Below are 57371 nucleotides of genomic sequence, written 5' to 3'. Positions count from 1 at the left end.
TGTACTGTTGAAATATCTAATTCACCAGCATGTGCATTTTTCTCAATATCTCGGCAAACTGACATCAGAGGGTTTAAACATAGGTTTCCGGCAACGCCTTTAATGCCGTGAGCCAGCGATGCTGTTTTTGCTGCATCGTTATCGAGAATTGCTGTACTTATTTGCGCAATTTTGGCTTCGTTTTCACGGGTAAATCGCGCCACTTCGTTGCGATGGGTTTGTGCGTCACCCCAAAGCATAATTGCTCGATTTACGTCTACCACTTTACTTAATTTAGGTTTTTCTGATTTATCATTATTAACAACTAATGTGGCTGATTCATCAATTTCTTTGCCCAGCACCCGTGCCATCTCTCGAGTAAGTACGGGGTAATCAATAGACTTATTCGCAAAGCCATCCATTCCCGCATCGGTTGCGGCATGTCTATCCTGAACTAACACACTGGCTGTTAACGCGATAATTGGCATCGGAGGTAGGCCATGCTCAACCTCATATTTTCGTCTTAGTATTGATGCTTCTAGGCCATCTAATACCGGCATTTGCAAATCCATCAACACCAATTCAATACCGGGGATATTCATTTTTTCCAGTGCTTCTTGGCCATCGCGCGCTACTTCGACGGTATGCCCAGAACGCGATAATAACAAAGACAACAAATCAATATTTTGAGCGATATCATCCACGATAAGAATATGCATTGGTGGCAATTGGACAGGTTTGCCTTCTTCCATTGCCATAGGGGCTTTTGCTGGCACAAGCGGTAAGCGGAAGGTAAAAGTACTACCAACGCCAAGCTCGCTTTGCGCACAAATGTTTCCGCCCATCAATTCAACAAGCTGTTTAGAGATAGTTGTGCCTAAACCTGTGCCGCCATACTTTCTACTCATTGACGCGTCAGCTTGGGCGAATGCGTCGAATACACGATTGACCTGCTCGCTATTCATGCCAATACCCGAGTCTTTTACTTTAAAGTAGACAAAAGAGCTGTCACTGGATACTTCTAACACCACACTGCCATCGCCAGTGAATTTAACAGCATTACCAATTAAGTTATTAAGCACCTGCCTAATACGCTCTGGAACACCATTGTAGGCCTCGCGAACTTCGCTCCCCACTTGTACTTCTAATGAAATTCTCTTGCGCTTGGCTTCAAGCCAAAATGTAGAAATCACGGTATCGACTTCTTCGCGAATTATGAAGTCGCGATAATCTAAATCGAGTTTGCCTTTATCTAACTTAGCGCTATCAAGAATATCGTTTAACAGGTGCAGCAGTGAACGTGCAGAGCGATTTACCGTGGTAAGGTGACCGTGCTGTTCTGGCGGCATTTTTTCTGCAAGCATTAAATCACTGAAACCAATAATGGCATTCATTGGCGTTCTTATTTCATGGCTCATATTGGCAAGAAAGTTTGTGCGAGCAGCGGCAGCCTGCTCTGCTCTTTCTTTTGCCGCTTTAAGTTCTTCTTCCATTTCCCTTCGGGCGGTAATATCAGAAATAAAGCCATCTAAATAAATAGTGTTGCCTTGCTCATCAAGGATATGAACACCATGTTCGGTCACCCACCGAATATCACCCGCTTTATTAATAATACGGTACTCAATACTGAATGCTTTATGGGCAGCCACTTCTGCTTCTACGCGCGCCACATCATCGGGGTGACAAAGGGAACCAAACGTAATTTTAGGGTGTGGCAAAATAAAATCATCTGCGGCATATCCCGTTATCTCGCTTACTGCTTGGCTGATAAACTCCATGGGCCAATTAGGCTCATTCAAACAACGATAAGCCATACCTGGGATATTAGAAATAAAACTCCTGAACTTAGCTTCACTTTCACGCAGCGCATCTTCCATTGCTTTGCGTTTTCTTAAGTCAGAGAAAAAACCAACGAATAAGGCATTACCATCTACCTTGGTATACCCAATCCCAACCCGAACAGGGATATATTCCCCACCTTTACCAACAATGACCACCTCTCGGCTGGTTCCAATTATTTGCTCAGTCGGTACTGATTTTTGTTCAAAGAAATCGCTGCTGTAAATTGATTTTTTGTCATCTGGCGCCAGTATTTTTCCTTGTTGACCAATAAGCTCCTCCGGTGAATATCCTGTCACCGCAGTGACTGCCGGGTTAGCTGTTTTAATAATGCCGGTACTGTCTACTGTAATAATGGCATCTACCGCAATATCCGTAATAGCCCGCTGAATTCGTTCGCTCTCGATAGCACGTGAACTGACATCTTTGTACTTAAACAACAAGGTAATACCCAGCACTAATGCAATGAGCGTAACCGTAACCATTGCAATTGAAAGTGCTAGATAAATTGATATTTCAGAAGGCTGTGAAGTAAACTCCATCCCTGGCGGCATAACAAATCTGGCTGCTAACATTCCCGTGTAATGCATACCTGCTATGGCAAGGCCCATTACAATACTTGCAATTAAAGCATCCCTTCCCAAGCTCGACTTTTTTATCCCCACAGCACTTAGGCCAAATTTGATCCATAGGGCCAGCATCGCGAGGCAAACTGCGACAACAATTGAGAGTATAAATAATGAAGGGCTGTAGCGAAGTAAAGGCGACATTTCCATAGCCGCCATACCGCTGTAGTGCATGGTGCCGATGCCTGACCCCACAAGCACGCCGCCAGTTAATATTTCGGTGAATGAAATGGTAGGCTTTGTCATGAGGTAAAGCGCTACCCAAGCCGCGGCTATGCCCGGTAATGCAGACGCTAAGGTTATCCCTACGTCATAGGAAACGGCGGTGCACAACTCAAAGGCGAGCATACCCAAAAAGTGCATGGCCCATATCCCGCCCCCCATGGCGATACTACCCGCACTGAGTAAGGTGTATTTTCTGAATTTATTAGTAGAAACGGCGGCCTGAGTGGCGACGTTAAATGCCATAAATGACGCAAAAATAGCAATCGTTAACGATAGTGCTACTAAGCCAAAGTCATAACTTCCATCGAGCAAGGTGACCTCTTGCCCTATCGTAAAATATTCTTGAATCATACTACCCAAAAGCGCGCATTTCGAAGCGAAGGAAATTTAAGAATTATCAAATATACCAAGGGTATATTTCTTCTTTTTCTATTATTAGGGTTACTTTTACCATTTTACGTTCACTAATTAAATATGCGCTGTAAATTAAATTGGCCAAGCGTGTGCCGGCAATCCCGCTTAAGAGCCGGGCTTATATATGAGCTTTGGCAATTAAGCGAAAGCTACCACCTTTGGTGCATGCAAAGGCTTTACTGAGAAATTTAGGATGGTCTGTATTGACAACAAAACAGGGGGTTAGCGTGAAGACATATAATGAAGTGAAGTAATTGAGAAATGAAAATCAAGAAGCTGTGCTTTAGAAACAAAAAACCCCGGCATAAGCCAGGGTTATAATGTGGTTGCGGGAGCAGGATTTGAACCTACGACCTTCGGGTTATGAGCCCGACGAGCTACCAGACTGCTCCATCCCGCGTCTGTTCTTTTGAACTACTGCTTGTCTCTATACTTAGACAACTCAGTATTTAAATCGTTTAATTTTCTGTGGTTGCGGGAGCAGGATTTGAACCTACGACCTTCGGGTTATGAGCCCGACGAGCTACCAGACTGCTCCATCCCGCGCCAGAAAATAACGTTGTTGGTTTGAGGTGTTTGATGTCTCCCTTCAACGTGGGGCGTATTATACATACGCACTTTTGTAACACAAGGACTTATTACTTAATTATTTCACTTTTCTGACTGTTCGCTTCATTATTAATCGTTATGTTTAATCGCCAAACAATTTAAGGTCAAAACTTAAACGTTTAGGGTTTAAAGCTTTCCATTTTTGTTGCCAGTTTAAAATCTAATTCGCTTAAACCACCCACATCATGAGTAGTTAATTTCACTTCAACCCGGTTATAAACATTAAACCATTCTGGATGATGCTTTAATTTCTCTGCCCAAATAGCAATTTGTGACATCCAACCAAATGCACGAATGAAACTTTTAAAGGTAAATGTCTTTTCAATAGCATTATCGCTTAATGCCCACCGTTCGTTTTCCTCTAAACCTTCATTTAAAGTTTCAAGGTTGTCTTGAATTTGTTCACGGGTTAATAGCGTACTCATTTAAGCCTCCTTTTTTATAAGTAAACAATGTAAACAATACGCGTTATGAATTCAGCTTTTTAGATAAGAAAGTGATGAAGTAAAAATACAAATATTGGCGAGAATTCTTTACATAAAAAAGCGGCCTAAGCGAATGCGCATTGTCATGAGCACTCAGCATAGGCCGCTGGGTTTATTCAGGCTAAAAAGGTTGAGTGTTAAAACTCTACCGCTAACCGTGCATAAATTTGACGCCCACGGGGGTCATGCACTTTTGAATCAAAACCACTATTGGTAAACAACTGAGGAGGATCTTCATCAAATAAGTTCAATCCGCCTACAGTGACAACATAACTTTGTTCCGTTTCAAATAGCGAACCTAAGTCGATGTTGTACTGAGCATCTACTGTGACATGGCTATCTACTTCGTATAAACCATTTGTACAGGCACCTAAGTTTGTAGTGCCATCTGCGCAGTTTTGGTCATCATCGTACGAAGAAATGTAACGAACAAATAAGTTAGCCGCGTGAATGTCGTTTTTCCACGCAAGACCGAAGTTCATTCTAAGTTCAGGTGAAGAAACCCCGATATTGTTGAAGTTTCTGCGCCCTGCCCCGTCAATATTACCCGCTTGCGGATCCATCAGGTCATATTTCATGGTGTAGGTACCGTTTAAAGACGGCGTGAAACTACCAAACTCAGTGTCAATCTTGTAACTAGTCACAAAATCGATACCCGACGTTTCCATCTCACTTGCATTCACGTAAGTGTTGTTAACTTGTAACACAGGGCCATTTAACGGGTCGCCAGCACGAATAATGCGGTCGGTATCGGTAGGGTCAAGATTTAATACTGCTTGCGCATTTTCCTGAATGATTAAATCTTTGAACTCAAAGTTCCAGTAATCAAGCTCAATAGAGAAATCTCTGAAAGGCTCGTATGAAAAACCAATATTATATGCAGTAGATTCTTCTGGTTTAAGATCTTCGTTACCTGAAGTCCTCACCGCAACAAACGCCGTAACACCTTGTACTGGGTCAATAAGTTGTTGTAGTGACGTAGCCCCACCTTGTGCTAAGAACACGGTAGGCGCTCTAAACGACGTAGATATCGATCCCCGTAGCGAGAATTCATCAGTTGCACGATACGAAACCGCAAGCTTAGGATCTACTGTGCTACCAATGCTACCGCCGTAGTCTTCATATCGAACGGCGAGTTGCATATCTAAATCTTCACTTAATGGTAAAGCAAGTTCACCAAAGGCAGCCCATACGTCTTGGCTTCCATCAATATCTGGATTACCTATAACGAAGGTGAAGCTGTCTTGGTTAGCCAAATCATCATAATCTTGGCTTAACTGCTCTTCGCGATATTGCACACCTACTGCTAACGCAGCAAACCCACTACTCATTTCAAAGATATCGAATGAAGTAAATGCTTCGAACACTTCAAGATCAGCTTTTGAATCTATGATTTCTGTGCCGGTGAACGAATCAACCACATAATCAGAGTTAGGTGCTGACGAATAAGAAGTAGCAAAAGGATTGAAAAATTCACAATTTCCTTCGCCTGGTGTTCCTGCAATAGGATCACATGCCGAGCCACCTAAACCATATAGGGCAAGCTGGAACTCAGTGTTTAGCACATCAGGTACTTTGAATAAGAAATCATTCACTGCACGGGTATAACTCACCTCCCAGAAGCCGCTGTCAGTCACACCTTGTAGGTTGGTGCTGAATCTAAAAGTGTCTGATTCTGTGTTTGCCGGATCGCCATCGAAGCCATTTCCTTCAGCACGGCCAAAGAAGGCAACAGACTGACCAAATGGATTTTGAGGGTGGTAATCAGGAACAATCGGTGATGTTAAAATGGGGAAACTTGGCGCCCCGCCACGTTCAGCGCGGTTACGCGCCATACTAAGCTCAGCTGTCCATGTAATGTCATTAGCAAACTCATAGTCTGCTCTTACATAAGAATTAATTCGACTTTCATCGGCAACATAAGAATAGAACTTACCAAAATCGAAGCCGCAAAATCCAACTTCTAGTCCAGGAATTGTGCCACTAGGGGCAAGTAAGTTAGGTGCACCACCAAACTCCTCACACCCGTATGGGTCTATGATAGGTAACGCCCCAGCGCCTGGAATAGTAACAAAGTAGGAGGCAGGGTTACCTAACGCACTGGTGTCGTCTTCGGGGCGGCTTAAGCGTCGGTCACTTAAAAATAACGGTGAACGGTTCGTGTAGCTTATGGCTGCTAGTACGCTACCATTGTCGCCTGTTGCTCCCCATAAACCTTGAAATATATATTCTTTGTTATCACCATGGGCGCCGTCTTGATAATCTACGCTGACCATCGCACCATCATAATTACGTTTGGTAATGAAGTTAACCACCCCTGCAACCGCATCTGAACCGTATAAGGCCGATGCACCGTCTTTTACGACTTCCATTCTATCAATGGCAATCATAGGTACAAGTGAACTTGTATCTACGAAATTTAACCCTTCGTTAGTAGGTTGAGCGGTTACCACTTGGCGTTTGTTGTTTAACAATACTAAGGTAGATGCAACACCTAACCCACGTAAGTTAATGTTTGAGGTGCCGGCTGTGGCGTTTTGTGTAAAGGCATCAGGGTTGTTCTCTGCGCCAGTATTAATCGTTAATGTTTGCGTGATATCCGCTATGTTTTTAGCACCTATTGAATCGATAGCAACGCTGTCTACTACCGCTAATGGTGAAGGTGACTCAAAGTTCTCACTGCGACGAACAAAGCTCCCTGTAACGAGAATTAACTCTACATCTTTTTTACTTTTAGATTCAGCTTCAACTTCTTCGTTAGCATCTTGCGCATACGCTAAAAAAGGAGAACAAAATAAGGCAGAACTGACTAAGGCAGCTACTGCAGTCTTACGCGTTTTAAATTTCATAGTGTGATTCCAAATCTGGGCGCATCACTACCGGTAAAACCCACACTTTCCGCTAGCAACAGGCTGGACGATTTCTCATTGTTATTGTGAAAGGTCAATGAACAATCTTTGACCTGCAATATTGATGTTAAGCGTCATCACATAGTTTGTAAATTTATTGTGAATAATATATTTACATTAATTTTACACATGGTCAGACCACATGAACTTTTGTCTAACACCTATAAAATTCATTTAGTTATTGCGTAGTTATTTCCCACTCTTGTATTTTTTGCTTATCAATTTTTCACCGCCAAAAAAACCGATTTAATTTTCGTTTACAAAACATAAAGTTAAAGAAAAACTATGACGGAATAAATCTTGAATAGACACTGCATATTGTTTGCTAAATGAAAGAGTTCTATGGATTTTCCGAATATTGATGACTTTTACCAACTGATAAACCAGAAGCTTGAGGGTTGGATCGAGAGCGGAATTAAGCACTTACCCAACTTTGTAGTAGCAATATTAATCGCTATTGTTTTCGGAATACTGGCAAAAGTAGTCGGAAATATTGTCGGAAAGGTAATGCGAAGAGCATTCGAGTCTCGACAAATCGCCAAATTACTTACCTCTATTATTAAGTCGCTCATTGTTGTCTTCGGTATTTTCATTGCGCTGGATTTTGTTGGCCTTAAGGGAACGGTTACTTCGTTACTTGCCGGTGCGGGTATTGTGGGTTTGGCCATCGGCTTTGCTTTTCAAGATATGACGGAAAACCTTATTGCGGGAATTGCGATGGGTATTCGTAAACCATTCGAAATCGGTGATGTGGTTAAAGCTGAGGGGGTTTTCGGCACGGTAGAGGAAATTAACCTGCGAAACACCTTGGTATCTACCTTTTACGGGCAACGTGAAATCATTCCCAATAAAATTCTCTTTAGAAATATCTTAACTAATTACTCAGTGGAAGGTATTAGACGTATTGAGGTTCCTGTTGGCATTTCCTATGCCGATGACATTGAAAAAGCCGCCGAAGTCATTACCGACGCTATGAATGAAAAAGGCTATGTAATAAAGAAAGACGAAACGGCGGTTTACGCAGCGTCATTTGGTGATTCTAGTATTAATCTATTGCTTTGGTTTTGGATACGATACCCAGGCGACCCCGGCTTTATGGTGGTACGCCATGAAGCGATATGCACTGTTAAACGTGTATTGGAAGAAAACGATATCTTAATTCCCTTCCCTATTCGTACATTGGATTTTAATTCCAAGGGAAGCGATAACCTTAACAATATGCTTGAAAAGCAAGAGGCCACATTAGAAACCGAATCTAGTCCAACTCGCAGTTCTGGCGATCAACCAGATGCGGATGGCGAAGCAAGTGATGAGTAAAGCATCAAAGTAACATTGATTATTAAACCAGGAGATATGCCATGAAAAAGTCAGTTTTGTCGTCATTTTTAACATCGAAATTACTTAGAGGTAGTTTTACTGCCCTGTTGTTTTCATCTGCTGTAGTAGGTATGAATGGCTGTGCAACGGTAGAAGGTGCGGGAGAAGACATTCAAAGCGCTGGTGAAGCGATTGAAGAAGGTGCTGAAGACGCATCTAATTAACTTCACACGAATATTGTATTTAGGCCACGCTGTAGACGCCTATAGTCGTGGCTTACAATACAAATGCTTAATGCCAGTTAACGTCTTTCTATCGCTGGAATTTCAATATAGGCATCTGGATCTGACGCCTTTAACGCTTCCAGTTTACTCTTTCTTTTTGCTCTTTCGTCAATGGTTTCTCCAAAAACCTGTAAGTGTAAGTCAGCGATAAGCGCCTGCCCTTCGCCTTTGCTTATTACCCCAAGAAGCTCGCCTGCATGCATAAACCCTTGCACCCGGTATTTATCTGCATCTACGTTTTTTCCTTCTTTACTTGCGTTGTACAAACTAACAAGCTGAGTAGTACAAGCCTCCAGGAACTTAGTCGTTTCTTCTTCGTTATTCATCGCAGCGCTCCTTACTATTAATTTGTTATTGCCTCTAGATGAGCTTTCAGTTGCCCTTCTTGTAAGCATCCCTTGCCTAGAGTTTACCTATTTAAGTAATAGAAGTGGAATGACTAATTTATCTGTTTTATGTGCATTTCAACTAAAGTTCATTGGTAAGCTTTTAATATCTTACCTACGATTTAGGGAGTGTTAGAAACGTTTTTCTAGGAATACACCATAAAGAGTAGTGAGCACACCATGCGATTACAAATAGCTACAGGATTGATTACAGCCTTGGCATTTGCCCCTACTGTTGCTGCAAAAGGAAATGCTCATCATTGGCAAACGTCACCTCATCATCTTTCCGCCCTTGTAGGCACAACGTATACAGAAGAGTGCGGTAATGCGTTTACCCTAGGTATTGACTATGAATATCGTATTAGCGATTTCTTGGGGCTTGGCTTCGTTGCCGAATATGCATTTGAAGATTTAGACGCCTACACGTATTTACTGGTTGCGGACCTCCACATTACTAACCGCTTTATCGCCCAGATTGGCCCCGGGGTAGAATTTCACGGTAGCCATAAAATGGAAGTTGCACGATTAGGTTTTTATATGAGTTCGAGATATCTGGTATTACGGTCTCGCCGCAACTGCACTATGACTATCATAGAAACCATGAAAGCGCTGTGGTTGCCGGTCTTGCAATTGGTATGTCTTTTTAACGATTTGAAGATGAAAATATAAGAATAAAAGAAAAACCGATTTGCACTAACTTAGTGCATTTGTTTGGCGTTGAATCAAACAACTTCCCAGCTTACTTCTTCGCGGCCTAACACTGACACTCCTTTTAAGTAAAATCACAAACATGCCGCGACTACCCGTGTTGAAAGGCCTATAGTAATAACAATCAACGACTTTGCGGATAATAATAAACCCCGATACTCTTAATTACTCTCTAGATTCAATTGAGTAAACTTGGCTGGAACGTTATTTGCTGCATGTAAGTGTGTATATTCACGCATTGATTTCAAATCGGTCTTAGTGTGAATGACTTCGTCGCGTATTTGTATGTTATTGGTCAAGGGATAGCCATGCCAGAAGTTGACTTTGCAGGCTTACTGTTAGTGCCTGAATTAGTTATCACCTTTACTGTGATAATTGCGAACCTTTTTATGTTCTTAATTAAGCGCATCTTTCTACGAAAGTTTTTGTTGCTTACCGATCGCACCTCACATTTCTACGACTCGTTACTGGCACACTCTTTAAACCTGCCCCTCACCATCCTTATTTTCGTCATCGATATTTGGATTTTAAACTGGCTGTTCGACAAGTACGGTATTGTAAACGCGTCCTATGCGAGCTCAATTTCCCTTGCGTCTAAAATATTACTGATCACTGCCGCTATTCTTTTCTTAAATCGTTTTGCTGTTGGGTTACTTGCCAATCAAACACAGCGCTCAGATTCACTTAGAAGTAGCACGGGCATTATTAAAGGCATAGTGAAAGGCCTTATCGTAGGTATTGGTATATTAATAATGTTGGGTACGTTAGGCATTTCAATTACCCCTATTATCGCGTCGTTAGGTATCACATCGCTTGCCGTTGCGCTTGCCCTTCAACCCACTCTAGAGAACTTCTTTTCAGGGGTACAACTGGTTATGGACAAGCCTATTAGAGTAGGCGACTTCATTGAATTAGAGAGTAAAGAGCAAGGTTTTGTAGAGCGTATTGGTTGGCGCTCCACGTGGATAAAAATGTTACCCAACAACACTATTATTGTACCAAATAGTGTATTAGCTGAATCTAAGATAATTAATTATTTCTACCCGAGTAAAGAGTTATCAGTACCGGTTGATGTAGGTGTACATTATAACTCTGATCTTGAGCACGTAGAGAAAGTCACCCTTGAGGTAGCCAAAGAAATATTGGTTTCCCATGAATGGGGAATTGATGATTACGATACCTTCGTGGTGTACCACACCTTTGATAATTCCAGCATCAATTTCACGGTGATGTTGAGAGCAAAAGAGTACTTCCATCGCTTCTTTATAAAATCAGCATTCATAAAGGCATTACATAAGCGATATGCCGCAGAAGGTATTATTATTCCCTATCCAATACGCGCCATTAATACCGAACAAGAGAGCCCGCGTATTGATGTTCAAACTACCAACATCCCCAACAACGCGGGCGAGCCTCCTAGCCAGTAGAGTACACAGTAAAAATATAGTGTACTCACAGCGAATTTATTACTCGCTAGGTTGCATTACTGCCAACATAAGAAAAGTCCCCACCAGTGCTGGTTTGCCTGACGAGGCCAGCTCGCAGCTTGATTCCATTTTAAATAGTTTACCAGCAGGTTTGTTGACGACTTCTACCAATTTGAAGTGATATTTGATTGCATCGCCTGATTTCACGGGCTCCAAAAAACGTAATGAATCGATACCATAGTTAATGGTTGATGCAATTTCGTCAGATGCAGCAAGTACACCTTCAAAGGCCTTAGGCATAACCGACGCGGTGAGAAAGCCATGCGCAATAGTAGTTCTAAATGGGCTCTCTTTGTTACACCGTTCAGTATCAAGGTGTATCCATTGATAGTCACCCGTAGCTTCAGCAAACTGATTAATCATATCTTGCGAAATGGTGAGCCATTCAGCTTGTTCAAGGGTTTCCCCAACCTCTAAGTCGATGAGTGTTTTCATATTTTTTGACCAATGGTAGTTAATTTAAGACGAACAGTACTATTGATGTATTGAATATTTCAATTAACTTTTAATAATAGGTATTTATAAATAACCTTGTTACAATAAGGTAAAAATAATATTAACCAAAGAATTCGCCAGTTACTTTTTGGTATTTTCATACTGGCACTCGCCAGACAAGGATTGCGCAATGAATCTTAATAGAATTGATTTAAACCTCTTCGCCGTATTCGACGCCATATATACTGCGGGAAGCCTAACAAAAGCAGCTGATGTATTGTGTATTACACAACCTGCGGTGAGTAATTCACTGGCTCGTTTACGGGAAATGCTGAACGACCCATTGTTCGTAAGAACCGGTCATAGCATGACACCCACCCCTGTTGCACAGAATATTATTGTACCTGCGAGACAAGCCTTAGCCTTGTTAAGAAAAAGCGTGCAAGAGAGTCATACGTTTGACCCTTTAACTGCAGAAAAGGCATTTAACTTTGCTAGCAGAGATTTGCTAGAAGTTAGCATAATGCCAAGGCTGGTTTCGCGGTTACAAAACCTAGCGCCCAATATTAGCCTAACTAATTACGAAATTCCTCGTAGTCAGATTGTATCTGCGATGGCCAGCGGTACCTTAGATTTCTTCGCCGATGCGTCCACATTTAGCGATCCGCATTTATGCAAAGAAAAAATAGCGCAAGACAGATTTGTGGTTTTAGCACGAAAGAACCACCCTGCGTTAAAGAACGGTTTAGATTTAGACACCTTTTTACGCTTAGGTCACATTAATGTGTCGCAACGTAAATCAGGTGCCGGCCCTATTGATGTAGCACTAGATAGAATGGGTAAACGCCGTAAAGAAGTTATGCGAAGCCAACACTTTTTAACTGTGCCCAGTACAATTGTGAAAACCGACCTTATAGCTTGTTTGCCATTTCATCTAGCTAAACACTACGACTTAGCCATTTATGAATTACCTTTCGATCTACCTACCGTAGAGTACTTCTTATATTGGCACGTAAGTGCAGATCACGATTACGCCCATATGTGGATGCGTGAGCAGATTATGGAAGTGTCGAGCCACTTTAAAAGCCATTAACGTTTACTCGTTATTCCCTAAGGCACACCTCTTCTTAGTGGTGTGCCTTTTTTTGCGCTTACCCTTTCAACGCCACTTAGATATTAAACTGTATACCTTAGTATTAGACCAAGGCTTTCTAACCTCAAAAATTTTGCGTTTAATAGAACCCAACGAACGAACATACTTTTAAATTAAACCGAGGAATTGACCATGTTGAAAATCGTTAAAACTTCGCTAGTTATCGCAGCAACTCTGGGTGTATCTGGCATGGCGCAAGCCAACGTAAACGAAGCATTAGCAAACATTTGTACTATCGTACAAGCAGATGATAAAGGTGAGCTACGCAAGAAAATGCGTTCTGTAGAATCAGATTATCGCCTTAAACTAAAAGATTATTATTCGGGTGTTAGCTGTAGCGGCAACAGCCTGATACGTACAGCAATGCTGAGCAACGCTGTAGAAGCAGGTTCACTGCTAGTTAAAAAGATGCCAAAGAGTGATTTATCAGCACCAGAAACAGACGGTAAGACGTTGCAAGCATGGGTTGCTGAGAATGGTTTGGAAGGTAACGAAATTGCCACAGTCTTGAGCGGAAGATTATAAGCAGCCCTGAGCGGAAGATTATAAGCAGCCCTGAGCGGACGTTTACAAATAAAAAATTCACATACCATGTGAAAAGATTCAACATGGTTGCAGAGTAATCTGCACTTAAAGAGGCGACCACAAGGTCGCCTCTTTTCTTTGTATCTACTAGACGAGAGCTGGCTCGTTTGGTGCACTTGTTAGCGATTTAGCTATTTCTAAAATAGACTCACCGCTATAAATTCGGCTCAAGTAACCTTGATATACAGGCGTGAAGCCTGCCTCATCGCTTAAATCACCGAAAACACTGGTCACTTTCAAGAAAGACAAAGCATCATCTTGGTAACGTGAAGCAGCATTGTGCAATTCATCAGCAAGTTGATCTTGAATAACGAGCGGCGTACCTTTTTGCGACGTGCGTTTATCTGAATAGAAACTCCACGCTGCAAGTATTAGGGCACTAATATCAACTTTTCCACCATTTGCTAAGTTCTCACGAATGGTAGGTAACAAAAACACAGGAATTTTTGCTGAGCTTTCCAAACAAATTCTGGACAGTGAATCTTTAATGTACGGATTTGCAAATCGTGCTAGTAAAATATTTTTGTAATCGTGAACATCAATACCTGCAACCGGATCTAGGGTTGGCATTACTTCATCTACCATGAAGGTTGCTAGCAGAGAACGAAGTTCCGTTTGGGCTACACTTTCATGAATTGTATCAAGCCCGGCAAGTGAACCCGTTAACCCCAACACAGAGTGACCCGCGTTTAGCATTCTTAGCTTCAATTTTTCATAAGGTGCCACATTGTCTACAAACTGTGCACCAACATCTTCAAACGCTGGGCGTTCATTGCAAAATTTATCAGCAATAATCCATTGATCGAACGGTTCGCATACTACAGGCCAGCTGTCTTCAATACCTGATTCAACTAATGCCGCTTTGTCTTCATCAGTCGTTGCGGGAGTAATGCGATCGACCATTGAATTAGGAAAGCTTACGTTTTCCTCAACCCAATTAGCAAAATCGGTATCCGCAAGACGAACATAAGACAACAACATGGCTTTGAGTACATCACCATTATGTTGAATGTTATCGCACGACATCACCGTAAAAGGTGCGATGCCCATTTCTTTACGCTTTTTAAGTGCTGCCGTTAAATAGCCAAACACTAATTTTGGCGATTCTGGATTGGCTAAATCGTGCTGAACGTCAGGATTTTGTGCAATAAATTCGCCGGTAGTGGGTTAAGTTTTGGAAATGTGCCCAATAACGAGTGTAACCAATACGCGGGAAGATGACGTGTTCAGCGAATACAATACCGCCAACAGGAACTACTAATAATCCAGCATAGGTTAATAAGGGAAGCAGTTTAGTAAATACGAATGGGAAACACGCGATAACAACGGTAACCATGCCTACTGTGGCGGTGGTTTTAATTCGAGATTTATCTTTAAAAATAGCTTGAGCTGCTAAGCCCGCGCGGTACAAGTTAGCATTCGCGGTTGTCCAACCAGCAACAATAACAATGACCAACCCTGATAGACCTAATGCGTGGAAGGCGACATCACCTGGGTCTAATTCTGTAATAGATTTTTGGACGATAATAGCAGTACCTGCCCCCATAATACCTGCAGAAATCCATGCCACATAGTGACCGAAAAGCATACCAGCAGAAGTAGTAAGGCCGTAAACTTTACGTTTAGCAAAACGAAGCATAGCCATATCAATCAAACCAAAATGGGTGATTGTATTTGCTGCCCAAGAGAAGCCAATAACTTCGAGTAAGCCAATACCCTGTTCACCAGAGGGGGTTAAACCAGTCCATACCGACACAGATCCTATGTGCATGAAGTCAGCCCAACTTGTTAAGAATGTTTGACCAATTACTGCATCAGCCAATGCTGGCATTAGCACTAATGGACCACACACAAACATAGTGAATAACCAAGGTGCGCAAATACGAGAAAAATCAGACACCGCATTGAAGCCGTACATGGCGACAAACACCACGATGACGCCAACCGCTGCAACAACACCTACAAACGCCAGGTTCGTTGGATACCAATCAAGTTGGGCGGGAATATTCAATGCGAACCTGACCGCCGTAGCAGATACGGTTATCATTGCGGCAGATATAACGGTAAATATGATGACGTTGGCCCAGTTATAGAGCTTGGTCATCGAATCACCCGCAATTTTATGCAAGTAAGTATATAAACTTAGGCGTGTATCTACGGCGATGGGCGTAGTGATTAGCGTCCAACTAAGTACCGCTAATATATTACCGATAAGTAAACCAAACAGAATGTCGGTCATGGTTGCGCCTAAGGCAACAAAGGTAGCACCAAACACAAACTCGGTGGCTGCAACGTGCTCACCAGCATAAAGTCCCATGAAGTGCTTCCAGCCCTTCAATTGGTGTTTTGCAACTGGGAGTTGCTCGTCACCTATCTGTGCAATGTCGCCATTGCTTGAATCTGTTTTCATTTTCTATCTCGCTACTTTATTCACCGCTTTGGTATGTCCAAAGTGCATTTTACTGCTAGCTACCAAAACTACACTTGTTATGAATATTATTATCAGTACGTTAACACTCATAAAACGACGCCTTCACCCAAAACATAATTGGAAATTTTTAGGTTTGGCTCAGTAACCGTTAACCCAAATGGGCATTTGCCACAGCTGTGAGTTATTTCTCACGGGCAATACTTACATATCGATGTTTAAATGTAAACGGAATTAACAAGCCTAACGTTATAATTCGGTTAACAAGTTAATTTGTATCCAATAAATGTTATTACTTGTAGGTTCATTTTTGTTTGAATTTAACTGTTATTACTGTGCCTATAGGGGGCTTGTTGACTTAAAAACTCGGTAAGGGCACGATATGTTATGCGTAAGTAAAATAAGTATTTTGAAGTGATACGGCCTGGCAGCCTGTTTAATACTCTTTCGTCATTTACCTCAATGGAAGTATTCTACTGACAAAATGGTGAGAAATGATGAAGAATAGCCTGAAGAGGCGTTTTTTCCCCCAGTTGTAGCGTGTTAACCCAAAGGGCTTTCCCTTCATTTTACTCATAGAGCTAAATAGCTTAATTAGGTAAACTTGAATTGGTTTATTCTCGGGCTTGTACGTAAAATTGCTTCTTAATGGAGTACATGCGTATCTGGAATGCATTAAGGAATTACATGACAATTGAAAGCAGCCTTGTCATTTTCGACTGTGATGGCGTGTTAATTGATAGTGAAATGTTGTCGATGCAAAGCTGGCAGCGCTTACTTGAGACTTATGGAGTGTCGATTAACGCGGAATATTTTATCAGCAAATTTCTTGGCAAAAGTATGCAACATGTTGAACAACAAATTCATCATGATTTTGGCCTGACTGTCACCACTCAAATTAAAGATGAATTTCATATTTTGCTGAAGCGAAGCTTTGCTAAAAATTTGATGCCTACGCTGGGCATTGAAAGCCTACTATCTAGGCTAACGGTTCCCTATTGTCTTGCTACTAGCAGTTCGCCCGAGCGCACAGAGTACGCCTTATCTTGTACTGGTTTAAGCCAGTATTTCACTGGCAATATATTTACACGCTCTTTAGTAAAAAATGGGAAGCCAGCCCCCGATCTTTTTTTATACGCGGCTGAAAAAATGGGTGTTGCGCCTAAACAATGTATTGTTATTGAAGACTCCCCTGCGGGCATTGAGGCTGGTATTGCCGCAAACATGCAGGTTATTCATTACACGGGGGGGAGTCATTTAAAGGATATGCCAACAAACCACACGACAACCATTTCCCATTGGGATAACTTTATACAAGCCTACCCTAAGTTGGTATCTGATTGATGGAACAAGAATAAATGAGTAAAAAACAACAACTAGAAAATCAACGTCTCGACGAAGCCGCTCGTGCTGGCTGGCTTTATTATGTAGGCGGTAAGACACAAGACGAAATTGCGAAACGTTTAAATACTTCTCGACAAAGTGCCCAGCGCTTAGTGGCGCTGGCCATGTCTGAAGGGCTCGTGAAGGTGCGACTCGAGCACCCTATTGCCCGTTGCATGGAGTTAGCTGAAACTATTCAACAGCGCTTCGGTTTGCAATTTTGTGAAGTCGTGCCCTCTGTGGTTGGCGACGAAAACTCTACCTTAGGCTTGGGGCAAGCAGGAGCCAGTGCCATAGAGCGCTCGCTTAAATCTGACTCACCACAAACAATTGCATTTGGTACTGGCCGCGTTTTACGCGCGTGTGCTGACGAACTAGCATTAATGAACTGCCCGCAGCACAAAATTGTGTCTTTGGTAGGGAATATTGCCAACAATGGTGAAGCCACCCGCTATGATGTTGCAGTACACATTGCCGATAGAGTAAAGGCCCAACATTACCCCATGCCACTGCCTGTTATTGCGGGTTCTGAAATTGAACGCGAGCAACTGCATCAACAAGCTCACATTGCGCGAATTCACAAACTGGCTCGACAAGCAGACATTACTTTTGTAGGCATTGGTAATTTAGGCAACACATCGCCACTGCATGTTGATGGCTTCATTAACGATAACGAAACGCAAAGCTTGTCGTCTATGGGGGCCACTGGAGAGGTCATCGGATGGGTTTACAATCGTGAAGGCGCTATTGTGGATTGCGAAGTAAATCGAAGAGTAACCAGTAGCAAATTAACCCTAGCGTCTGATAAGCCAGTTGTGGGTATTGCGGCAGGTATGAATAAGAAAGACGCTATTTTAGGCGCGTTGCGATCTAAACTTATCAATTCACTCATTACCAATGAAACCACTGCCCAAGCCTTACTCAATAGCTAACAGGCTTTTTTCGTAGGCCGTATTTTTTAGTGAGTTTTTTTCTTAGAGCGTAGATGGGTAATCGTATTGGTTATTTATCTACGCCTATTAATAATGTAATTAAATGCTGCAGTTCAACACTACCAATTGATTGTGCTAATCAATAATGCTATTTAATCGCTCCACCACGCCCACTCTTCTTAATAAAAACAGATTTCCCTAAAACGCTGCTTTTATCTAACGATATTCAAACAAAGCGTAAAAAATTAGCGATTCTGAGCTGGATAGGTGAGCAAAATCCATGTCCATTTACCTTTTCAAATTTATTTTTCGCTTTTTTCACCGATAAGTTGACGTAGGTTTGCCGTTTCAATTTTTTCTTATACTTTAGGTTGGCACCTTGTAAATAAAGGGCTAGAACCCAACTCCCATCCCACAACTTTGGTATAAGGTATACTTTGGGATACCCTGTTATTTGCTTCCATGTTTTCTGACCTGCCCATTTGGTTTTTAATTATTCCCGAACCGAACAGACAAACTTTAAATTAAACATTAAATACGAAAGGAAATTAACCATGTTGAAAATTGTTAAAACTTCTTTAGTTATCGCAGCATCTACTCTAGCTTTCTCTAACGCAGCACAAGCCGATGTAAACGAAGCGCTAGCCAACATCTGTACTATCGTTCAAGCAGACGATAAAGGCGAATTACGTAAAAAGATGCGTCGTGTACAATCAGATTTCAAATTAAAATTACATGATTACTACTCAGGTATTTCGTGTAACGGCAACAGCCTAATCCGTACTGCTATCGTAAACAACGCGGTAGATGTAGGTACACTTTTGGTTAAGAAAATGCCAAGTCGTGAACTACAAAACCCAGAAGCAGACGGTAAAACACTTCAAGCGTGGATTGCTGAGCAAGGTCTTCAATCAAGCCCTATCTCTAGCGAGCTTAACGAACGTATCTAGTTTTAAGATACTTCGCACCATGTAAAGATACAGCAGTTCAACATGGTAACGGCAGGATGCCGTGCTTGTGGCCCCGAGAGGGGCCGCGCCCCTTTTCCCATATCGCTTTTCTCACACTTTCTTAAATAATCCTACGTTGCAAAATCAGTTATTTCTTTTGCCGCCCAATTCGCTTGCTCTCTGTGAACCCAATGTGTTGCCGTATCGTGATACACAATTCGTAGGTCGGGAACGTACACTGTTAAACCATTCAAGATACCTTCATCAAACGCATCATCTAAACGCCCCCATAATACCAATGTAGGTAAAGTGACGCGTAGAACCGGTACGCGTAAGCGTGACAATTCTGTTTCAGGTGCGTGCTCATCGGGTGCCATTTGTGGCATTTCTCGGTAATAGTTCAGCATGGCTGACAATGTTGGAGTATTGCGCCAACTACGAAGTAGTCTTTGCCCGTAGCTATCTGGGCTAGCTTTATGATCTTTATTTTTGGGCATGGCGCTTTTGGACATCGCGTTTTTGGGCATGTCTCCGTCAAACAGAGCAGAGCCGAGCATCCCCTTAAGCAACGCAAAATCGGTCTGCTTTAAAACTGCCTCTGCATCGTCTGCCACTAGCGATTTTATGTATTCACTTTTCTTGCGCTGAGCGCGACTGGTTTTAAGCGCTTGGGTGAAAGTGCTTGGGTGCGCGGCATTTAAAATAACCAGCTTAGTAAACAAATTAGGTTGAAAAGCTGCTAGCGGCCAAGCTATCGCCCCACCCCAATCGTGACCCACTAGTATCGCTTTTCGACCTTCGCTAACTGTTTCAACAAATTCCTTCATACGAGCAACCAAGGAAGGAACTTGGTAATCGCTCCTATCTGTCAATGGATCTGATTGATGGTAGCCCGGTAAATCAGGCGCAATAATATGATAATCAGGTGGCAAAGCATTGATGAGCGCTTCCCATGTATGGGCATTTTCAGGGAATCCATGAAATAAGATAAGTAACGGGCTATTTGAGGTTTGCCCTTTTCTTTCTAGATAATATATACGGTGATCTTGAATAGAAATGGTGTGAGATGTTACTGCGTTTAGTGGCATACCTAGCCTTTCGCAAAACGGTAAAGATAAAAATGCCGAGCAGGTGCTCGGCATTTCATTACATATCGTGTTTACTCGATAGCAAACATGCTTTCTGGCATAGACATAAGGTTGTCTGCACCTGAATGCATTGCTGATACAAGTGAACGGGTACGCGTTAGTAAGCGATCGAAATAGAAACCAGTAGTTAAGATTTTACTCTTATAGAACTCGGTCTCAGTACTACCTGCATCAAGTTGCTCTTGTGCTTTAACGGCCATTTTCAACCAGAAATAAGCGACTGTCACATAGCCTGAGTACATAAGGTAATCCACCGACGCGGCACCAATCTCATCAGGATTAGACGCTGCTGCTTTACCAATATTCATGGTAAGTTGCTGCCACTCATCTAAATGAGACGTTAATGCATTAGTCCATGCACTGAACTGCGCTTTACCGCGAAGCGATTCGCAATATTCACGCACTTCTTGCACAAATACATTGAGCAATTCGCCATTAGAGCCCATCACTTTACGGCCTAATAAATCGATGGCTTGAATACCTGTAGTCCCTTCGTACATAGTACAAATTCGCGTATCACGTGCTAACTGCTCCATGCCCCATTCTTTGATGAAACCATGCCCACCGTACACCTGCATACCGTAGCTAGTGCTTTCTTGCGCTGTTTCTGTCAAGAAGGCTTTAACAATCGGTGTTAAGAACGCAAGCTTAGTATCTGCCAGTGTCTTCTCTTGTGCATCATCACCGTAAAGGGTCACATCAACCAACTGCATGCAGTAAGCAGCTAATGCACGGTTACCTTCTGCAAACGCTTTTTGCGTAAGTAACATACGACGAACATCAGGATGTACAATAATGGGATCTGCAGGGCCATCTTGGTTCTTACGACCCGTTAAAGAACGAAATTGAATACGATCTTTAGCGTAACGTAATGCACCTTGGAAAGACGCTTCAGAAGCAGCTAAGCCTTCAAGACCAGTACCGATTCGCGCAGTGTTCATAAAGGTGAACATGCAGTTAAGGCCGCGATTAGGTTGGCCAATCAAGAAGCCTTTCGCACCGTCGAAGTTGATCACACAGGTTGCACTGGCTTTAATGCCCATCTTGTGTTCAATACTGCCACACGCAACGCCGTTGCGATCTAGCTTTTCGCCTTCATCAGACACGTTGAACTTAGGTACTACAAATAACGAAATACCTTTTGTGCCTTCTGGCGCGCCAGGCAAACGAGCAAGTACAATGTGAACGATATTTTCAGACATATCGTGCTCACCGGCTGAAATGAAAATCTTCGTACCCGTTAAGCTGTAGCTGCCATCGTCTTGTGGTTCTGCGCGGCATTTAAGCATGCCCAGATCTGAGCCACAATGCGCTTCTGTTAAGCACATGGTACCTGTCCATTCACCGCTAATAAGCTTCGGTAAATATTGGTTTTGAAGTGTTTCAGTTCCGTGCGCTTTTATGGTTTCCATACACCCTTGGCTTAAGCCAGGGTACATAGCCCATGAGTGGTTAGCACCCGAGAACCATTCAGCAATAATAGAAGAAAGTGAATAAGGTAATGCTTGACCACCAAACTCTTCAGGATGCGACATACTTGGCCAGCCGCCTTCAACATATTGCTGATAAGCTTCTTTAAAGCCAGCAGGCGTAGTGACTTCACCGTCGACCCACTTACATCCTTCTTCATCACCCGACATATTGATAGGTGCAAGGCTGTTTTCAGAAAACTTAGCCGCTTCAGAGAAGATAGCCGATACTAAATCTTCTGATGCTTCATCAAAGCCAAGCTTTTGATAATGTTCTTGATAGTTTAATAGCTCATGTGTAACAAACATGGCGTCGCGTTGTGGAGCTTTATAACCTTCCATACCAAATACCTATATAACTTCAAATAAACCAGCAGCACCCATACCGCCGCCAATACACATAGTACAAACAACGTATTTCGCACCACGTCGTTTGCCCTCGATTAATGCATGACCCACCATACGTGCGCCACTCATTCCGTAAGGATGACCAATTGAAATAGCACCACCGTTTACGTTTAATAATTCATCAGGAATACCCAGCTTATCGCGGCAATAAAGCACTTGCACTGCGAAGGCTTCATTCAATTCCCACAAACCAATATCGTCCATGGTTAAACCGTGTTGCTTTAATAGCTTAGGAATGGCAAACACTGGGCCGATACCCATTTCATCTGGCTCACAACCTGCTACCGCAATACCACGGTAAATACCTAATGGTTGCGCTTGGCCTTTAGCGGCAGAATGCTCATCCATAATGACAGTAGCACTTGCACCATCAGACAGTTGACTCGCATTACCCGCAGTAATACACCCGCCTTCAATCACAGGGTTCAATGAACGCAAACCTTCAAGCTGGGTTTCAGGGCGGTTACCTTCGTCTTTCGACAACGTGACTTCCTGCTCGCTTGTCTCGCCAGTTTCTTTATTGAAAATGGCTTTAGTGGCCGTAATTGGCACAATTTCGTCGTCAAACTTACCCGCTTCTTGACCAGCCGCTGTGCGCATTTGGCTTTGATAAGCGTATTCATCTTGTACATCGCGACTAATACCGTAACGCTGTGCCACAACCTCAGCAGTTTGCAGCATAGGCATATAAATGCTCTTATGCTTTGCCACTAATTGTGGGTCTACCGCGCGAGACATGTTCATGGCTTTGGTTTGAACCAAAGAAATAGAATCTAATCCACCAGCTACCATAATATTGGTGTCGCCAGTGCGAATACTGTTTGCGGCATTAGCAATGGCATACATACCAGAGCTACATTGTCTGTCTAACGTCATACCTGCAACAGTAACGGGCAAATCGCCTGCCAATGCAGCTAGACGACCGATGTTCATGCCGCCGCTGCCTTGCGTTAGGGCAGCGCCCATGATCACATCGTCGATACTGGCAGGATCGACACCGGCACGTTGTACGGCGTTACGAATAGCATGACCACCTAATGTAGGGGCAGGTAAATTATTAAGTGCGCCTTTGTAGGCACGGCCAATAGGCGTTCTTGCGGTACTTACTATTACTGCATCGCGCATAGCGTACTCCTTAGTTTTTAAATTTTGCGAAGCTACTGCGCTCTTGCGCTAGCTTGATTAATAGGTCGCTTGGTTGTAACCACATTTTTCCGTAGTCACCCAGTCTTTCAGCGTAGGTAGATAGCTTATCGACGATTTCCCCAAGGCCAACTTCATCGGCATACTGCATAGGACCGCCACGATAAACTGGGAAGCCATAGCCATAGACATAGATAACATCGATATCGCTAGACTTAGCCGCTATGCCTTCTTCAAGAATACATGCGCCTTCATTAATTAGGGTGTATAGACAACGCACCAAAATTTCTTCATCGCTTATGTCATCGCGCTGCGTAACCCCTAGGCGAGCAGCTTCTTGTTTAGCAATTTCTAGTACTTCAGGGTCTGGAATGGGAACACGGCTGCCAGCTTCATAAAGATAAGCACCCCTGCCCGTTTTAAGACCGTTACGATCTTTCTCAACTAAACGGTCTGCCACAGCACCGTATGTAGGGTCATGTGAAATAAAGGCTTGGCGAGACTGGCGTACGTAGTAACCAATGTCTAATCCTGCCATGTCACCCATAGTGAATGGCCCCATAGGCATACCGAATTGTGTAAGCACGCGATCGACTTGCTCAGGGCTTGCGCCTTCAAGCAATAAACGGTTAGCTTCACGGCCATAAGGTTCAATCATGCGGTTGCCAACAAAACCGAAACATACGCCAACCAATACCGCTACCTTCTTAATGCGCTTGGCTAATTTCATACAGGTTTTGATAACGTCAGCCGACGTATCTTCAGCTTTAACCACTTCAAGCAACTTCATAACGTTAGCTGGCGAGAAGAAGTGAAGACCGATAACATCTTGTGGACGTGAGGTACACGCGGCAATTTCATTCACATCAAGGGTAGACGTGTTAGACGCTAAAATAGCCCCTGGCTTACAGACTTTATCTAAGGTAGTGAAAACGGTTTTCTTCACTTCCATTTTTTCAAATACAGCTTCAATAACAAGATCTACATCAGCTAGGTCGTCATACGTTGTGGTGCCGCTTAACAGCGCCATACGTGTTTCCACTTGCTCTTGGGTTAACTTGCCTTTTTTGGCTGAGTTTTCATAATTTTTACGAATAAGCGCCAAGCCTTTATCTAGCGCTTCTTGCTTAAGCTCTAGCATAGTGACTGGAATACCCGCGTTCGCAAAGTTCATGGCGATACCGCCACCCATGGTGCCAGCACCAATAACCGCGACTTTTTCAATACTGCGCTCTGGCGTGCTCTTGTCGAAATCACTCACGTGACCCGCTGCTCGCTCGGCAAAGAAGAAATGCTGTTGTGCACGGGCTTGTGGGGTGTTCATGCATTCCATGAACAATTTACCTTCGTGCTTAAGGCCATCTTCAAAGGCTAATGTATATGCGCCTTTTACCGCTTCAATGCATTTTAAGGGGGCAAAAAAGCCACGGGCTGCTTTTTTCGTTTGTGCGGTAACAGCGTCAAATACACCCTGCACTTCTTCAGACATAGTCAGGGTAATGTCACTGGTACGTTTAATACCATTTTCAGCATTAAGTGACGCTAAGTATTGTTTCGTGTCTTCCAGCAAATGCTCAGGCTTGTCGGAAATTTTGTCGAATACACCTGGAAGCTTTACTACCGAAGTAGGCTTACCCGTAACAATCATAGTTAGCGCGGTAGCAGGATCGGCTAAACGCGGTAAACGCTGCGTTCCACCCGCGCCTGGCAATATACCTAAGTTAACTTCTGGAAGGCCCACTTGGTTTCCAGCAAAGGTAATTCTGTGATGACACGCTAGCGCGACTTCTAATCCGCCACCAAACGCAGGCCCTGGCAAAACAGCCACTACTGGTTTAGTCGCATTTTCAATTTTATCGAGTACTTCAGGAAGGTTTGGCGATAAATCGCCTCCGGAGAATTCACTAATATCAGCGCCGCCTGAAAATAAAGCGAGTGAAGAAGTGATTACAATAGCACTAACGCTGTCGTCGCTTAATGCGCTTTCGATGCCATCTATCAGCCCAACTCGTACTGCGCGAGAAAGCGCGTTTACTGGCGCACTTTGCATGGTAATAGTTGCTACGCCCTGTTGGACTGTGTAGTCCACTGCCTTGTTTTCCATCTCTGTCATAACGGTATCCTGTTATTCACGTTAACTGGATGTTATTGCAGTGTTGTCAATCATCCAAGTTTATTGGTGTTATAGACATTCATCACAATATTTAATATGGACAGCAACCCCTTTATTTGTGCCCAACTCCCCTTGAGCGCATATTAAATAGGGCATAAGGAAGATTTGACAGATTACCTCACTAGTGTTTTTGTTAACTAACACAATAATTAGTTACATGTTATTTACATTTGAGGTGGGCAAGTATGCAAGTCTTAAAAACCCCTGAAAGTGCATTCTCTTCTATTACAGATTTTCCCTATAAGCCGAGGTATGTAAACGTTACCGATACGGTAAGTGGCGAAATAGCCATGGCTTACTATCAGTGCGGTCCTGAAGATGGCCACACTATTCTTCTTCTACATGGCGAGCCTTCTTGGGGCTACCTTTATCGCACCATGATTCCGATATTAGCTGATGCAGGTTTTAATGTGCTTGTACCTGATCTCATCGGCTTTGGCCGTTCAGACAAGCCCACCAGACGAGAAGATTACACCTATGCCCGCCACCTTATCTGGCTTAAAGACTGGTTTAATCAAACCGTTGAAGGAAAGGTAACGCTTTTCTGCCAAGACTGGGGGGGATTGCTAGGCTTAAGGCTGGTAGCCGACATGCCCGACCGCTTTGCTGGCGTCATGGCATCTAATACCTTTTTACCTACCGGTGAGCACAAGCCCTCTGAGGCATTCTTGAACTGGCGACGCTTCTCGCAAGATGTCCCTGTATTTCCAGTTTCTGGTGTGATTAAAGGCGGAACGGTAACTACGCTTTCTCAGGAAGTATTAGATGCATACGACGCCCCCTTCCCCCTTGAAGAATATAAAGAAGGGGCCCGACAGTTTCCGTTATTAGTGCCCGCCACACCTGATGATCCACAAACCCAAGCAAACCGAGATGCCTGGGAAAGGTTAAAACAATTTAATACGCCATTTATGACCGCATTCAGTGACAGCGACCCAGTAACCGCTGGAGGTGACAAGCTAATGCAGTCGTTGATACCTGGCTGTCGTGGCGTGCAGCACACCACGGTAGTGAAAGGCGGACATTTCGTACAAGAAGATAAAGGCCCTGAATTGGCCGATCTTCTTATCACTTTTATTAATGCAACTGGACAAGCTTAAGGAACCACCATGGATACATTGTTAGATTTTAGCGACAAAGTGATATTGATCACCGGCGCGGGCAGCGGTTTTGGCCGCTTATTAGCAGAAGGCTTAGGAAGCCGAGGTGCCAAGCTGGTGCTATCGGATATTAACGAAGAAAACTTAGCGTCATGTCGCGCTGACGTTGCAAGCTATACCGATGTAGTAACGAAAGCAGGCGATATTGCCAGTGAAGAATTAAACAAAGCTTTGGTGGCGTTGGCAAAAGAGAAGTTTGGTCGCCTAGATATCGCCATCAACAATGCGGGTATCGCTCATGTACCTGCCCCCATGCATGAAATGACCGAAGAGATAATAGACCTTCAGTTTGCTGTAAACGTAAAAGGCGTGATGTTTGGCATGAAGTACCAACTTCCACAAATGTTATCGCAGAAGCAAGGACATATATTAAACGTTAGTTCCCTAGCCGGCTTGGGTGGCGCCCCAAAAGGTGGCGCGTATGCCGCCGCCAAACATGCAGTTGCCGGCGTGACCCGAACTGCCGCTGTTGAATACGGTCGCAAGAATGTACGCGTAAATGCGGTGTGCCCTTTTTACAGCCCTACCAATATATTAAACGTGGATGGTTACAACACTAAAGAGGCACAAACTCAGCTTGGCATGGGAAGCCCAATGAAACGCTTAGGCGAGCCTCAAGAAATTGTGAATGCCATGATCCTCATGTTATCACCCGGTAACAGCTACATGAATGGACAAACTGTCGCGGTAGATGGCGGCGTAACTGCTTGGTAGAACCTTGGTTGATGCCTGTTGATGGTTTGGACGGGCATCCAAAAGTATTAGATTTCATACCTTAGTATAAATGGTGATGTTTTGTTTTAGTGCGACTTTAGTTGTAATGAAGGGGAACAAACAAAACCTTCGGACGAAGCGACTTGTTAGTCGCTTCTGACTTTTTACCCAACCACAGTATACGTTTAGAGACTATACACTGAGAGCACTTATGAAAATGACACTAAGACACTTCATTACTGTAAGCAGCGTTGTTGTTGGTTTGGGCCTATCTTCGAACGGTTTCGCTAACGAACTGTCAACGCAATACGCAACGTCTTCGTCAGTGCAAACATCTGGCTTTCAACATGTAAACTCTGCTCAAAATTCGCCAGTAATGGTAAAAAAAGTACGAAGCCAGTCTTCTTCTTTTGTGCTTAAACGTTTGATTTCTGTTTCAACACAAAAGCCTTCTGCTTCTAACGCTACGCGCCTGCTACATACTGCGTTACCACAGGGTATTGTTGTAGCCGAGTAATTACCTGTTAATACCAGTCATTGCCGGTAAATGCTAACATGTCAGTAAGTATTAGCCGCCCGGTTTCTAGCTCTAGCTACCTATTTCTACATCAGCTTATTCAAGCCTATTAACATGTACCTTTTATAGCCAACCACTCAATGCGTTGCCAAATAAACGTCGTTAACTTGTCTGCACTAACCCGCTTATACTCTATGTCGTAAGTATGCCACAATACTGCTAAAAGTCCGTTAGACATTGGTTGGAGATAGGCATGGACGTTGACCACATTAAAGTATTCATTCCCAGTAAAGATTACGAAGTATCGAAACGGTTTTACTCCCAAATTGGCTTTAAAGGTGAATTTGTTTCCGATGCGTTAACCTTATTTGAAAATGGCGATTGCCAATTTTTTTTACAAAACTTCTACCGTGAAGATTTGGCGAAAAACTTTATGCTGCAGGTTTGTGTACTGGATATTGAAACAGCACATTCATTATGTAAAAAAGCTACCGATAAGCTTAAAATTTCGGATGTTTCTATAGAAACGTGGGGGAAGGTATTTTATCTATGGGGGCCAAGCGGCGAACTATTACATATTACTGAGCTTAGAAAAACTTAGGCAATAAAAAAGCATGGCACCTAGTGGAATAATCCCCTTTGGTTAGCCATGCTTTTACGCTTTAACTATTGTGCCTTTTGGGCTGTTCTCTGAAGAGGTTAATTTAAGAGCTTATTTTAAGATGCTCTTTTAAAAGCTACGGCGTAATAACCATTTTACCTTTTACTTCACGGTTCATCACTTTAGCCATGGCTTCAGTGGCACGCTCCATAGGTAAGGCCTCATCTACCACTACTTTCACTTTACCTTGCACATACCAGGTTAAAAGCTCTTGCATGTTAGCAGCAAACCCTTTTGGATCGTGCTGCGTAAACGAACCCCAAAATACGCCTACTACCGAGTAGCCTTTTACTAACGATAAGTTCACAGGGAATTGAGGAATTTCACCGCCTGCAAAGCCAACTACAAGCAATCGCCCTTCCCACGCCATACTGCGGCTACAAGCGTGGAATGTGTCGCCACCAACGCATTCGTAAACCACATCGGCGCCTTTGCCGTCGGTGGCTTCTTTAATAGCATCTTTTAAGTTCTTTTCTTTGTAATTAATAAGTATATCTGCGCCATGCTCTTTGGCTAATGCAAGCTTTTCTTCGGTAGAACAAACGGCTATAACCCTTGCCCCCATTTCTTTACCAATTTGCACTGCCGCTAAGCCAGTACCACCAGCCGCCCCCGTCACTACAAGCGTTTCACCCGGTTGAATTTTAGCACGCTGTTTTAGTGCATGATGGGCAGTAGCATGGGCAGTCACTAATGCTGCTCCTTCTTTCACATCGATAGGATCCGGTAGTGGCATAACATGCGTAGCAGGTACCAGTACTTTTTCGGCAAAGCCACCAAGATTAGATAATGCAATAACGCGCTGGCCTACACTAATATGCTTTACGCCTTCACCCACTTCGGCTACCACACCAGCCACTTCATTTCCTGGCACAAAGGGGCATGGCGGTTTCATTTGATATAAACCTTGTACAAGTAGCCCATCAGGGAAATTTACACCAGCCGCTTCTACGTTAACGACTACGTGACCTGGCTTAACTATTGGGTCATCAATTTCTTTGCATTTTAAATCGTCTATTGGTCCGAATGCTTCACATACAATCGCTTTCATAGCCACTCCTAATAATTCGTTTCTTTGCCTACCGCTTGCTTATTAATGAGCGCGGTGGTTTAGCTGTTTTGATGAATCGTTTTATTCGCAATTTGTGCCAGAGGGCGCACCATAGCACCTAACTGCATTGCCTTGTCGCTTGATGCGTTTCCATCATGTGCACGCTTTACTACCCCTTGCAGGATGGCTGCTAAACGGAAAAAACTAAACGCGAGGTAAAACGTCCAGTTGTCTATTTTGTCGATACCCCGTCGCTTGCAATATGCATCTACATATTCTTCTTCACTAGGAATTCCTAACGCGTCTCGGTCTAATCCACCCAAACCGGAAGCGTGGGCAATGTCACTCGGTAAACGCAGCTGCATGCATTGATAGGCTAAATCGGCATACGGGTGCCCTAAGGTAGACAGCTCCCAATCAAGCACCGCAATGACTTTAGGTGCATCAAGGTTAGACATATCAAACATCATATTATCTAACCTAAAATCGCCATGAACCAAGGCTATTTGCCCATCATCTTCAGGCAAGTTTTCTTCTAAATAAGTAATAAGCTGCTCAATGTCTTCTACATGCTCAAGCTCAGAAGCACGGTATTGCTGAGTCCACCGGCTTAACTGGCGAGAAAAGTAACTTCCTGGCTTGCCGTAACTTGTTAACCCAGCGGCTTCAATATCAACACTGTGCATCACTGCCAGCACGCGGTTCATTTCATCGTACATAGCGCCCCGAGTTTTCGGGCTCTCTACTTCCGGTAAAGCGCTGTTCCAATAAATGGTGCCTTCAACGTAGGCCATAATGTAAAACATACTGCCAATGATGTCGGCATCTTCACACAAGTGATAAACCTTAGGCACAGGTACTTCTGTATTACTTAGCGCATTGATAACGCGATACTCGCGGTCAACCGCATGGGCAGACTTAAGCAGTTTCCCCGGCGGTTGGCGACGCAGCACGTAAACGCCAGAATCAGCATTTAGTTTAAACGTAGGGTTAGATTGCCCACCTGAGAATTTCTCTGCCGACAATACCGTGCCTATTTCTGGGCACGCCTTATTTAAGTAGCGATTTAACGTGTCTATATCTAGCGTGTGCGTAGCCACAGATACTCCTTAAGCGTTCTTTTCGGCAATCAGATTGCGACCTAGTTGCATCATGTGCACTTGGTCTGGTCCATCGGCTAGACGAATGGTTCTGGCATACGCGTACATGGCTGACAAGGCGTAGTCTTGACTTGTACCGGCAGCGCCATGCATTTGAATAGCTTCGTCAATAACCTTACAGGCCATTTTGGGTGCAACAATTTTAATAGCAGCAATAATATCTCGAGAGACCTTATTGCCGTATCTGTCCATCTTGTCGGCAGCCTTCAGCGTTAGTAAGCGCGCTTGCTCAATATCACAATGCATTTGTGCAATACTTTCTCGCACAGACTGCTGTTTGCTAAGTGGCTTACCAAACGCTACTCGCTGTTCTACTCGCTCGCAGGCTAAATCTAAGGCGCGCTGGGCACAGCCAATTAAACGCATGCAATGATGAATACGGCCAGGGCCTAAGCGACCTTGCGCTATTTCAAAACCGCGACCTTCACCGAGTAATAAGTTACTTACTGGAACACGTACGTTATCGAACAAAACTTCAGCATGCCCTACAGGTTCATCAAAATAACCCATTGCGGCCATTGGGCGCACAATGGTGACCCCTTTCGTATCCATTGGCACTAAAATTTGTGACTGTTGCTGATGACGAGCAGCTTCAAAATCGGTTTTACCCATGACCACCATGATTTTGCAATTTTCGTTCATAGCACCACTGGTGTACCATTTGCGCCCGTTGATGACGTATTCATCGCCATCTCGGGTAATTGAGGTTTCAATGTTAGTCGCATCACTTGAAGCAACTGCTGGCTCGGTCATGGCAAAGGCAGAACGAATTTCGCCATTAAGCAGTGGCTCTAACCATTGCTTTTTCTGCTCTTCATTTCCGTATTTCGCCAATACTTCCATGTTGCCTGTATCAGGCGCGCTGCAATTGAAAATTTCTGAGCTAAACAGCACCCGTCCCATCTCTTCACACAAAGGGGCATATTCAGCATTTGATAATCCAGCGCCATAAGGCTTGTATTCCTCAGGTAGGAAAAGGTTCCACAGGCCCGCGTCTTTAGCGCGTTGCTTGAGGGTTTGCATCATATCGGGGGTTTGCCAACGATTTTCACCATTTTCTACCGCGTGAACATATTCCTTTTCAATTGGATACACTTCTTCTTGCATGAAGGCTCTTAATTGCTTTAAAAGCGTTTGTGTTCTTTCATTATATTCAAAGTTCATAACTGTCCTTATCCGCTAATAGCGCTGGTTAGCTGTATGTCACAGCGTGCAATCTATCCACAACATCTAAATGTGGTACGCTGTTGAAATTGTTCAAATGCACGCCACGAGTATTCGCGAAGCACTGAGAAAAACTCGCATTTCTGATCTGCAAGTTCATGTTAATAACCGTTGAAGCGTCGTATCCGAGTATGTGTTTTAACATCATGGCAATTGCACCACCTGAACTCACTACTAAGACTCGCTTAGCTTCTGTGGTTTGAAGCGCGCCCAGCATAGTAGCAACCCTATCTTCGAAGCCTGCCCAACTCTCATCCAATAAGTTATGGACGAGTTCATCAGCTGCCCATGCCAGCATGGCTTTTTTAAGCAACCGGTAATATTCTGCCCGAGACGCACCTTCTGGCACTTTTTGATCTGGATATCGGGTTAAAAACGCTGTTGCCACAGCCTGAAAATTAAATTCGTTCAGTTCGCTGTTGATGTTCGCTTCAGGTAAAGAACCTATTCCTTTGGCAATACCTTCGGCGGTTTCTCTGTGGCGCACCATGTCACCCATAAAAACGCTATCGAAAGTAATATCACGCTGCTTGAAATAGTGCCCGAGCCACTGTGACTGCTGCGCGCCTAAATCGCTGAGCTTGTCGTAGTTTGCTGCGCCAAAAGATGCTTGTCCGTGGCGTACTAGATAGATGTCAGTCATACTACTCTCTGATGTTATCATTATGTTAACCATGGTAAGAAAAGTAGCACCATAAGTTTAATTGATATTTTGAATGGGAATACATCATGTTAGGCTATGGGGAGTAAAGGCGACTGCACACGCCCCAATGACGTTGAAGCTGTTGGTTTTGGGTTTATTTCTACCATCGTTGCAGCGGCTTAAAATTACTGCAACACTAAGTTGTTACGTTATTTTTTGCACAATGATGCAAAGCGTAAAATTACTGCTAAGGTTCTAGCTGTAGTCAAACGACGCTATTCGTTTGAAATGGGTTAGATGTCAGGTAAAATAAAAAATGAAAAAATTGCTGCCCAAGCACACTCTCGTCGCACTAGGTGTCTCATTAGGTATTGCGGCGAGTTGCACACCTTCACTTGCTTACAGCCAAGATAGCGCCTTAGAGCATATCACCGTTCAGGCACAAAAAACGTCACAAAATTTACAGGAAGTCCCTGTTGCCGTGACCGCCCTTTCCGGCGACGATTTAATTGAAACCGTGGTGAAAGACGTCTTTGATTTGCAAAACTATGTGCCTGCATTTGGTGCGTTTCAAAATCAAAGCGTGACTAATTCAGGGTTTTCCATCCGCGGTATTGGCACATCATCACAAAATTTCGGCTTCGAATCTTCTGTGGGCTTATATGTGGACGGGGTTTATCGTTCACGGCAAAATGCCCTTATCAACGATTTAGTTGATATTGCTGCTATCGAAGTACTGCGCGGCCCCCAAGGCACCCTATTTGGTAAAAATACTGCAGCAGGTGCAATGACGCTTACCTCTGTGGCGCCAAGTCATACTGATACTGACGGATTTGTAGAAGTATTGGCGGGTAATGATTCATTATTAAGGGTAAGCGCTGGTGCTTCGTTCTCGTTGGTTGATGATATATTAGCCATGCGTATTTCAGGCTTTAAAACCGATGGTGATGGCTATATTACCGATGCCACTTCTGGGCAAAGTTTAAATAACAAAAACCGCTCAGCCATAAAGGCTCAGTGGCTTTATACGCCAACAAAAAGCGTGAGCGTTCGCATTATCGCCGATTACGGTGAATTAAATGAGCGTTGTTGCGGTGCACTTACTTGGCAAAATAATTTTCAGGCAAATGACATTCCTGGTAAATTTGGCACCGATGCGTTGTTATCTCAGTCCACCTTTAACGCCACCATTTACAGTAATGACGATTTCTTCGATTTCACCACGTCGTTGTCCCAACCCCCTATTTCAAAAATGGAAGATAAAGGCGTTTCGGGGCAAATTGAGGTAGCCCTTAATGAGCAATGGTCTTTGGTAGGTATTACGGCTTATCGCGCCTTTGACAGCATAGATATTGTAGATACTGATTTTTCAGATGCGGATCTGTTAACTGCCACTAACGACGCAAAACAACAGTCTTTCTCTCAAGAATTAAGACTGCATTATAAAAGCGATAAAATTCGTGGCCTTGTGGGAGCCTATTACTTTAGTCAAAATTTAGATCTAACCTTTAACACCACGACACAGTCGGCTTTCGATAGCTTTTTTAGCATTGCAGGGGCTGAATTACTTCCTTTAGCAAATGCGATTGATGGACTCAGTGCGTCCACAGGCGGGCTAATTGCCCCTTCTGGGGTGGCAGCACCCAGCAATACCGTATTTGAGCACACGGCAAATCAAGAACAAGACAGTATTGCCCTTTTTGCCCAAACTGACTGGCTACTTACAGATACGCTTACGTTGACCACCGGCCTGCGTTTTACCGACGAAAAGAAGTCGATAGAAGGTCGGTACACTGAACAAGGCCCAGATATTGATGGCTTACCCGACAATAGACCTAACATAGGTGCCGCGATAACAGCGTTAAATGAAATAGGCGTAGCGCTAAGTACAGGTACTGCAATTAGTCCAACTTCACTAAGTGCCCTAGCGCCTTTTCAGCAAGCTGGATGGGGGTATTTTTTCTTAGGTTCATCCGCAGTGCTCCCCCGACCTGACCTAAACGAAGCAATAGATGATAGCCAGTTAACGGGCACGTTAAAGCTTGCCTATCAGGCCGGTAAAAACCAACTAATGTATACCAGTTTGGCCACAGGCTATAAGGCAGGCGGTACTAATACCGATCGTATTTCACCGTCGTTAGATGCCACTTTTGAAGCCGAAAAAGCGCGTAGTGCAGAAATAGGATTAAAACAGGATTGGCCTAACTATGGTGTGCGGGTAAATGTAGCGGCGCATTATTCAACCATTAAAGACTTTCAAGCCACTACTTTCACGGGTACGGGATTTAACTTGCAAAACGCAGGCGACATTCATGTGAAAGGGTTGGAGCTTGAAACCACTTGGTTAATGAGTGCAAACACCGAGCTTCAGATCAATGCTTCACGAACGTTAGCCAATTTTGATACCTTCAAACAAGGCACATGTTGGGTAGCCTATTCATGGCATACGGGCATTGACGATCCGGGCCGAGCGTCACCTACCGACCCGTATTGTGCACGAGACGGTGACAGAGTGGGTTTTGAGCCTCAAAATAGCCTTTCAATTATGCTAAACCATCATTTTTTAGTAGCGAGTTACGACGCCACAATAAGCGCAGATTATCAGTATACAGGGGAAGTATATTTGGATGATTCCAACGACCCCTATAAACAGTCTGGTTCATACGAGATTATTAATGCACGACTTTCACTTCAGCTTGAGGAATGGGACACCGAAATTATTGTATGGGCTCGAAACCTTTTGGATGAAGAATATATCGCTAGAAGTGGTTTTGATGTGCCAGTGCAAGAAGGAAAACTGATGGCCTACCCAGGCGCACCTCGCTCCTATGGTATATCGGTAAGAAATCGTTTTTAACTATTGCGTTTGTTAAAACAAAAGCGATGTAACCTTAAATAAAAAGCCCCATTTATTCATCTATTTTGGGGCTATTTATCTACTTCGTGTCTACTTCGTGGCAGTTATGGACGCAGTTAAGGCGGCTTTTATGGGGCTTGCACAGGGCTTTTTATGAGGCCATGTATAAGACTGTTAAGGAGCGGTGTATATAAACTGCGTATTGCACATAACTACTTTAATGTCGGTAATTTGTTTGCCAGTACTGCATGGCACTGAGCAATAATCGACAACGCGATACTTTCTGGCAAGTCGCCGCCGATATCAAACCCCGCAGGGCTGGCGAAGAAGCCTTGAAAATCACTTTCTTTAATCCCAGCTAACGCGAATATTTCATCTTTACGGTGAATAGGTCCTAACATGGCCACGTACTTCAGCGGGTACCGAGATAACATTGCTAAGGCATTACTGTCTATTTGTCGGTGATGAGACATCAACACCGCTGCATCGATATTGTGTTCTGCCACATGCAAATTCAGTGCTTCGGCTTCTGTCGACTCGACAATAAAGTTAGCATCACCGAAGTGCTCTACCCTTGCCTGTGCTGGCCTAGGATCCCATACGCTCACCGACCACCCTTGCTGCACTGCCATCTTCACCACAAAAATGGCATCGTATCCACCGCCAACGATAAGTAGGTGTGGAGGCGGTTCACAAGGTACTGTTAGAAAGCACTTACCGTTTTGGGTATCAAGTAAAGCGGCCGTTTTTTTAGCTTCAGGCTTCACACGAGTGGTGTTGTCAGCCTGTTCGCTGCTACTCGCTTGCTGGTTGTCGCAAACGCTAACAGAGGAGGAAAGTTCGCCATTAACTTCTTGCTTCCATAAACAAGGTTGCCCGCTCACCAAATATGAATACACAGTATGTAACTGTAAATAGTGATTATCATTAGTTATAGGTAACAGCGCTAAATGTACAACCCCGCCGCAGCCTACACCTAGTTTAAAGGCAATGTCTTCTTCATCGTTATCATCATAAACTGCTGTACGATGCTTACCATCTTGCATTACCCGCTGGGCTTGTTTGTTAATGTCTGATTCAAGGCAGCCACCACTTAACACACCTAGTTGATGCCCAGCATTGCTGAACAACATGACAGCCCCGGCTTTCCTGTAACAAGAGCCTTCCGTCTTATATATAAGCCCCAGCACCCACTGGTGGGCATCCTTTAGCGGATGCCACTGGGCTAAAAGGTGTATTAGCTGATTACTCATTGCTCAGTAGATGCCTGAACAATAAATTGCGCTAACGTATCTGGGTCTTGTGCACCTGCAACACCGCTATTACCAATCACAAAAGTAGGTACGCTTTGAATACCACGTTGCAACCATAAGTTCTCGTGCTCTCGAACCACATCTGCATAAGTTTGATTGGCAAGAAGTTCACTTACCTCTTGCTCGTTTAGCCCCACAGACACCGCTTCGTTGACTAACACGTCTATATCATTCACGTTTCTTCTTTCACTGAAATAGGCGGCAAATAAGCGTAATTTTAGCGCTTCTTGCTTACCGTTTTCCCCTGCATAGTGCAGTACTTGGTGTGCATTGAAGGTATTCGCCATACGCATGCCGTCGAAGTAATCAAACTTAAAACCAACCGATGCACCTGCATCAATAAGTTGTTTTCGGTTTTGATCACTTTGTGCTGGTGTAAGCCCGTATTTTTCCATTATATGTTCACGAACATCTTGCCCTTCTTGCGGCATGTTCGGGTTAAGTTCAAACGGGTGAAATTGAATAGTTACTTCTATATCGTCTAATTGCGCGATGGCTTTTTGTAGACGTTCGTAACCAATAATGCACCAAGGGCAAACTACGTCTGACACCATATCTATCGTTACTTTTTTCATTGCACCTCCAGCGCGAAGCCATAAATATTGTTGGTTTTTAAACACCTACTAAATGAATAATGTATTGTAGGGGTGAACCTTTCAGCTTCAACCAACATTGCTATTTTTACCGACCAATTCATCAAGTTCTTCGTTCACTAACTTCACAACAGCGTTAGACCACAATTGATAGCCTGCAACTTGCGGATGAAAGCCATCTTCAGCCATGTATTTGAGCGTGTTGTCTGATTGATCATTACCTATTGGGTTTAAGGTTAGTGTGAGTACGTTAACCCCATGATATTTGTTCACCAGCTTAAGCAAGGCGGTATTGAGGTACTTCGCTCTTTGCCCTAACACCCAACGTAACGGTTGGGGTAGCGCGGGAAATTCGTGCATAGGAGGCAGTGCGGTAAATACCACCAACCTGCACTGGTATCGCGCTTTTAGTATTTCGATTATTTGCGTGACATTACTACGCCACCGGCGCCAGGACGTAAAACCTGTTACATCATTTACCCCTATTGAAATAACCGCCACGTCGAACGATCTGCATTGAAGAGGCGTGTCGAAACTATGGGTAGAAGTGATTGTTGATAGGGACGTTGAATTAGCATAATACGTAGGATCAAGGTTGGGTTTAGCCCGCTGCAACATGGATAACAAATCCGTACTGTTAACCCCTGTCTTGGCCTTTAACTCCCAATTAACGCAAAAGTTTTCCGACAAACTGTTAATTAACCAGCCAGACAGTGCTTGTTCTTGAGTAGATACTCCCACGCCAGCGGCAGCGGAATCTCCTGCAATAAGCAACGCCAATGGAGCCTTCATTTTCTGACAGCTTACCGGAACGCCGCTATGTGCATCGCCTTTAAGATGCACCTTGTTGGGGACATTGCTAGCGCACTGGCAACAACCCACTCTTTTACCGGTAGGTTCCGGTAATTTGAGCGTTTTTTTCCTTACTAGCAGGCCTTGTACTAGTAAAATTGGAAAAGTGACTATAATGAGTATGTTTAAGAGCAAAACCTTGAACGAGATCAATAAACACCTTACTAGTTTGCATTATTATCAATGATGAAATGGGTTTACCACGAAAGAAAGACCCTCTGTATAAGTGTCTTTCGCTACTTTACTAGCAAACTAAGCAGAAAATAACTATGAATTCGCCAATTGATCGCGCCACAAGTACAATTACAAAATATGCACAACAGGCGCCACGTTACACTTCTTACCCTACTGCGCTTAAATTCGAGTCGGTGAACGACGGGTTATTAGAGAGCGCGTCTGAAAACTGCGGCGCCGATACCATAAGCTTATATATTCACATCCCTTTCTGCGAACAGCTTTGCTATTACTGTGGCTGCAATAAAATAGTAACTCGCCACAACGAAAAAGCCGACCATTACCTTAGCTATATTGAAAAAGAGATGGTAGCGAAAAAATCGCTTTATAAAGATAAAAAAGTAGTCGCGCTTCATTTAGGTGGAGGATCTCCCAGTTTTCTTTCAGCAATACAACATACTTATTTAATGTATTTGATTAAGAAACACTTTCTTATTTCAAGCGAAGCAGAGTTTTCGATTGAGTTAGATCCTAGAAATGTGACCTGTGAATACCTAGAAGATTTAAATGAGTTAGGTTACACCCGCGTTAGCTTTGGTGTACAAGATATAAATGTAGATGTTCAGCAGTCTATCAATCGGGTTCAAAGTACGGCGCACATTGCCAGTTTAGTGTTTGATGCAAAAAACATAGGGTATACCTCGGTTAATCTAGACATAATTTATGGTTTGCCCAAACAAACTATGGAGAAGTTTCGCACCACGGTAGTAGCAGTAAAAGCCATGTCACCGGACAGAATCTCTCTTTTTAGTTATGCCCACTTACCCGACAGATTTGCCGCCCAACGCAAAATACCGCTAGATACTCTACCCACCCCGGATGAAAAAGCGGCAATGCACCAAATGGCAGTAGAAAGTTTTTCTAAAACAGGCTTTGAAATGATTGGTTTAGATCACTTTGCGAAGCCCAGCGATACCCTAGCCATGGCTAAGCATAACCATGTATTACACCGAAATTTTCAAGGCTACACCACGCATAAAAACAGTGATTTACTTGGTTTGGGCGTATCTGCCATTAGTACAATTGGCAATGCATATGGCCAGAATCCTAAGCAACTCAAAGACTATTACAACCGGTTGGACAACGACATTCCGCTAACCGCTAACGGCATTGCGTTAAGCCTAGACGATCGCATCCGCCGAGACGTGATTATGTCTTTAATGTGCAATTTGTATTTAGACAAAAAAGACATTGAAGATAAATATGGCATAAAATTCAATGGCTATTTCTGTATTGAATTAACGAGCCTTAAATCCTTAGTGACCGACGGTATTATTGAGCTTAGTGACCGATATATTAATGTGCCCGATAAGTCTCGCATTTATATAAGAGCAATATGTGCAAGGTTCGATGCTTACCTAAATAAAGATCATCATATCTCTCGCTATTCAGCGGCAATTTAGACAATGGGAATATAAGGCTGGGAATTTAGACCTAGAAAACTTAGATCTAGAGAACTTAGATCTAGGAAGTTAGTACCTAGGAATAGTAAACGCTGCACTTTAAAACGCTTTGCAAACCTACTGAAGTTTGAACCTAGCCACCACGGATAAACCAGGTTCAAGTTTCAACCTTTCAATCGACAAGGTGCTTACTCTGGCATACAACACTTGATTACCATGAGTTAGCATCACGATTGCGGTTTGTAGTTGCTGGTTTTCAGATTGCGGTATTTCAGGGTGGTAAATTTCCACTACTTCGCACGGTAACGCGTTTAAGATACTGCTAGAGGGCACATTCACTTTTGTATTGGTATCGATACTCACCTCGCTGGCAAAAACGGCTATTTTTCCTCGCTGCTGATGCTGGTCAGTGCTCAACCCTTGCTCGTCTTTATTATTTGTATTCAGTTTACTATCACATTGCACGGTAGCTTTGGCGTACAATATATTGCCGCTTACATTCAAACGCGTAAACGGGTGAGGAAAATCATCCGAGTTCTTAATTATCTCACCTTCTAAAATGGCACAGGGGTTTTCTACGCTTCCTTGGCTAGCGATTTTCGCCATAACGTAAGCTACTGAACCCGTCGCCTCTACCTCGCCATCAACAACAGATATCAGCCCATCACAGAATAGAGCCAAGTCTTGAACATCGTGAGACACCATGATCAATTTTATATTTAGGCGCCCACAGGTTTTGACTAGAAATCGTAGGATTTTGCTGCGTAAAGCCGCATCTAATGCGCTTAACGACTCATCAAGCATCAGCACATCTGGCCCATTAACCAATGCACGCGCTAATGCCACCCGCTGCGCTTCACCACCTGAAAGGCTGTCTATTGATTTATGCAGTAAATGTTCGCACTCACAACCAGCAATAGCATGCTCAACTTTTAACGCCTTTGAGCCAGCATGACGTTCGGCCAGTGCTAAATTGCCTTTTACATTTACATGAGGAAATAGCATAGGCTGCTGAAATACCAAACCTACCCGCACGCGGATGGGCGCGCTATTTACGTTTATTGCCTTGGTAACTGAATGCGCGTTAACTGTTGCGCTAGCAATAGGTTTAGCGTCTTCAGCAAACCAATTAACACTTACTGATGCTTCTTGTTCGAACCCAGCTAGCGCACGAAGCAAACTGCTTTTGCCTGCGCCTGATGGCCCAGTAATACCCACTACCTGCATGGAAGATGGTAATGCGGCTTTCGCACTAATGCGGTTTACTAACGAGACATTGAACTCCAACCTTGTCCTCCTTTTCCATTAAAGCGATACAGCAGCGTAAGCAGTAAAAATGAAAACAATAGTAGCCCCAACGAAAGTGCATGTGCTTGGCCATATTCTAAGGCTTCAACGTGTTCATACAATGCAATTGAGAGCACTTGGGTTTCGCCTGGAATATTCCCCCCAATCATTAACACCACACCAAATTCACCAATGGTATGCGCAAAGCTAAGACCGAATGCCACTATCAACGGCGCTTTGCACAAAGGAAGTATGATGCTGAAAAACGCCTCTATTTTTCCAAAGCCTAATGAATGCGCCACTTCAACATACCGTTTATCGAGTTGAGTAAAGCCGCTATACAAGGGCTGCAGCGCAAAGGGTAATGAGTAAATAAAAGAGCCTATCACTAAGCCTTCAAAACTAAACGCTAGCTGATGGCCTGTGAGCCATTGCCACCCTTCCCCAACTGGGCTTTGGGGCGAAAAAGCCACCAACAGGTAAAAGCCGAGCACGGTGGGTGGAAGCACTAAAGGTAATGCAAGTACCGACATGAATACGGGTTTTAATTTATGTTGCCAATTTGCCAACTTCCACGCCAGAGGAGTAACCAATACCATTAACAGCACGCTGGTTAAAAAGGCCAGTTTTAGGGTTAACCCTACCGCAGCAAAGGCGCTATGTTCTAGCATTTATGGTATACCCCTAGTGACTCTGTTATCTACTCGCTTGTTCTCATTAATACTGGAAGTTACGCTAACCGATAATGAATCATCAGCGGGTTGATAGCCCCAATTGGGCAAATTTCCCTGTACGTCTAATGACAATAAGTAACGAGCAAATGCAGATGCTGCGGCTTTTCTGTCGGCTGCGGCGGTAACTGCAAGGCTTTGTAATATTGGTTGATGTAGGGTGTCGGGAATGAGTATTGCCCCATCGCCTTCGACCCCGCTTTCGACATAAGCATTGCGCCCAGAAATATTTTGCTCATCAGCCTCATTTATTCGCTTATCAGTCCAATTAATTCGCTTGTCAGCTAGGGCGAGGGAGTATGCCACCAAGGCATAATCGGCGTTACCTGTAGTAAAAAACTGATAGGTTTGAAGTACGTTTTTACCCATCACAATATGGGGGGAAACAGCATTCCACTGATTGGTATTAACAAGATACTGCTTTGCTGCGTTGCCATAAGGAGCAAGTTTAGGGTTAGCGATAGCCAGCTTTTTCCCAGCCAATGCCCCAGCAGTAAAGTGTGGTGTTGAAGCGGTAGTATGAGAAGACAGAAAGGCCAACCTACCTTTAGCGTAAACATGCACATCTTCAGCGCTAACACGCCCTGCCTTTATCAACGCATTGGGCCTGGCTGTATCGGCAGAGAGGAATACATCAAATTGAGCACCATGAGTAAGCTGCGCAAATAGGGTTCCACTGGAAGAAACGGTAACACTGACTTCTTGCCCGGTTTTCTTGAAATAATCATTGGCGATGGTGCGTAAAGGTTTAGCAAAATTTGCGGCTACAGCAATTTGTAATGGCGAAGACAATATGGGCACTGCCGTGTCATAAGTGGCGACATCTTCCTTAGAAGCGACTACTTCATGGTGTTCATCATGCTGATGGTTGTTTTTGGAAATAGCATTATTATCAGCAATGGCATTTTTATAAGCGTAGGTCTGTTCATATGAAGAGAGAGTAGTGTCTGATACTGCCGCATTACAGACAAGACACAGAGTAAAAAAAACAACGGATAGAAACGCACCCGCGCGGCCTTTAGGGTTACCAACTTGCATGCTTAAAAACGCGGGGGAAATTCTTAAATACGTGAGTATCATTTTTAAACACGCCGGTATCTTTGCGCCAACCGCCATTGCTATTTTTCTCTCAACCAGGCCAAAGCGGCCTTGTCGTCTGAGGCTTTTACCTCAACCCAACGAGAATTATCTCGGGTGAACTCTTTTTTCCACAAGGGGACAGATTGCTTAAGCATATCCATTAAAAAGTTAGCGCCTTCAAATGCCGCAGCGCGATGGGGTGCGGCAGTGCCAACCCAGACTATTTGCTCGTCGTTATATAATCGGCCAACACGATGAACCGCGCCTGCCGAGGTGAGCGAAAATCGAGTGATGGCTTCTTGCACTAAGTTGGTTAGGGCTTGCTCTGTCATGCCAGGGTAATGTTCAAGCTCAATACCTAAAATATTACCATCGGCATTGTTGTCTCGTACCAAGCCGGTAAAAGTAACAATAGCGCCTACATTGCCTTTGGCTTTTTGGCTAGCTTCTTGGCGTAAGCGATTGTATAACCACTGTTGATCGAAATCGGCGTCGCCAATTAATGCGAACATGATTACCCCCCTGTTACTGGTGGGAAAAAGGCAAGTTCGTCACCTGGTTGCACATGAGTTTGTATATCGCACAGTTGCTGGTTTCGCGCCATTAATACACTGCCATTCTCGCTACCAGCAGAGGCACCAAGGGCTTGCGACCATTTGTCACTACGGCTTTTTAGCAAGGTAATAACGTCACCCATGGTGATGGCACTTTCAGGCAGCGTTAATGTAAAGCTACCTTCTTGGGTAATTTCACGTAATTGCGCAAAGGTTTTCACGGTTACATTCATGTTGAGTCCTATGAAGGTAAATTACTCACCTAATGTTTTATTGTCGTTGGTGTGGCTGCTAGCCGGCTCATCGATGCTTTGCCAATGACCCGTTTTACCCCCTTTTTTATCGAGTACCTGAATGCCTTCTAAGCGCATACCAGGGTCGATAGCCTTACACATATCAAACAAGGTAAGCAGGGCCACGTTCACACCGGTAAGGGCTTCCATCTCTACCCCTGTTTTGCCACTTAGTTTACAAAAACAGGTGGTTTTTATGCGGTTATTTTCGGGCTCGATGGCAAAGTTTACATCTACTTTCGAGAGCGCAAGAGGGTGGCATAACGGAATGAGATCGGCGCATCGCTTTGCCCCCTGAATACCTGCAATACGCGCAACGGCAAATACGTCGCCCTTGGCAATAGTGGCATTGCTTATTTGGTCGATAACCTCTGGACTGGTATATAAATACCCTTGGGCAGTGGCTTCTCTGACGGTTACTGCTTTATCGCTAACATCCACCATGTTAGCTTCGCCGCCTGCATTTAAATGACTAAATGTGGCCATTACGACACCAAGTGTTTAACGAAATTACAGGGTTTAAAATCGACATCTAACTGGCTAGCAATAATTTTTTCCCAACCGGTTTTACAAGCGCCTGTAGAGCCGGGTAAGCAAAAGATGACAGTATTGTTGGCAAAACCAGCAATAGCGCGAGACTGGATGGTAGAAGTACCAATTTCTTGGTAGCTTACCTGGCGAAACAATTCACCAAAGCCATCGACCTGTTTATCGAACAACACACTGATAGCTTCTGGCGTAGAGTCTCTGTGGGTGAAGCCCGTGCCACCAGTAATTAATATACCGTTAATATCGGGGTTTGCTATCCACGCCGACACTATAGCGCGCTGCTGATAGATATCGTCTTTTACTAAGGCTCTGTCGCCTAAGTTATGCCCCGCAGTATTTAATGCGTTAGTTAAATAATCCCCTGACTTATCATTTTCAAGTGTGCGGGTGTCAGAAATGGTAAGTACCGCCAAATTAAGCGGCTGACTAACTACAGACATAAGAAATCCTAAATTGATATGCGACATTTATTCAGGCTTTGATAAAGTACGCCTAAATTAATACATCATGTTACGTTCAGCTTACCACATTGATGTATGCGGCAACATATACTGCGCCAGCGGCGCTCCGGTTTTTTAGTCAGACGCTGAGCTGTTATAAAGAGTCGATTTTATAACATGCTGCGCCCAACCTGAAAATTGTTGTGGATTGGGAGCATGACTCATTGCCTTGTACCAATATGAATTAAAAATAGTGGTAAAGCTAAAAAGCACAACGTAAATAATACAATTTATCTATGAGGGTAAAAGGATTGTATTCAATAGCTTGGATGTCAATTACTTGGGCAACCAGTTTCCTTTTTGCTACTGTGCCTTACTTGCTCACTTATTTTTACACTAAGGTTAATGCGTAAATGAAAACCCCGCTATCTACTAAGCAGGTAATGCGATACAACCGGCAAATTGTACTGCCTCAAGTTGATATTGATGGTCAGGAATTGTTGGCGTCGTCTCGCATTCTAATAATTGGTGTAGGCGGTTTAGGTAATGCGGCGGCCACGAACTTATGTGGCAGTGGTGTGGGCAAAATTACGCTGATAGACAACGATATTGTTGAGCATACCAACCTCCCCCGCCAAACCTTGTTCGATGAAAGCCAAGTTGGACAGTCAAAAGTGATGGCAGCGAAAGTCAGACTATCGCAAATGAATAGCGATTGTGAAATTGTCAGTATTGAAGCGAGTTTGCTTCAAGACAATATGCCACTTACTGCTGGAAACCGCGCGGGAGAAGAACGCACTGAGACAAACAGCGCAGAGGAAGGGGCTACTAAGACAGGTGCGACTGAATTAGAGAAACCTGAAATCAATACCCACAAACTGTTTGGCGAGCACGACATTGTGCTTGATTGCACCGATAATACTCAAAGCCGCGACCTTATAAACCGCTTGTGTTATAAACACGGCGTTCCTTTAATTTCTGGGGCAGCCATTCGCTTTGAAGGTCAATTATTCGTAGCTAAACCCGGCGAAAGCCAATGCTATGCGTGTTTACGTAGGTTATTTAGCGCGCCTGAATTAAGCTGTACCGAAGCAGGTATTTTTTCGCCCATCGTGAACATTGTAGGGACCTACCAAGCACTGCTTGCCATGCAGGTATTAATGGGAGTAGGTTCAGTTCCGGTAAATACCTTGTTGACCTTCGATGGTTTGCAGCATGAATGGCAACAATGGACGCTACCCGCCACACTGCAGTGTGATGTTTGTGGTAATCAGAATAAAGATGTTGATGAAGGTTAGCGCATATGAGTAACAAAAGTATTAGCATGGGCGTTTTATAAGTTCCTGCATAAGTACTTATATTGGCACTAATATAAGCGCTAGCATTAGCGCTAACGAGAGCATCAATAACTAACAACGACATGAATAACAACGAATTAAAAAGAGAGAGTTATGACAACTGAGGTTGTTAAGCAGCATATTGTCGTGGCGCAAAACGCCTCTGGCAGAAACATGAATGTGCCCATTTACAGAATGCGAGGCGCAAGACCCGGCCCCACCGTATACATTCAAAGTTCGATACATGGCGCCGAAGTGCAAGGTAACGTAGTGATATACCACCTTATCCAACGCTTAAAAGACATGGATATTTGTGGTGAAGTTATCTTGGTACCCAATTGCAACCCGGTGGGCACTAATATAAAAGCCGGCGAATACACCATGGGCCGCTTCGACCCTGTCAACGGCACCAATTGGAACCGAGGCTATCATTTTGACAAAGACAGTGTTGAGCAATTTGCTAACACCGTTACCCCAGAAGAGTCGGTACAAGGCATAAAGCAGCGTTTCAGAGCGTTTTTATCAAACGCGATAGATACTAAGCTTGCCACACCTTGGGGTTTGGGCTTAGCACAGCAGCTAAACTTAAAACTACAGCAATTAGCGGTGAACGCTGATTTTGTACTGGATTTGCATAACGGCCCTGTTTCAACACGCCATATTTATGTGCCTGAGTATGCTAAGCCTAGCGCTAGTTTGTTTAACATACCCCATTGTATTTTTATTCCCAATGTTTTTGCTGGCGCATTAGATGAAGCTACTTTTTGCCCATGGTGGACGCTACAAGAAAGTATTGAGGCAAACCTGCAGCGAAATATTGAGTTTAACGTTGAAGCTTTTACGCTTGAAATGGGTAGCCAAGAGGTGATTAATTTCACCGAGGGCGATGTGGATGCACTTAGTATACTCAGTTACCTAAATGCAAAAGGCGCACTGCACAATTGTGATGTTAAGCCTAATGATATGACTCGGTTAGGGGTAATGCTAAAAGACTATAAAACCCTGTTTACTGACTGGGGCGGCATGGTGGAATACCTGGCAAAACCGGGGGAAAGCATTAAGGCTGGTGAGCCCCTTGCGAAAATTCTAAATATTGACGAGCTTGATAACGATAATGGCAGCCGCTTATTAAACGCTCCTTGCGATTTAATCCCTATTTTGCACTTTCCGTCTGCATCGGTATTAAGTGGCACACAGCTTTATAAAGTATTTACTAATTACGAAACGCTCACCTAACAAAGGTGAGCAGCATGGCGCTAGTGGTCAAATGCGCCTTTTTGTAAAAAATGAACAGTTTGCTTTGCCACTTCTTCGCTATATCGCATTTGAGAATGGCCAACGTCGATGGTGATAAAATCAGTCATGCCTTCCAATTTAGTAGACTCTACTGATACCAGGCCATCGTTTGGCCCGTTGAACCTGTCGTTCGTTAAGCCTAACGGCTTGGTGCCCGCAATAATGCCAATAGTGAAATCTACCGCATCAAGGTTATTGCCCAAGCTTCTAGTGCCAGTGACTAACGCACGGCTAATTCCCCCACCTAGGTTCATTAACCAGCTGTCATTATAATGATCGGCTAATTCACTGCCTTTGTTTGGTGTACCTACCAGTACTACCTTTCCCACGTTCACGGCTTCTAAGGCTTCTTCATGGTTTTGCAAGTATGCTCTAATGACTAAACCACCAAGCGAGTGCCCTACAAAATGTACTTTGGGGGCATTTTGTAGGCACACATCTATTTGGCTGGCTGTTTCATCTAATACCGAAGCCACACTCACCCCGATGGTAGCGTAGTCTAATAGACATACTTTATAGTTCGCGTTCTCCAACCGCTTAGCAAAACGCCACATTGCCCAATCACTTCTACCCAACCCGAGGGCTAGCACAACAATCTCATCATCTGCTTGGTAATTAAGCGGCTTCGCTTCAGAGGTAGCACAACCCGTAGTTAGAAAAAGCACTAGCAATAAAACCGTTAAAACAATTGTTCGGAGCATCATTTAACCTACATTTTTACGCACCTAACCGATAACATATAACTCTTTTTGAGTTTAGTTCGGCGAATTTCTCCCTTATGAGAGTTCCACCACGAATAGGCAAGTGTTCTTGCAAAAGCCTCTTTTTCAGTGGCATTACTGCTTGTCCAAAACTCAGTATACATGCCTTGGGTTATATACCAATTACCAAGCTTTACACCCGCTGGCGTAGCAGAAAATTTATACTTATTGACTTGGGACTGGTCAAAACGCTTAAACAAAGTATTTGGCTGCGCAGCTTTAAGTGTAATAGCCACGTCTTTCTCGCCTCTCCATCCTTCTTTATCAAGATCTGATTCGACAATACCAATAGCTGTCTCTAGCGATTTCCAGTCTTCATCTGATGCCACACGCCATCCCGCAGGACAAATATTTCGCGAGTTGGAAACATCATTCCAATGATAAAGCCTGCCATAGCTTGATAGATTTTTGTCGTTATCATCCGGGACGAAACCCGTATTAACCGGGGTACCGTCCTGAAATTTAGTCGACCTTAAATTCTCAGCCAGCCAGACTCTATCGCCAATTTTCACAGTGCGATAAACATTACCCTCAATATCTTGTATTAAGCTTTGAGCGGAGTTTTGTTCAAAGCTTTGAGCAGCCTGTTGAGTATTGCTTAACTGACTACTATTGTTAGCCGATGAATTCATTGTTATTAACATACTGATACCCACACCAAAAATTAATTTTTTCATCTTTGAGCCTAAGCATAAAGCGCCTGTCTTATTAAATTAAAGCGGCCAGTTAATAGCAGTTTCTTTCTCAGAAAGCGCCCACAACCGAGTTAACGCGTCTTTCTGCACAACAAATGATTCAAGCTTACCCTCACCTACCGGGCCACCAAAATTCATTAGCCCCGTTGGGCCATAATAAGCACGCTCTTTTAAGTTTTCTTCGGTGGCACACATTACCTCTGGGTACGCGCCCTTTTCAGCCGTTTGCGCCAGGCCGATCTTAACCATAAATGCCCACGAAATTCGGGTCATTAAACTCGCGCTTTCCCTAATAAGGGAAGTATTAGAAGCCCCAGGGTGACAAACGTATACCTTCACACTTTTTCCAGCGGTTTTATTTTGCCTTGGAGTTCATAGGCAAACATCATTTGAGCTAGCTTACTTTGGCTGTACACTTTATTTGGATGGTAGTTCTTATCCCAATTCATGTCATCGAATTGAATGGCTCTTAATCCCATTTTGTGGCCTTCACTAGACACCACTACAATTCTGCCTTTTGATGCTTCAATTCTTTCAAAGAGCAAACCACATAATAAAAAATGACCGTAATGGTTTACCCCTAACTGACTTTCAAACCCATCGACAGTTAGCTGTTGTGTGGAAATTTGAGCAATTGCACCATTACACATAAGCGCATCGATTTTAGGCACCTTTTCTAGTATTTCTTGCGACGCGCCCCTTACTGACGCCAATTCCGCTAAATCTAATGGTATAAAACTGACTTTAGCTTCATCACCAAACTCGGTTTGTAGCTTGGCGATGGCAGCTTCTGATTTGCTAGGGTTACGATTTAGCATTACCACGCTCCCCCCTTTCGATAGCAAGATTCGCGTAGCCTGAAACCCCGCCCCACTATTTGCGCCAGTGATTAGAAACGTTTTTCCCGAAAGAGACCCCAAACGCTCGGGAGTCCAACCTTTAGGGCCAAATGGGTTATTCGTCGCCATAAAATTACCTGCCAATGTTGATTATTCAGTCACCGCTTTGCTTGTGGTAACCCGCGTTAGTCTTTGTGACGTGCTTTACATTCAAACCGCACTATAAAGTGCATTATAGTGCTTGAAAGCTAGATTTATCAGGCGTAATAATCGCTAAAAAATGCCTATTTGTATCAATAAATTTATTTTTAGGTTTACTTACAGTAAGAGGATTACTATTGCGGAATTTGAGATTTATTAGACAAAAATTACTTTGTAAAAATACTGTTTATTTACACAGTTAAATATTCAGTTGCATAAGTCCGATTTATTACGGAATTTTTCCGCCTTTCTTGTGGTGTGCTTTAGGGGTTATCATTAATGACTTGCCAATCAGGAGCTTAAAAAATAGACTGGGATAATAAATCAATGAAATATGGAAATTTTCCACCTTGCATAAAGGATTTTTTCCGTACACTAAATTGTTATGTTCTTTAATGAAGGGATCTTAGCTAATTGATTAAATATAGAAACTTTCGAAAAAGCTTAAAGATTGGAAACCTATCAGGACTAGAAAGTGTTTTTGTGGAAATTCTACTCGGCATAATTTTCTTCATTATCGCTCTACACTCGTTTAAATCTGAGATGCTTATTGTTGCTATACCGTTGGGTCTGCTCAGTGTAGGCTGTACATCAGCTTCTGTTATTTCTTTATATTTCTATATCAAGCTTAGACCACGAAGCCAGAAAGGTAGCGAGTGATTAATCGGCACGAACATAACAAGCAAATTAAGCTCGCTCCCTGCGGTCACTGGGACAATTACTCGTTGGCGGCTGCGCCATTTTCGCCAACGAGTAATTGCCCCTTATTAGGGTGTTATGTGCAGGTTTAATTTATGAGGGTTAAATGGATTATTTCTCTTCATGCTCATGCGAAGCCGTTCGCGTAAAACTATCACTTCCTAGGTCAATCGAAAGCTATCAACCTAGAGAATGTGACTGCGACTTTTGTAAGCATCATAGTCTTGCGTACATATCAGATCCGCTTGGAAAGTTAAGCGTTAACTCAAGTGCCTCAGTCAATTTTTTAAAGCAAGGTTCAGAACAAGCCTCCTTTATTCAATGTTCTAGATGCAACCAAGTCGTGGCGGTTTTTTACGATGCAGAAAAAGTTAAAAAAGGTGCTGTATCCGCTACTCTATTTGCCAATCGTCATTCTTTCAATGAATATCAAACCACTTCACCTAAATTGTTGAGTTCGGCAGATAGACGTGAGCGTTGGGGTAATTTATGGTTAACTGTGGTTTTAGAAATAAGCGAAAACACATAACAAAAAAATCAAGTTCGCCCGCTGCGCGGGCTGGGACGCAAACACGCAGGGCGGCTTCGCCATTATGCCCTACGTGCCTGCGCCCCTTATTTAAAAGTTAGAACCACAGGGAACAATAGTGAAAAATTTAGCTGCTTTTATAGTTTTGTTTTGGAGTGTGTTTGCTACTGCGAGCAATACGATTCAATGGAGTAACTTGGCAACAATCGACCAAGAATCCATTAGGTTCACGGCCAGGGAATATATTCAGAATGCCATGCCTGAGCTCAAAGGCGTTGAAGTTAAATTGCTTAATGTCAGTGCAAGCTACGATTTCAGACATGAACATTCGAATTTGCAAGTAATGTTCATGCATTCAATGTCCTTTGTGGAGGGCGAAAGTGAACAACAAGTAGTTTACGTTGATGACAAACCACAAGTAATTGAAATGAATAAGATTCAATACATTTTCATCGACTTTCAAAGAGGTGGTGAGCCTACTCAGCATAGAGTTGAGAAAGTCCCTTTCCATGGCTCTAAACAAGAATTTTTGGAAGAGTTCAGCAGGTTCTAACAAACGCATTAATCACTCGCTTCGCTCGTTGGGGACAAAAACACGTAGGCTCCCTTCGCTTCGCTCGGTATCATAGCCTACGTGTTTTTGCCCATTATGCGTGCCGTTATATTGCAGGAGTAACATGGAAAGTCAGCTCGTAGTTTCATCAATATGGGAAGATGAATCTTTATTTGAAATCTCTATATTCGGTAGCAATGGGCAGTTCTCTGGTCAAGCAGATTGCTATACAAATAGAGAGGAGATTGATCTTCTGGGAAAGCTTCTTGAGAAGTTTCCTCGTAACACAAAAGATGAGTTCGAGTTCAAAAGCCGTTCCACCCCCGATCTTTCATATTTCTCCATTCATGCTTTCTGTATAGACAATTCTGGACATACAATGTTTGCTGTTACTATTGCTCACATCGAATCTTTCACAAATGTCAGAAACGAAAACTATAAAGTTAACTTTGATATGAAAGTCGAGCCTCAAGCAATTTGTAACTTTGGGATGCAGCTTCAGCGCCTAGCGGTTAACCCTCTTGGTAAAACAAAGGCTGTATTGAAAAATGCATTATAACAAAAAAATTAAGTACGCCCGCTGCGCGGGCTGGGACGCAAACATGTGGGCTGGCTCACTTCGTTCGGATTTTAGCCCACAGGTCTGCGCCCCTTATTTAAAAGTTAGGTAACAGATGGATTTGAGTTCAATAGATTTAGCAATAAAGTACCACTCGTTAGAAGACGAAGAATGGGCTAAAAACGGCGGCACTTCAATCATCATCGCTGCTGGTAAGTTTGTTTTTAAAAACAGTGAGTTTAAAACCGCTAAAGAGTTAATAGCACACATTGAGCAACAATCCCCTAAGAATGTATTAGTTCTGTACGACAACGATACCGTTCCAACAGTCATTGTATCTGTAGTAGATCAGTGTAAAAAAGCTAATGTAGGCAAGTTAGTAATAAAGAGCATCGAGGGATATGGACGCTAAGTTACCTAACAAAAAAATTAAGTCACTCACTTCGTTCGCTGGGACGCATACACGTGGGCTGCTTCGCATTATAGCCCACGCGTCTGCGCCCCTTATTTAAAAGTTAGGTCTTCAAAATGGAATTTTACACTTCGTCTCTGAAATGGTTAAACGGTAACCAAGGCGTTTTAGCCGTCATAATATTCCTTTTAACACTTCTATTCGGATGGATTAGCGGAATATTTCGCGCTCTTCAGAAAAAGCCAAGGTTCAAATTATCGCTAATACCTGGCCCAACGTTCACAACAACGACTATTACAGGACACTTAGACAACGGAATACCAACACATAAAACAGCCATTGCTCTGTATTTAAGCGTTGCAAATATTGGAAGCGCTCCTTCTGAAATTAAATATGTTAAGGTCGGATACCATTGGGATATAAAACCATTCCGCAAAGAGTGGTTTAAATATAGGTTGGGCTGGTTTTGGCTAGACTTTCAAACTGCAGCATTAGAGGATTTTCATTGCGAGATCGGGGACAAGATTAAAGTATTCCCTTTTTTGCTCCAAGGAAACTCTCTGACTGGAATAGCAGCAAATACCTACCTAACCGAAGGCAGAGTTGTTAATGGTGTGATCTACTTCGAACAGCAAGAATGCTGGGGAGCAAGTTATCCTAAAGAAAAAAATGGCAAAACGAAGATTAAAATAGCAGTCGTTGATGCCAATGATAAAGCACATGTGGCAACCAAAGAAATTGATGTCGTAGAATTGGGTTATGCTCGTACATTTAACCCGTCATTTGGCTCAACACTGGACACACTCAACGGGCAACAGACCTAACAAGCGCATTAACTCGCTCGCAAGCGCGCTGGGACAATAACACGTAGGCTCAGTCGCTTCGCTCCAATTTTAGCCTACGTGTTATTGCCCGTTATGCGGGTGTTATAAGGCGTCAGCCTAAACCTCGTTTGGCTTAATACAAATCCCAATGCAACTACCCTCACCGGCTTTCACCAACATCGCTCTGGCTTTAGGTGGTTTTAACTTCGCCGCATTGACTTCGAAGGTCGCGCAATAGGCGCTTTATCGCCTAGTTATTATTTCAATTTTGCTAGCGCCATTGCGTCTGTCAGCTCAAATAGCAGCTTGCTTCAGTCAAATCAATACCATCACAGCACTGTTGTTTTACTTGTTTGTGTTAATAATCAATCGTATGCTGACTTTATTAATTTTTAATAAGGCCAAAGGAACAGGCTCTGCTTCTAACAAGGCGCTCAAGTCACTCCCTTCGGTCGTTCGGACGCATTTACGCGGGGCGGCTTCGCCATTATGCCCCACGCAACTGCGCCGCTTAGCTTAAAGTTATACATCCTAGGAAAAGTGTTGTGCTAATTCGAGCGATTAATAGTCAGAGAAGATTAAAACCTTACTTTTACTCGCAGTCTGCGAAAGTTGGCGGCATTGGTTGCCTATTTGGATTTTTAGTAGCATACCCGTTGTTCTTTATCATTGCCTCAAGTTTTGGAATCGATTCAGATATACCAATCCGTAGCTACGATAGTGGAACAGTAATGGTAGTGTTCACAATATGCTTCTTAATTCTTTGCTTATCGTTATATTCATTTTGTGCTTTAACTGCCTTCATTTACTATGGCATAAAGTGCAAGAAAGGACATATTGATAGGCAAGAACTTAATAACATTGTATTTAAAGGTATCTATCCAAAGCGGTGGCAACGTGGGCTTTAGCTCGGATGTATAACAAACCACTCAAGTCTCTCGCTTTGCTCGCTGGGACGCTAACACATGGGCTGCGTCACTTCGTTCCTAATTTTAGCCCATGTATTATCGCCCCTTAGTGGGAAGTTATATGCCAGTAAGCATCTCATGATTTTAAATAAAGAATTAAAACAACTAGAAGAAAAACTAACTCTTCAAAGTTCTTCAGATATAAATCAGGAAGCCAATGAAAACCTGGTTTCATTCGGTTTTAGTAAGCAGGATACTACTCTAACCACTAAAAGGGATATTGAGTTGTTTTTATCCCGTGTTTTGTCGATATACAGTTCAAGTAATGTTGGTAACGATAAATTGTTTTACGCATGGCTCGATGAAATGTCGTCACAAATTCGCGTAAGTGCAGTCTCAACAAATCACAATACATTACCATTTCGAACTGAACTAGAGTGTTGTACTTTGGAAGAACTCGCTACTTCTATAAAACGATACGACAGTGGTGCGTTTACTAGTGGTAGTATTAAGATTTTTAAGAGTAGCATATAACAAAACACTAAAGGCGCTCGCGCTGCTCGCTGGGACGCTAACACATAGGCTGCGTCACTTCGTTCCTAATTTTAGCCTATGTGTTATCGCCCCTTAGTGGGGTGTTAGGAGCCAGTCGATCAATGGATGATTTTTCTAAAAGCATCTCAGAGAAGTTCAAAGAAACGTTTCCTTCTTGGGCTAAGTATTGCTGCGAAAAGCAATACGAAGATACTTTTGTCTTGGAGGTTAAAATTCCGCGCCCGATAAATGATGGTGTTCCGTTCCTTGCTCTTGATACGTGTGATGATGAAGTAACTGTGTCTTTTGATTCATATCACGCTCACTTCAGTGACTTTGGCAATGAAAAGTCATTCGATGATGCTCTTAATTTTATAAATAAGATCATTTCTGAAAAATACGCAATGGTGAGTTACTCTAGAGGGACTAATTGGTGCGGTTCAGAATTAATTGCTTCTTGCAATCTCCCTCAAGATAACTCGGAATATCCATACGCAGACACGTTAGTTATACGCTCATGGAATGGAAGTTTTGATCAGGAAATAGAATGCTTTGCGAAGAACTGAGCAATGCTCCTAACAAACGCATTAACACTCGCTTCGCTCGCGGGGGACAAATACACGTAGGCTCCCCTCGCTTTGCTCGGTATTTTAGCCTACGTATAATTGCCCGTTATGCGGGGCGTTATGTGCCACGGGAAGTTTGGAATCTATGGAAGAATCAACAATAAACCTATTGAGCTTACTTGTATCAATCATCGCTGCTTCTATTTCTGCTGTGGCTTTAATAAGAACAAGAAAGACACAATCAAAGTTTTTGGAATTAGAAAAAATTCATGCTGAGCTAAGCCAGCGTCAAATAAGGGAACTCGAAGAGTCAAACAAAGACAAACTGAGGACGACAATAGATCTAGAAATAGTCTCTGGTTCTTTATTTGTTCGCAATGTAGGCAAATCGAATGCATCAAATATTAATATTTCCTTTGAGAACGATGATGAAAACAGGATCGTTGAGAGCGAACTAAAGCAGCTACCAATTCAAAAGCTAAAACCCTTTGCCGATTATAAACTGCTAGGCTCTTATGATACTTTTGATTCACCGGACGTCATAACCGTATTGGTCAGTTGGACAAATCTTGACGGTTCAAGCGGCTCAAGTGAAGAGGTTTTAAAATGCTACTAGCACATAACAAACAACTGTAGCCGTTCGCTGGCGCTCACTGGGACAATAACACGCAGGCTCAGTCGCTCCGCTCCCAGTTTAGCCTGCGTGTTATTGCCCCTAAGTTGGGCGTTATGTGCAAGGTTGTTAAATATGGATGTCATCTCTTCGCAAATAGAGATTGAAAATTTTGTCAGTACCAAGTGTAAAAAGGTCGCTGTTAGTAAAAGCGGTTGGGACAGTCTGTATATAGAAAAAGAAAATGGCTGTTACTGGATTAAAAGTTACCCAGATGGTGCGTTACATGGAGGAGGTCAGCCAGTTCTCTCCAAAATAGACAAAACAGTAGTAAAAGAGCAATTTGATGTTTGAAGCAATTGCACATAACAAAAAAATCAAGCACGCCCGCTTCGCGGGCTGGGACGCATACACGCAGGGCGGCTTCGCCATTATGCCCTACGTGCCTGCGCCCCTTATTTAAAAGTTATGCATCAGGATGAACATGCAAAATAAACTCTTTTTTGTCGCTCTAATATTAGTAGCCGTATTTTCGTTCTTAGCAGGTAAATATTTTACACATTCAAAAAAGAGTTCAGAATACATAGATGCGTTAGTTACGACTGTCAATTTGTCTTCCGATCGTTGGGATGAAATCCAGCTTCTTACTGTTTTATATGAGGCCTCATTGCAGGACAAAGAAGCTGCGAAATTTCAGTATATTCTTGCAGTGTCGCTCATGTTTCGTGACGATATTCGCCTAAGAGATATCTATAAAAATGACTTTGGTTTAAGTACCGGAACCTACAGTACCAATAACGCCGTCATTGAATCTTTGAAAAAACACGGTTTTACAGAGTGCGCTAACCTAGATGGCGCAAATTTAGTCCAATGCAACTTGGATGTTTTAGAGAATGATGCATAACAACCCAATCAACACACTCACTGCGTTCGCTGGGACGCATACACGTGGGGCGGCTTCGCCATTATGCCCCACATGCCTGCGCCCGTTATTGGAAAGTTAGAAGGCGTCAGCCTAAACTGCGTTTCGCTTAATACAAATAACAGTTCAACCGCCCTCACCTGCTGTTCCCAACTTCGCTCTGGCTTTTGGTGGTTTTAACTTCGCCGCATTAACTTCAAAGGTTGAGCAATAGGCGCTTTATCGCCTAGTTATTATTTTAAGTCAGCAAGCGCCATTGCACTTGGTAGTTCAAATGGCAGCTTGCCTCAGTCAAATCAAAAGCATCACCGCGCTGTCGTTTTACTTGTTTG

Annotated in this window: 55 protein-coding genes, 2 tRNA genes and 1 pseudogene (1 of these 58 running past the window's edge); 27 read left to right on the top strand and 31 right to left on the bottom strand. The window is 43.3% G+C overall.

Features of this window, described 5'->3' with window-relative positions; translation table 11 throughout:
* The 5 genes from C7Y69_RS11370 to C7Y69_RS11350 all read right to left on the bottom strand — a co-directional run.
* Nucleotides 1-3020 carry the 5' portion of an MHYT domain-containing protein gene (locus C7Y69_RS11370; protein ID WP_126872770.1) on the bottom strand. The gene continues 310 nt to the left of window position 1, outside the view, so only the first 3020 of its 3330 coding nucleotides appear in the window; the start codon lies at nt 3018-3020; its stop codon lies off the left edge, out of view.
* Between the two features lie 386 nt (nt 3021-3406).
* Nucleotides 3407-3483: transfer RNA gene (locus tag C7Y69_RS11365), tRNA-Met, on the bottom strand.
* 69 nt (nt 3484-3552) lie between these two features.
* A tRNA-Met gene (locus C7Y69_RS11360) sits at nt 3553-3629 on the bottom strand.
* A 182-nt stretch (nt 3630-3811) separates the two neighbouring features.
* On the bottom strand, nt 3812-4117 hold the full coding sequence (locus C7Y69_RS11355) for a 4a-hydroxytetrahydrobiopterin dehydratase (protein ID WP_013783808.1): 306 nt from the start codon (nt 4115-4117) through the stop codon (nt 3812-3814).
* Between the two features lie 197 nt (nt 4118-4314).
* Entirely contained in the window at nt 4315-7026 is a 2712-nt protein-coding gene (locus tag C7Y69_RS11350) for a TonB-dependent receptor plug domain-containing protein (protein ID WP_126872769.1), read from the bottom strand.
* Nucleotides 7027-7428: 402 nt separating this feature from the next.
* On the opposite strand from C7Y69_RS11350, the gene C7Y69_RS11345 reads away from it, so the two are divergent.
* A complete protein-coding gene (locus C7Y69_RS11345; RefSeq protein WP_126872768.1) occupies nt 7429-8403 on the top strand; it encodes a mechanosensitive ion channel family protein in 975 nt (324 codons plus the stop codon).
* Between the two features lie 41 nt (nt 8404-8444).
* A complete protein-coding gene (locus C7Y69_RS11340; protein WP_057791438.1) occupies nt 8445-8627 on the top strand; it encodes an entericidin A/B family lipoprotein in 183 nt (60 codons plus the stop codon).
* A gap of 77 nt (nt 8628-8704) precedes the next feature.
* On the opposite strand, the gene C7Y69_RS11335 is transcribed toward C7Y69_RS11340, so the two are convergent.
* Nucleotides 8705-9013, bottom strand: a complete 309-nt coding sequence (locus C7Y69_RS11335) for a hypothetical protein (protein WP_057791435.1) — start codon at nt 9011-9013, stop codon at nt 8705-8707.
* 240 nt (nt 9014-9253) lie between these two features.
* Between C7Y69_RS11335 and C7Y69_RS11330 the strand changes: the two genes are divergently transcribed.
* Nucleotides 9254-9742, top strand: a complete 489-nt coding sequence (locus C7Y69_RS11330; protein ID WP_244360248.1) for a hypothetical protein — start codon at nt 9254-9256, stop codon at nt 9740-9742.
* Between the two features lie 347 nt (nt 9743-10089).
* Nucleotides 10090-11208: a mechanosensitive ion channel family protein gene (locus tag C7Y69_RS11325; protein WP_197467658.1), complete on the top strand. Its 1119-nt coding sequence runs from the start codon at nt 10090-10092 to the stop codon at nt 11206-11208.
* Nucleotides 11209-11247: 39 nt separating this feature from the next.
* Here the strand turns inward: C7Y69_RS11325 and C7Y69_RS11320 are convergent, their stop codons facing one another.
* On the bottom strand, nt 11248-11703 hold the full coding sequence (locus C7Y69_RS11320) for a MaoC family dehydratase (protein WP_013783801.1): 456 nt from the start codon (nt 11701-11703) through the stop codon (nt 11248-11250).
* 190 nt (nt 11704-11893) lie between these two features.
* Between C7Y69_RS11320 and C7Y69_RS11315 the strand changes: the two genes are divergently transcribed.
* Both C7Y69_RS11315 and C7Y69_RS11310 read left to right on the top strand, forming a co-directional pair.
* The gene (locus C7Y69_RS11315) at nt 11894-12796 is read left to right on the top strand and encodes a LysR family transcriptional regulator (RefSeq protein WP_013783800.1); all 903 of its coding nucleotides are present in this window, start codon (nt 11894-11896) and stop codon (nt 12794-12796) included.
* 192 nt (nt 12797-12988) lie between these two features.
* Entirely contained in the window at nt 12989-13381 is a 393-nt protein-coding gene (locus tag C7Y69_RS11310) for a DUF3718 domain-containing protein (protein WP_013783799.1), read from the top strand.
* A gap of 147 nt (nt 13382-13528) precedes the next feature.
* Here C7Y69_RS11310 and C7Y69_RS11305 read toward each other — a convergent pair whose 3' ends face one another.
* Nucleotides 13529-14590: a mannitol dehydrogenase family protein gene (locus C7Y69_RS11305; RefSeq protein WP_126872767.1), complete on the bottom strand. Its 1062-nt coding sequence runs from the start codon at nt 14588-14590 to the stop codon at nt 13529-13531.
* A 13-nt stretch (nt 14591-14603) separates the two neighbouring features.
* A pseudogene (locus C7Y69_RS11300) lies at nt 14604-15851 on the bottom strand (purine-cytosine permease family protein); the annotation flags it as partial.
* 705 nt (nt 15852-16556) lie between these two features.
* Here C7Y69_RS11300 and C7Y69_RS11295 point away from each other — a divergent pair.
* The 3 genes from C7Y69_RS11295 (at nt 16557) to C7Y69_RS11285 (ending at nt 19134) form a co-directional block, all read left to right on the top strand.
* A complete protein-coding gene (locus C7Y69_RS11295) occupies nt 16557-17213 on the top strand; it encodes an HAD family hydrolase (protein WP_013783796.1) in 657 nt (218 codons plus the stop codon).
* Nucleotides 17214-17227: 14 nt separating this feature from the next.
* A complete protein-coding gene (locus C7Y69_RS11290) occupies nt 17228-18184 on the top strand; it encodes a sugar-binding transcriptional regulator (RefSeq protein ID WP_013783795.1) in 957 nt (318 codons plus the stop codon).
* Between the two features lie 554 nt (nt 18185-18738).
* Nucleotides 18739-19134 (top strand): DUF3718 domain-containing protein, encoded by a 396-nt coding sequence (locus tag C7Y69_RS11285; protein WP_013783794.1) that lies wholly within the window; start codon nt 18739-18741, stop codon nt 19132-19134.
* 131 nt (nt 19135-19265) lie between these two features.
* Here C7Y69_RS11285 and C7Y69_RS11280 read toward each other — a convergent pair whose 3' ends face one another.
* From C7Y69_RS11280 to C7Y69_RS11265, 4 genes are all read right to left on the bottom strand, one after another.
* The gene (locus tag C7Y69_RS11280) at nt 19266-20222 is read right to left on the bottom strand and encodes an alpha/beta fold hydrolase (RefSeq protein ID WP_013783793.1); all 957 of its coding nucleotides are present in this window, start codon (nt 20220-20222) and stop codon (nt 19266-19268) included.
* Between the two features lie 71 nt (nt 20223-20293).
* Nucleotides 20294-22093 carry an acyl-CoA dehydrogenase C-terminal domain-containing protein gene (locus tag C7Y69_RS11275; protein ID WP_013783792.1) on the bottom strand — a complete coding sequence of 600 codons (1800 nt, stop codon included), beginning with the start codon at nt 22091-22093 and terminating at the stop codon, nt 20294-20296.
* Nucleotides 22094-22102: 9 nt separating this feature from the next.
* Entirely contained in the window at nt 22103-23284 is a 1182-nt protein-coding gene (locus tag C7Y69_RS11270; RefSeq protein WP_126872766.1) for an acetyl-CoA C-acyltransferase, read from the bottom strand.
* Nucleotides 23285-23294: 10 nt separating this feature from the next.
* Nucleotides 23295-25415, bottom strand: coding sequence for a 3-hydroxyacyl-CoA dehydrogenase NAD-binding domain-containing protein (locus C7Y69_RS11265; RefSeq protein ID WP_126872765.1), 2121 nt, complete (start codon nt 25413-25415; stop codon nt 23295-23297).
* Between the two features lie 245 nt (nt 25416-25660).
* Between C7Y69_RS11265 and C7Y69_RS11260 the strand changes: the two genes are divergently transcribed.
* From C7Y69_RS11260 to C7Y69_RS11245, 4 genes are all read left to right on the top strand, one after another.
* Complete coding sequence (locus tag C7Y69_RS11260; RefSeq protein ID WP_126872764.1) at nt 25661-26575, top strand: haloalkane dehalogenase; 915 nt, start codon at nt 25661-25663, stop codon at nt 26573-26575.
* A gap of 9 nt (nt 26576-26584) precedes the next feature.
* Nucleotides 26585-27349 (top strand): SDR family NAD(P)-dependent oxidoreductase, encoded by a 765-nt coding sequence (locus tag C7Y69_RS11255; protein WP_126872763.1) that lies wholly within the window; start codon nt 26585-26587, stop codon nt 27347-27349.
* A gap of 211 nt (nt 27350-27560) precedes the next feature.
* Complete coding sequence (locus C7Y69_RS11250; RefSeq protein WP_126872762.1) at nt 27561-27866, top strand: hypothetical protein; 306 nt, start codon at nt 27561-27563, stop codon at nt 27864-27866.
* 253 nt (nt 27867-28119) lie between these two features.
* Nucleotides 28120-28467 (top strand): lactoylglutathione lyase, encoded by a 348-nt coding sequence (locus C7Y69_RS11245; RefSeq protein ID WP_126872761.1) that lies wholly within the window; start codon nt 28120-28122, stop codon nt 28465-28467.
* Between the two features lie 136 nt (nt 28468-28603).
* On the opposite strand, the gene C7Y69_RS11240 is transcribed toward C7Y69_RS11245, so the two are convergent.
* From C7Y69_RS11240 to C7Y69_RS11225, 4 genes are read right to left on the bottom strand one after another with little or no spacing between them, the layout of a single operon-like run.
* The gene (locus tag C7Y69_RS11240; RefSeq protein WP_126872760.1) at nt 28604-29578 is read right to left on the bottom strand and encodes an NADPH:quinone oxidoreductase family protein; all 975 of its coding nucleotides are present in this window, start codon (nt 29576-29578) and stop codon (nt 28604-28606) included.
* A 59-nt stretch (nt 29579-29637) separates the two neighbouring features.
* Nucleotides 29638-30678 (bottom strand): phosphotransferase family protein, encoded by a 1041-nt coding sequence (locus C7Y69_RS11235; RefSeq protein WP_126872759.1) that lies wholly within the window; start codon nt 30676-30678, stop codon nt 29638-29640.
* Between the two features lie 9 nt (nt 30679-30687).
* Nucleotides 30688-31902 (bottom strand): acyl-CoA dehydrogenase family protein, encoded by a 1215-nt coding sequence (locus C7Y69_RS11230; protein ID WP_126872758.1) that lies wholly within the window; start codon nt 31900-31902, stop codon nt 30688-30690.
* Nucleotides 31903-31930: 28 nt separating this feature from the next.
* Entirely contained in the window at nt 31931-32605 is a 675-nt protein-coding gene (locus C7Y69_RS11225) for a histidine phosphatase family protein (RefSeq protein WP_126872757.1), read from the bottom strand.
* A gap of 316 nt (nt 32606-32921) precedes the next feature.
* On the opposite strand from C7Y69_RS11225, the gene C7Y69_RS11220 reads away from it, so the two are divergent.
* The gene (locus C7Y69_RS11220) at nt 32922-35462 is read left to right on the top strand and encodes a TonB-dependent receptor (protein WP_126872756.1); all 2541 of its coding nucleotides are present in this window, start codon (nt 32922-32924) and stop codon (nt 35460-35462) included.
* Between the two features lie 212 nt (nt 35463-35674).
* On the opposite strand, the gene C7Y69_RS11215 is transcribed toward C7Y69_RS11220, so the two are convergent.
* The 3 genes from C7Y69_RS11215 to C7Y69_RS11205 form a co-directional block, all read right to left on the bottom strand.
* Nucleotides 35675-36715 (bottom strand): XdhC family protein, encoded by a 1041-nt coding sequence (locus C7Y69_RS11215; protein ID WP_126872755.1) that lies wholly within the window; start codon nt 36713-36715, stop codon nt 35675-35677.
* The gene (locus C7Y69_RS11210; RefSeq protein WP_126872754.1) at nt 36712-37350 is read right to left on the bottom strand and encodes a DsbA family oxidoreductase; all 639 of its coding nucleotides are present in this window, start codon (nt 37348-37350) and stop codon (nt 36712-36714) included. Before C7Y69_RS11210 ends, C7Y69_RS11215 begins: the two co-directional genes overlap by 4 nt.
* 87 nt (nt 37351-37437) lie before the next feature.
* Entirely contained in the window at nt 37438-38160 is a 723-nt protein-coding gene (locus C7Y69_RS11205) for an SGNH/GDSL hydrolase family protein (RefSeq protein ID WP_260563504.1), read from the bottom strand.
* Nucleotides 38161-38489: 329 nt separating this feature from the next.
* Between C7Y69_RS11205 and hemN the strand changes: the two genes are divergently transcribed.
* Complete coding sequence (gene hemN / locus C7Y69_RS11200; RefSeq protein ID WP_126872753.1) at nt 38490-39857, top strand: oxygen-independent coproporphyrinogen III oxidase; 1368 nt, start codon at nt 38490-38492, stop codon at nt 39855-39857.
* Between the two features lie 117 nt (nt 39858-39974).
* On the opposite strand, the gene C7Y69_RS11195 is transcribed toward hemN, so the two are convergent.
* The 7 genes from C7Y69_RS11195 to moaB are packed head-to-tail and all read right to left on the bottom strand — an operon-like array spanning nt 39975 to nt 44791.
* Nucleotides 39975-41144 (bottom strand): ATP-binding cassette domain-containing protein, encoded by a 1170-nt coding sequence (locus C7Y69_RS11195; RefSeq protein ID WP_126872752.1) that lies wholly within the window; start codon nt 41142-41144, stop codon nt 39975-39977.
* Nucleotides 41123-41815, bottom strand: coding sequence for a molybdate ABC transporter permease subunit (modB, locus tag C7Y69_RS11190; RefSeq protein ID WP_126872751.1), 693 nt, complete (start codon nt 41813-41815; stop codon nt 41123-41125). The genes C7Y69_RS11195 and modB overlap by 22 nt, the downstream gene beginning before the upstream one ends.
* Entirely contained in the window at nt 41816-42991 is a 1176-nt protein-coding gene (gene modA, locus C7Y69_RS11185) for a molybdate ABC transporter substrate-binding protein (protein WP_126872750.1), read from the bottom strand. It lies immediately after the preceding gene.
* Between the two features lie 2 nt (nt 42992-42993).
* Nucleotides 42994-43467: a molybdenum cofactor biosynthesis protein MoaE gene (locus tag C7Y69_RS11180; protein ID WP_126872749.1), complete on the bottom strand. Its 474-nt coding sequence runs from the start codon at nt 43465-43467 to the stop codon at nt 42994-42996.
* A gap of 2 nt (nt 43468-43469) precedes the next feature.
* On the bottom strand, nt 43470-43742 hold the full coding sequence (locus C7Y69_RS11175) for a MoaD/ThiS family protein (protein WP_126872748.1): 273 nt from the start codon (nt 43740-43742) through the stop codon (nt 43470-43472).
* A gap of 21 nt (nt 43743-43763) precedes the next feature.
* Nucleotides 43764-44288 (bottom strand): cyclic pyranopterin monophosphate synthase MoaC, encoded by a 525-nt coding sequence (moaC, locus tag C7Y69_RS11170; protein WP_126872747.1) that lies wholly within the window; start codon nt 44286-44288, stop codon nt 43764-43766.
* A complete protein-coding gene (gene moaB, locus C7Y69_RS11165; protein ID WP_013783769.1) occupies nt 44288-44791 on the bottom strand; it encodes a molybdenum cofactor biosynthesis protein B in 504 nt (167 codons plus the stop codon). Before moaB ends, moaC begins: the two co-directional genes overlap by 1 nt.
* 413 nt (nt 44792-45204) lie before the next feature.
* Here moaB and C7Y69_RS11160 point away from each other — a divergent pair, with 413 nt between their 5' ends.
* Nucleotides 45205-46089 (top strand): HesA/MoeB/ThiF family protein, encoded by an 885-nt coding sequence (locus C7Y69_RS11160; protein WP_126872746.1) that lies wholly within the window; start codon nt 45205-45207, stop codon nt 46087-46089.
* Between the two features lie 153 nt (nt 46090-46242).
* Nucleotides 46243-47364 (top strand): succinylglutamate desuccinylase/aspartoacylase family protein, encoded by a 1122-nt coding sequence (locus tag C7Y69_RS11155; protein ID WP_013783767.1) that lies wholly within the window; start codon nt 46243-46245, stop codon nt 47362-47364.
* 20 nt (nt 47365-47384) lie between these two features.
* Here the strand turns inward: C7Y69_RS11155 and C7Y69_RS11150 are convergent, their stop codons facing one another.
* The 4 genes from C7Y69_RS11150 to C7Y69_RS11140 all read right to left on the bottom strand — a co-directional run bounded on the left by C7Y69_RS11150 (nt 47385) and on the right by C7Y69_RS11140 (nt 49848).
* Nucleotides 47385-48125 (bottom strand): lipase family alpha/beta hydrolase, encoded by a 741-nt coding sequence (locus C7Y69_RS11150; protein WP_260563503.1) that lies wholly within the window; start codon nt 48123-48125, stop codon nt 47385-47387.
* Nucleotides 48126-48133: 8 nt separating this feature from the next.
* Complete coding sequence (locus C7Y69_RS11145) at nt 48134-48862, bottom strand: fibrobacter succinogenes major paralogous domain-containing protein (protein ID WP_126872745.1); 729 nt, start codon at nt 48860-48862, stop codon at nt 48134-48136.
* A 36-nt stretch (nt 48863-48898) separates the two neighbouring features.
* Nucleotides 48899-49153, bottom strand: a complete 255-nt coding sequence (locus C7Y69_RS21865) for a hypothetical protein (RefSeq protein ID WP_232363200.1) — start codon at nt 49151-49153, stop codon at nt 48899-48901.
* A 62-nt stretch (nt 49154-49215) separates the two neighbouring features.
* The gene (locus C7Y69_RS11140) at nt 49216-49848 is read right to left on the bottom strand and encodes an SDR family NAD(P)-dependent oxidoreductase (protein ID WP_232363199.1); all 633 of its coding nucleotides are present in this window, start codon (nt 49846-49848) and stop codon (nt 49216-49218) included.
* An 877-nt stretch (nt 49849-50725) separates the two neighbouring features.
* Between C7Y69_RS11140 and C7Y69_RS11135 the strand changes: the two genes are divergently transcribed.
* The 10 genes from C7Y69_RS11135 (at nt 50726) to C7Y69_RS11080 (ending at nt 57021) form a co-directional block, all read left to right on the top strand.
* Nucleotides 50726-51148, top strand: coding sequence for a hypothetical protein (locus C7Y69_RS11135; RefSeq protein WP_013785560.1), 423 nt, complete (start codon nt 50726-50728; stop codon nt 51146-51148).
* A gap of 118 nt (nt 51149-51266) precedes the next feature.
* The gene (locus tag C7Y69_RS11130) at nt 51267-51701 is read left to right on the top strand and encodes a hypothetical protein (protein ID WP_126872744.1); all 435 of its coding nucleotides are present in this window, start codon (nt 51267-51269) and stop codon (nt 51699-51701) included.
* A 124-nt stretch (nt 51702-51825) separates the two neighbouring features.
* Nucleotides 51826-52260 carry a hypothetical protein gene (locus tag C7Y69_RS11125; RefSeq protein ID WP_126872743.1) on the top strand — a complete coding sequence of 145 codons (435 nt, stop codon included), beginning with the start codon at nt 51826-51828 and terminating at the stop codon, nt 52258-52260.
* Between the two features lie 115 nt (nt 52261-52375).
* Nucleotides 52376-52672 (top strand): hypothetical protein, encoded by a 297-nt coding sequence (locus C7Y69_RS11120; protein ID WP_126872742.1) that lies wholly within the window; start codon nt 52376-52378, stop codon nt 52670-52672.
* A gap of 116 nt (nt 52673-52788) precedes the next feature.
* Nucleotides 52789-53496: a hypothetical protein gene (locus C7Y69_RS11115; RefSeq protein ID WP_126872741.1), complete on the top strand. Its 708-nt coding sequence runs from the start codon at nt 52789-52791 to the stop codon at nt 53494-53496.
* A gap of 1046 nt (nt 53497-54542) precedes the next feature.
* Nucleotides 54543-54938, top strand: coding sequence for a hypothetical protein (locus tag C7Y69_RS11100; RefSeq protein ID WP_126872739.1), 396 nt, complete (start codon nt 54543-54545; stop codon nt 54936-54938).
* Nucleotides 54939-55060: 122 nt separating this feature from the next.
* Nucleotides 55061-55504 (top strand): hypothetical protein, encoded by a 444-nt coding sequence (locus C7Y69_RS11095; RefSeq protein WP_126872738.1) that lies wholly within the window; start codon nt 55061-55063, stop codon nt 55502-55504.
* A 145-nt stretch (nt 55505-55649) separates the two neighbouring features.
* Nucleotides 55650-56120: a hypothetical protein gene (locus C7Y69_RS11090; protein ID WP_126872737.1), complete on the top strand. Its 471-nt coding sequence runs from the start codon at nt 55650-55652 to the stop codon at nt 56118-56120.
* Between the two features lie 132 nt (nt 56121-56252).
* Complete coding sequence (locus C7Y69_RS11085) at nt 56253-56471, top strand: Imm27 family immunity protein (protein ID WP_126872736.1); 219 nt, start codon at nt 56253-56255, stop codon at nt 56469-56471.
* 130 nt (nt 56472-56601) lie between these two features.
* The gene (locus C7Y69_RS11080) at nt 56602-57021 is read left to right on the top strand and encodes a hypothetical protein (RefSeq protein WP_126872735.1); all 420 of its coding nucleotides are present in this window, start codon (nt 56602-56604) and stop codon (nt 57019-57021) included.
* Nucleotides 57022-57371 lie beyond the last annotated feature (350 nt).

The sequence above is a fragment of the Alteromonas sp. KS69 genome (assembly GCF_003989595.1).
Taxonomy (GTDB): Bacteria; Pseudomonadota; Gammaproteobacteria; order Enterobacterales; family Alteromonadaceae; genus Alteromonas; species Alteromonas naphthalenivorans.
Note: the sequence above shows the minus strand (reverse complement) of the source record. Positions and strands in the feature narration are given on the sequence as shown.

What these genes read in the sequence shown, in the direction of transcription:
- C7Y69_RS11355 (WP_013783808.1), bottom strand. Translation starts at nt 4,117, where the DNA reads ATGAGTACGCTATTAACCCGTGAACAAATTCAAGACAACCTTGAAACT.
- C7Y69_RS11350 (WP_126872769.1), bottom strand. Translation starts at nt 7,026, where the DNA reads ATGAAATTTAAAACGCGTAAGACTGCAGTAGCTGCCTTAGTCAGTTCT.
- C7Y69_RS11345 (WP_126872768.1), top strand. Translation starts at nt 7,429, where the DNA reads ATGGATTTTCCGAATATTGATGACTTTTACCAACTGATAAACCAGAAG.
- C7Y69_RS11340 (WP_057791438.1), top strand. Translation starts at nt 8,445, where the DNA reads ATGAAAAAGTCAGTTTTGTCGTCATTTTTAACATCGAAATTACTTAGA.
- C7Y69_RS11335 (WP_057791435.1), bottom strand. Translation starts at nt 9,013, where the DNA reads ATGAATAACGAAGAAGAAACGACTAAGTTCCTGGAGGCTTGTACTACT.
- C7Y69_RS11330 (WP_244360248.1), top strand. Translation starts at nt 9,254, where the DNA reads ATGCGATTACAAATAGCTACAGGATTGATTACAGCCTTGGCATTTGCC.
- C7Y69_RS11325 (WP_197467658.1), top strand. Translation starts at nt 10,090, where the DNA reads ATGCCAGAAGTTGACTTTGCAGGCTTACTGTTAGTGCCTGAATTAGTT.
- C7Y69_RS11320 (WP_013783801.1), bottom strand. Translation starts at nt 11,703, where the DNA reads ATGAAAACACTCATCGACTTAGAGGTTGGGGAAACCCTTGAACAAGCT.
- C7Y69_RS11315 (WP_013783800.1), top strand. Translation starts at nt 11,894, where the DNA reads ATGAATCTTAATAGAATTGATTTAAACCTCTTCGCCGTATTCGACGCC.
- C7Y69_RS11310 (WP_013783799.1), top strand. Translation starts at nt 12,989, where the DNA reads ATGTTGAAAATCGTTAAAACTTCGCTAGTTATCGCAGCAACTCTGGGT.
- C7Y69_RS11295 (WP_013783796.1), top strand. Translation starts at nt 16,557, where the DNA reads ATGACAATTGAAAGCAGCCTTGTCATTTTCGACTGTGATGGCGTGTTA.
- C7Y69_RS11290 (WP_013783795.1), top strand. Translation starts at nt 17,228, where the DNA reads ATGAGTAAAAAACAACAACTAGAAAATCAACGTCTCGACGAAGCCGCT.
- C7Y69_RS11285 (WP_013783794.1), top strand. Translation starts at nt 18,739, where the DNA reads ATGTTGAAAATTGTTAAAACTTCTTTAGTTATCGCAGCATCTACTCTA.
- C7Y69_RS11280 (WP_013783793.1), bottom strand. Translation starts at nt 20,222, where the DNA reads ATGCCACTAAACGCAGTAACATCTCACACCATTTCTATTCAAGATCAC.
- C7Y69_RS11275 (WP_013783792.1), bottom strand. Translation starts at nt 22,093, where the DNA reads ATGGAAGGTTATAAAGCTCCACAACGCGACGCCATGTTTGTTACACAT.
- C7Y69_RS11270 (WP_126872766.1), bottom strand. Translation starts at nt 23,284, where the DNA reads ATGCGCGATGCAGTAATAGTAAGTACCGCAAGAACGCCTATTGGCCGT.
- C7Y69_RS11265 (WP_126872765.1), bottom strand. Translation starts at nt 25,415, where the DNA reads ATGACAGAGATGGAAAACAAGGCAGTGGACTACACAGTCCAACAGGGC.
- C7Y69_RS11260 (WP_126872764.1), top strand. Translation starts at nt 25,661, where the DNA reads ATGCAAGTCTTAAAAACCCCTGAAAGTGCATTCTCTTCTATTACAGAT.
- C7Y69_RS11255 (WP_126872763.1), top strand. Translation starts at nt 26,585, where the DNA reads ATGGATACATTGTTAGATTTTAGCGACAAAGTGATATTGATCACCGGC.
- C7Y69_RS11250 (WP_126872762.1), top strand. Translation starts at nt 27,561, where the DNA reads ATGAAAATGACACTAAGACACTTCATTACTGTAAGCAGCGTTGTTGTT.
- C7Y69_RS11245 (WP_126872761.1), top strand. Translation starts at nt 28,120, where the DNA reads ATGGACGTTGACCACATTAAAGTATTCATTCCCAGTAAAGATTACGAA.
- C7Y69_RS11240 (WP_126872760.1), bottom strand. Translation starts at nt 29,578, where the DNA reads ATGAAAGCGATTGTATGTGAAGCATTCGGACCAATAGACGATTTAAAA.
- C7Y69_RS11230 (WP_126872758.1), bottom strand. Translation starts at nt 31,902, where the DNA reads ATGAACTTTGAATATAATGAAAGAACACAAACGCTTTTAAAGCAATTA.
- C7Y69_RS11225 (WP_126872757.1), bottom strand. Translation starts at nt 32,605, where the DNA reads ATGACTGACATCTATCTAGTACGCCACGGACAAGCATCTTTTGGCGCA.
- C7Y69_RS11220 (WP_126872756.1), top strand. Translation starts at nt 32,922, where the DNA reads ATGAAAAAATTGCTGCCCAAGCACACTCTCGTCGCACTAGGTGTCTCA.
- C7Y69_RS11215 (WP_126872755.1), bottom strand. Translation starts at nt 36,715, where the DNA reads ATGAGTAATCAGCTAATACACCTTTTAGCCCAGTGGCATCCGCTAAAG.
- C7Y69_RS11210 (WP_126872754.1), bottom strand. Translation starts at nt 37,350, where the DNA reads ATGAAAAAAGTAACGATAGATATGGTGTCAGACGTAGTTTGCCCTTGG.
- C7Y69_RS11205 (WP_260563504.1), bottom strand. Translation starts at nt 38,160, where the DNA reads ATGAAGGCTCCATTGGCGTTGCTTATTGCAGGAGATTCCGCTGCCGCT.
- hemN (WP_126872753.1), top strand. Translation starts at nt 38,490, where the DNA reads ATGAATTCGCCAATTGATCGCGCCACAAGTACAATTACAAAATATGCA.
- modB (WP_126872751.1), bottom strand. Translation starts at nt 41,815, where the DNA reads ATGCTAGAACATAGCGCCTTTGCTGCGGTAGGGTTAACCCTAAAACTG.
- modA (WP_126872750.1), bottom strand. Translation starts at nt 42,991, where the DNA reads ATGGCGGTTGGCGCAAAGATACCGGCGTGTTTAAAAATGATACTCACG.
- C7Y69_RS11180 (WP_126872749.1), bottom strand. Translation starts at nt 43,467, where the DNA reads ATGTTCGCATTAATTGGCGACGCCGATTTCGATCAACAGTGGTTATAC.
- C7Y69_RS11175 (WP_126872748.1), bottom strand. Translation starts at nt 43,742, where the DNA reads ATGAATGTAACCGTGAAAACCTTTGCGCAATTACGTGAAATTACCCAA.
- moaC (WP_126872747.1), bottom strand. Translation starts at nt 44,288, where the DNA reads ATGGCCACATTTAGTCATTTAAATGCAGGCGGCGAAGCTAACATGGTG.
- moaB (WP_013783769.1), bottom strand. Translation starts at nt 44,791, where the DNA reads ATGTCTGTAGTTAGTCAGCCGCTTAATTTGGCGGTACTTACCATTTCT.
- C7Y69_RS11160 (WP_126872746.1), top strand. Translation starts at nt 45,205, where the DNA reads ATGAAAACCCCGCTATCTACTAAGCAGGTAATGCGATACAACCGGCAA.
- C7Y69_RS11155 (WP_013783767.1), top strand. Translation starts at nt 46,243, where the DNA reads ATGACAACTGAGGTTGTTAAGCAGCATATTGTCGTGGCGCAAAACGCC.
- C7Y69_RS11150 (WP_260563503.1), bottom strand. Translation starts at nt 48,125, where the DNA reads ATGCTCCGAACAATTGTTTTAACGGTTTTATTGCTAGTGCTTTTTCTA.
- C7Y69_RS11145 (WP_126872745.1), bottom strand. Translation starts at nt 48,862, where the DNA reads ATGAAAAAATTAATTTTTGGTGTGGGTATCAGTATGTTAATAACAATG.
- C7Y69_RS21865 (WP_232363200.1), bottom strand. Translation starts at nt 49,153, where the DNA reads ATGACCCGAATTTCGTGGGCATTTATGGTTAAGATCGGCCTGGCGCAA.
- C7Y69_RS11140 (WP_232363199.1), bottom strand. Translation starts at nt 49,848, where the DNA reads ATGGCGACGAATAACCCATTTGGCCCTAAAGGTTGGACTCCCGAGCGT.
- C7Y69_RS11135 (WP_013785560.1), top strand. Translation starts at nt 50,726, where the DNA reads ATGGATTATTTCTCTTCATGCTCATGCGAAGCCGTTCGCGTAAAACTA.
- C7Y69_RS11125 (WP_126872743.1), top strand. Translation starts at nt 51,826, where the DNA reads ATGGAAAGTCAGCTCGTAGTTTCATCAATATGGGAAGATGAATCTTTA.
- C7Y69_RS11120 (WP_126872742.1), top strand. Translation starts at nt 52,376, where the DNA reads ATGGATTTGAGTTCAATAGATTTAGCAATAAAGTACCACTCGTTAGAA.
- C7Y69_RS11115 (WP_126872741.1), top strand. Translation starts at nt 52,789, where the DNA reads ATGGAATTTTACACTTCGTCTCTGAAATGGTTAAACGGTAACCAAGGC.
- C7Y69_RS11100 (WP_126872739.1), top strand. Translation starts at nt 54,543, where the DNA reads ATGATTTTAAATAAAGAATTAAAACAACTAGAAGAAAAACTAACTCTT.
- C7Y69_RS11095 (WP_126872738.1), top strand. Translation starts at nt 55,061, where the DNA reads ATGGATGATTTTTCTAAAAGCATCTCAGAGAAGTTCAAAGAAACGTTT.
- C7Y69_RS11090 (WP_126872737.1), top strand. Translation starts at nt 55,650, where the DNA reads ATGGAAGAATCAACAATAAACCTATTGAGCTTACTTGTATCAATCATC.
- C7Y69_RS11085 (WP_126872736.1), top strand. Translation starts at nt 56,253, where the DNA reads ATGGATGTCATCTCTTCGCAAATAGAGATTGAAAATTTTGTCAGTACC.
- C7Y69_RS11080 (WP_126872735.1), top strand. Translation starts at nt 56,602, where the DNA reads ATGCAAAATAAACTCTTTTTTGTCGCTCTAATATTAGTAGCCGTATTT.